General features: G+C 69.9%; 57 protein-coding genes, 1 tRNA gene and 1 pseudogene (1 of these 59 cut by a window edge). 33 read left to right on the top strand and 26 right to left on the bottom strand.

The window, feature by feature from the left end; all coding sequences use genetic code 11:
• A protein-coding gene (locus OO68_RS38850) for an FHA domain-containing protein (protein ID WP_033314188.1) crosses the window boundary here: on the top strand, positions 1-907 show its 3' portion. The gene continues 434 nt to the left of window position 1, outside the view; 907 of the gene's 1,341 nt are visible here — the last part of the coding sequence; the start codon falls outside the window, past its left edge; it ends in the stop codon at positions 905-907.
• 19 nt (positions 908-926) lie between these two features.
• On the opposite strand, the gene OO68_RS38845 is transcribed toward OO68_RS38850, so the two are convergent.
• A complete protein-coding gene (locus tag OO68_RS38845; protein ID WP_439332902.1) occupies positions 927-1,895 on the bottom strand; it encodes a methyltransferase domain-containing protein in 969 nt (322 codons plus the stop codon).
• 50 nt (positions 1,896-1,945) lie between these two features.
• On the opposite strand from OO68_RS38845, the gene OO68_RS38840 reads away from it, so the two are divergent.
• Positions 1,946-2,359 carry a globin gene (locus OO68_RS38840; RefSeq protein ID WP_033314187.1) on the top strand — a complete coding sequence of 138 codons (414 nt, stop codon included), beginning with the start codon at positions 1,946-1,948 and terminating at the stop codon, positions 2,357-2,359.
• 18 nt (positions 2,360-2,377) lie between these two features.
• On the opposite strand, the gene OO68_RS38835 is transcribed toward OO68_RS38840, so the two are convergent.
• The 4 genes from OO68_RS38835 to OO68_RS42785 all read right to left on the bottom strand — a co-directional run bounded on the left by OO68_RS38835 (position 2,378) and on the right by OO68_RS42785 (position 6,189).
• Entirely contained in the window at positions 2,378-3,046 is a 669-nt protein-coding gene (locus OO68_RS38835) for a DUF8010 domain-containing protein (protein ID WP_033314186.1), read from the bottom strand.
• Positions 3,043-3,456 carry an acyl-CoA thioesterase gene (locus tag OO68_RS38830; protein ID WP_033314185.1) on the bottom strand — a complete coding sequence of 138 codons (414 nt, stop codon included), beginning with the start codon at positions 3,454-3,456 and terminating at the stop codon, positions 3,043-3,045. Before OO68_RS38830 ends, OO68_RS38835 begins: the two co-directional genes overlap by 4 nt.
• A gap of 6 nt (positions 3,457-3,462) precedes the next feature.
• Entirely contained in the window at positions 3,463-5,127 is a 1,665-nt protein-coding gene (gene ettA, locus OO68_RS38825; protein ID WP_033314184.1) for an energy-dependent translational throttle protein EttA, read from the bottom strand.
• 333 nt (positions 5,128-5,460) lie between these two features.
• Complete coding sequence (locus tag OO68_RS42785; protein ID WP_245237395.1) at positions 5,461-6,189, bottom strand: GntR family transcriptional regulator; 729 nt, start codon at positions 6,187-6,189, stop codon at positions 5,461-5,463.
• Between the two features lie 106 nt (positions 6,190-6,295).
• Between OO68_RS42785 and OO68_RS48105 the strand changes: the two genes are divergently transcribed.
• Together OO68_RS48105 and OO68_RS38810 are read left to right on the top strand one after the other, a co-directional pair.
• Positions 6,296-6,574 (top strand): hypothetical protein, encoded by a 279-nt coding sequence (locus OO68_RS48105; RefSeq protein ID WP_033314183.1) that lies wholly within the window; start codon positions 6,296-6,298, stop codon positions 6,572-6,574.
• Positions 6,575-7,163: 589 nt separating this feature from the next.
• Positions 7,164-7,460 carry a hypothetical protein gene (locus tag OO68_RS38810; protein ID WP_033314182.1) on the top strand — a complete coding sequence of 99 codons (297 nt, stop codon included), beginning with the start codon at positions 7,164-7,166 and terminating at the stop codon, positions 7,458-7,460.
• 108 nt (positions 7,461-7,568) lie between these two features.
• Here OO68_RS38810 and OO68_RS38805 read toward each other — a convergent pair whose 3' ends face one another.
• The 5 genes from OO68_RS38805 to OO68_RS38790 all read right to left on the bottom strand — a co-directional run bounded on the left by OO68_RS38805 (position 7,569) and on the right by OO68_RS38790 (position 13,507).
• Positions 7,569-10,334, bottom strand: a complete 2,766-nt coding sequence (locus OO68_RS38805) for a tetratricopeptide repeat protein (protein ID WP_245237392.1) — start codon at positions 10,332-10,334, stop codon at positions 7,569-7,571.
• 77 nt (positions 10,335-10,411) lie between these two features.
• The gene (locus OO68_RS46605; protein ID WP_157852820.1) at positions 10,412-10,825 is read right to left on the bottom strand and encodes a hypothetical protein; all 414 of its coding nucleotides are present in this window, start codon (positions 10,823-10,825) and stop codon (positions 10,412-10,414) included.
• A 202-nt stretch (positions 10,826-11,027) separates the two neighbouring features.
• A complete protein-coding gene (locus tag OO68_RS46600; RefSeq protein WP_157852819.1) occupies positions 11,028-11,987 on the bottom strand; it encodes a hypothetical protein in 960 nt (319 codons plus the stop codon).
• An 813-nt stretch (positions 11,988-12,800) separates the two neighbouring features.
• Entirely contained in the window at positions 12,801-13,124 is a 324-nt protein-coding gene (locus OO68_RS38795) for a helix-turn-helix domain-containing protein (RefSeq protein ID WP_033314180.1), read from the bottom strand.
• A gap of 32 nt (positions 13,125-13,156) precedes the next feature.
• Positions 13,157-13,507 carry a type II toxin-antitoxin system RelE/ParE family toxin gene (locus tag OO68_RS38790; protein ID WP_078625757.1) on the bottom strand — a complete coding sequence of 117 codons (351 nt, stop codon included), beginning with the start codon at positions 13,505-13,507 and terminating at the stop codon, positions 13,157-13,159.
• Between the two features lie 1,030 nt (positions 13,508-14,537).
• Here OO68_RS38790 and OO68_RS38780 point away from each other — a divergent pair.
• Positions 14,538-15,332: a GntR family transcriptional regulator gene (locus OO68_RS38780; protein WP_078625756.1), complete on the top strand. Its 795-nt coding sequence runs from the start codon at positions 14,538-14,540 to the stop codon at positions 15,330-15,332.
• On the opposite strand, the gene OO68_RS38775 is transcribed toward OO68_RS38780, so the two are convergent.
• Complete coding sequence (locus tag OO68_RS38775; RefSeq protein WP_209442669.1) at positions 15,316-16,356, bottom strand: NsdA family TPR-like regulatory protein; 1,041 nt, start codon at positions 16,354-16,356, stop codon at positions 15,316-15,318. The genes OO68_RS38780 and OO68_RS38775 overlap by 17 nt on opposite strands.
• A gap of 429 nt (positions 16,357-16,785) precedes the next feature.
• Between OO68_RS38775 and OO68_RS38770 the strand changes: the two genes are divergently transcribed.
• From OO68_RS38770 to gap, 12 genes are all read left to right on the top strand, one after another.
• On the top strand, positions 16,786-17,139 hold the full coding sequence (locus tag OO68_RS38770; protein ID WP_033314179.1) for an SCO3933 family regulatory protein: 354 nt from the start codon (positions 16,786-16,788) through the stop codon (positions 17,137-17,139).
• Between the two features lie 2 nt (positions 17,140-17,141).
• Positions 17,142-18,347 carry an FtsK/SpoIIIE domain-containing protein gene (locus OO68_RS38765; protein ID WP_033314178.1) on the top strand — a complete coding sequence of 402 codons (1,206 nt, stop codon included), beginning with the start codon at positions 17,142-17,144 and terminating at the stop codon, positions 18,345-18,347.
• An 81-nt stretch (positions 18,348-18,428) separates the two neighbouring features.
• Positions 18,429-19,097, top strand: coding sequence for a DUF2637 domain-containing protein (locus tag OO68_RS38760; RefSeq protein ID WP_033314177.1), 669 nt, complete (start codon positions 18,429-18,431; stop codon positions 19,095-19,097).
• Positions 19,098-19,116: 19 nt separating this feature from the next.
• Entirely contained in the window at positions 19,117-19,311 is a 195-nt protein-coding gene (locus tag OO68_RS38755) for a hypothetical protein (protein WP_033314176.1), read from the top strand.
• A 1-nt stretch (position 19,312) separates the two neighbouring features.
• A complete protein-coding gene (locus OO68_RS38750; RefSeq protein WP_033314175.1) occupies positions 19,313-19,504 on the top strand; it encodes a mobile element transfer protein in 192 nt (63 codons plus the stop codon).
• Between the two features lie 13 nt (positions 19,505-19,517).
• Entirely contained in the window at positions 19,518-19,673 is a 156-nt protein-coding gene (locus OO68_RS45935) for a hypothetical protein (RefSeq protein WP_106974530.1), read from the top strand.
• Between the two features lie 23 nt (positions 19,674-19,696).
• The gene (locus OO68_RS38745; protein WP_033314174.1) at positions 19,697-20,017 is read left to right on the top strand and encodes a hypothetical protein; all 321 of its coding nucleotides are present in this window, start codon (positions 19,697-19,699) and stop codon (positions 20,015-20,017) included.
• A 61-nt stretch (positions 20,018-20,078) separates the two neighbouring features.
• Positions 20,079-21,434, top strand: a complete 1,356-nt coding sequence (gene repSA, locus OO68_RS38740) for a replication initiator protein RepSA (RefSeq protein WP_033314173.1) — start codon at positions 20,079-20,081, stop codon at positions 21,432-21,434.
• A 2-nt stretch (positions 21,435-21,436) separates the two neighbouring features.
• Positions 21,437-21,634, top strand: coding sequence for a helix-turn-helix transcriptional regulator (locus tag OO68_RS38735; protein ID WP_031108990.1), 198 nt, complete (start codon positions 21,437-21,439; stop codon positions 21,632-21,634).
• On the top strand, positions 21,634-22,914 hold the full coding sequence (locus tag OO68_RS38730; protein ID WP_033314172.1) for a tyrosine-type recombinase/integrase: 1,281 nt from the start codon (positions 21,634-21,636) through the stop codon (positions 22,912-22,914). The genes OO68_RS38735 and OO68_RS38730 overlap by 1 nt, the downstream gene beginning before the upstream one ends.
• 193 nt (positions 22,915-23,107) lie before the next feature.
• Positions 23,108-24,064 carry a GlxA family transcriptional regulator gene (locus OO68_RS38725; protein ID WP_033314171.1) on the top strand — a complete coding sequence of 319 codons (957 nt, stop codon included), beginning with the start codon at positions 23,108-23,110 and terminating at the stop codon, positions 24,062-24,064.
• Positions 24,065-24,190: 126 nt separating this feature from the next.
• A complete protein-coding gene (gene gap / locus OO68_RS38720; RefSeq protein ID WP_033314170.1) occupies positions 24,191-25,189 on the top strand; it encodes a type I glyceraldehyde-3-phosphate dehydrogenase in 999 nt (332 codons plus the stop codon).
• Positions 25,190-25,254: 65 nt separating this feature from the next.
• Here the strand turns inward: gap and OO68_RS38715 are convergent, their stop codons facing one another.
• From OO68_RS38715 to OO68_RS38700, 4 genes are all read right to left on the bottom strand, one after another.
• Positions 25,255-26,664: a Cys-Gln thioester bond-forming surface protein gene (locus OO68_RS38715; RefSeq protein ID WP_033314169.1), complete on the bottom strand. Its 1,410-nt coding sequence runs from the start codon at positions 26,662-26,664 to the stop codon at positions 25,255-25,257.
• Positions 26,665-26,950: 286 nt separating this feature from the next.
• The gene (locus OO68_RS38710) at positions 26,951-27,427 is read right to left on the bottom strand and encodes a single-stranded DNA-binding protein (protein ID WP_033314168.1); all 477 of its coding nucleotides are present in this window, start codon (positions 27,425-27,427) and stop codon (positions 26,951-26,953) included.
• A 234-nt stretch (positions 27,428-27,661) separates the two neighbouring features.
• Positions 27,662-29,482, bottom strand: coding sequence for a YfjP family GTPase (locus OO68_RS38705; protein WP_033314167.1), 1,821 nt, complete (start codon positions 29,480-29,482; stop codon positions 27,662-27,664).
• Between the two features lie 3 nt (positions 29,483-29,485).
• Entirely contained in the window at positions 29,486-31,093 is a 1,608-nt protein-coding gene (locus OO68_RS38700; RefSeq protein ID WP_033314166.1) for a dynamin family protein, read from the bottom strand.
• A 321-nt stretch (positions 31,094-31,414) separates the two neighbouring features.
• On the opposite strand from OO68_RS38700, the gene OO68_RS38695 reads away from it, so the two are divergent.
• From OO68_RS38695 to OO68_RS38675, 5 genes are all read left to right on the top strand, one after another.
• Positions 31,415-31,487, top strand: a tRNA-Arg gene (locus OO68_RS38695).
• A gap of 572 nt (positions 31,488-32,059) precedes the next feature.
• Positions 32,060-32,557: a lactococcin 972 family bacteriocin gene (locus OO68_RS44930; RefSeq protein WP_078625753.1), complete on the top strand. Its 498-nt coding sequence runs from the start codon at positions 32,060-32,062 to the stop codon at positions 32,555-32,557.
• A 984-nt stretch (positions 32,558-33,541) separates the two neighbouring features.
• The gene (locus OO68_RS38685; protein ID WP_033314164.1) at positions 33,542-33,925 is read left to right on the top strand and encodes a hypothetical protein; all 384 of its coding nucleotides are present in this window, start codon (positions 33,542-33,544) and stop codon (positions 33,923-33,925) included.
• Positions 33,862-34,254 carry an FtsX-like permease family protein gene (locus OO68_RS38680; protein WP_106974529.1) on the top strand — a complete coding sequence of 131 codons (393 nt, stop codon included), beginning with the start codon at positions 33,862-33,864 and terminating at the stop codon, positions 34,252-34,254. The genes OO68_RS38685 and OO68_RS38680 overlap by 64 nt, the downstream gene beginning before the upstream one ends.
• 92 nt (positions 34,255-34,346) lie before the next feature.
• Positions 34,347-35,306, top strand: a complete 960-nt coding sequence (locus OO68_RS38675; RefSeq protein ID WP_033314162.1) for a D-2-hydroxyacid dehydrogenase family protein — start codon at positions 34,347-34,349, stop codon at positions 35,304-35,306.
• A 130-nt stretch (positions 35,307-35,436) separates the two neighbouring features.
• On the opposite strand, the gene OO68_RS38670 is transcribed toward OO68_RS38675, so the two are convergent.
• The 4 genes from OO68_RS38670 to OO68_RS38655 all read right to left on the bottom strand — a co-directional run bounded on the left by OO68_RS38670 (position 35,437) and on the right by OO68_RS38655 (position 36,997).
• Complete coding sequence (locus OO68_RS38670) at positions 35,437-35,712, bottom strand: hypothetical protein (protein ID WP_033314161.1); 276 nt, start codon at positions 35,710-35,712, stop codon at positions 35,437-35,439.
• Positions 35,713-35,857: 145 nt separating this feature from the next.
• Positions 35,858-36,127 (bottom strand): hypothetical protein, encoded by a 270-nt coding sequence (locus OO68_RS38665; RefSeq protein WP_033314160.1) that lies wholly within the window; start codon positions 36,125-36,127, stop codon positions 35,858-35,860.
• A 229-nt stretch (positions 36,128-36,356) separates the two neighbouring features.
• Positions 36,357-36,635: a hypothetical protein gene (locus OO68_RS38660; protein ID WP_033314159.1), complete on the bottom strand. Its 279-nt coding sequence runs from the start codon at positions 36,633-36,635 to the stop codon at positions 36,357-36,359.
• 83 nt (positions 36,636-36,718) lie between these two features.
• Positions 36,719-36,997 carry a hypothetical protein gene (locus tag OO68_RS38655; protein ID WP_033314158.1) on the bottom strand — a complete coding sequence of 93 codons (279 nt, stop codon included), beginning with the start codon at positions 36,995-36,997 and terminating at the stop codon, positions 36,719-36,721.
• Between the two features lie 386 nt (positions 36,998-37,383).
• Here OO68_RS38655 and OO68_RS38650 point away from each other — a divergent pair, with 386 nt between their 5' ends.
• Complete coding sequence (locus OO68_RS38650) at positions 37,384-37,677, top strand: chaplin (protein ID WP_033314157.1); 294 nt, start codon at positions 37,384-37,386, stop codon at positions 37,675-37,677.
• Between the two features lie 98 nt (positions 37,678-37,775).
• Here OO68_RS38650 and OO68_RS38645 read toward each other — a convergent pair whose 3' ends face one another.
• From OO68_RS38645 to OO68_RS38635, 4 genes are all read right to left on the bottom strand, one after another.
• Positions 37,776-38,642, bottom strand: a complete 867-nt coding sequence (locus OO68_RS38645) for a tyrosinase family protein (RefSeq protein ID WP_033314156.1) — start codon at positions 38,640-38,642, stop codon at positions 37,776-37,778.
• Complete coding sequence (locus OO68_RS38640; protein WP_033314154.1) at positions 38,626-39,111, bottom strand: tyrosinase family oxidase copper chaperone; 486 nt, start codon at positions 39,109-39,111, stop codon at positions 38,626-38,628. The genes OO68_RS38645 and OO68_RS38640 overlap by 17 nt, the downstream gene beginning before the upstream one ends.
• A 196-nt stretch (positions 39,112-39,307) precedes the next feature.
• Entirely contained in the window at positions 39,308-39,430 is a 123-nt protein-coding gene (locus OO68_RS48385; protein ID WP_267886808.1) for a hypothetical protein, read from the bottom strand.
• Positions 39,431-40,020: 590 nt separating this feature from the next.
• Positions 40,021-40,728 carry a hypothetical protein gene (locus OO68_RS38635; RefSeq protein ID WP_033314153.1) on the bottom strand — a complete coding sequence of 236 codons (708 nt, stop codon included), beginning with the start codon at positions 40,726-40,728 and terminating at the stop codon, positions 40,021-40,023.
• Positions 40,729-41,128: 400 nt separating this feature from the next.
• Between OO68_RS38635 and OO68_RS38630 the strand changes: the two genes are divergently transcribed.
• The 8 genes from OO68_RS38630 to OO68_RS38595 are packed head-to-tail and all read left to right on the top strand — an operon-like array spanning position 41,129 to position 50,536.
• The gene (locus tag OO68_RS38630; protein ID WP_033314152.1) at positions 41,129-42,214 is read left to right on the top strand and encodes a hypothetical protein; all 1,086 of its coding nucleotides are present in this window, start codon (positions 41,129-41,131) and stop codon (positions 42,212-42,214) included.
• Positions 42,215-42,264: 50 nt separating this feature from the next.
• Entirely contained in the window at positions 42,265-43,515 is a 1,251-nt protein-coding gene (locus OO68_RS38625) for a glycosyltransferase family 4 protein (RefSeq protein WP_033314151.1), read from the top strand.
• Positions 43,512-44,939 (top strand): exopolysaccharide biosynthesis polyprenyl glycosylphosphotransferase, encoded by a 1,428-nt coding sequence (locus tag OO68_RS38620; RefSeq protein WP_033314150.1) that lies wholly within the window; start codon positions 43,512-43,514, stop codon positions 44,937-44,939. The genes OO68_RS38625 and OO68_RS38620 overlap by 4 nt, the downstream gene beginning before the upstream one ends.
• A gap of 5 nt (positions 44,940-44,944) precedes the next feature.
• On the top strand, positions 44,945-46,285 hold the full coding sequence (locus OO68_RS38615; protein WP_033314149.1) for an O-antigen ligase family protein: 1,341 nt from the start codon (positions 44,945-44,947) through the stop codon (positions 46,283-46,285).
• Entirely contained in the window at positions 46,282-47,979 is a 1,698-nt protein-coding gene (locus OO68_RS38610; RefSeq protein WP_033314147.1) for a lipid II flippase MurJ, read from the top strand. The genes OO68_RS38615 and OO68_RS38610 overlap by 4 nt, the downstream gene beginning before the upstream one ends.
• Positions 47,963-48,727 carry a polysaccharide deacetylase family protein gene (locus OO68_RS38605; protein WP_033314146.1) on the top strand — a complete coding sequence of 255 codons (765 nt, stop codon included), beginning with the start codon at positions 47,963-47,965 and terminating at the stop codon, positions 48,725-48,727. Before OO68_RS38610 ends, OO68_RS38605 begins: the two co-directional genes overlap by 17 nt.
• A gap of 1 nt (position 48,728) precedes the next feature.
• Positions 48,729-49,883 (top strand): glycosyltransferase, encoded by a 1,155-nt coding sequence (locus tag OO68_RS38600; protein WP_033314145.1) that lies wholly within the window; start codon positions 48,729-48,731, stop codon positions 49,881-49,883.
• Positions 49,880-50,536, top strand: coding sequence for a YveK family protein (locus OO68_RS38595; RefSeq protein ID WP_033314144.1), 657 nt, complete (start codon positions 49,880-49,882; stop codon positions 50,534-50,536). The genes OO68_RS38600 and OO68_RS38595 overlap by 4 nt, the downstream gene beginning before the upstream one ends.
• A gap of 51 nt (positions 50,537-50,587) precedes the next feature.
• Here OO68_RS38595 and OO68_RS38590 read toward each other — a convergent pair whose 3' ends face one another.
• Entirely contained in the window at positions 50,588-51,850 is a 1,263-nt protein-coding gene (locus tag OO68_RS38590; RefSeq protein WP_033314143.1) for a glycoside hydrolase family 26 protein, read from the bottom strand.
• Between the two features lie 168 nt (positions 51,851-52,018).
• Between OO68_RS38590 and OO68_RS38585 the strand changes: the two genes are divergently transcribed.
• Both OO68_RS38585 and OO68_RS38580 read left to right on the top strand, forming a co-directional pair.
• Entirely contained in the window at positions 52,019-53,269 is a 1,251-nt protein-coding gene (locus OO68_RS38585; RefSeq protein WP_033314142.1) for a carboxylate--amine ligase, read from the top strand.
• Positions 53,269-54,537 (top strand): NAD(P)-binding domain-containing protein, encoded by a 1,269-nt coding sequence (locus OO68_RS38580; protein WP_209442667.1) that lies wholly within the window; start codon positions 53,269-53,271, stop codon positions 54,535-54,537. Before OO68_RS38585 ends, OO68_RS38580 begins: the two co-directional genes overlap by 1 nt.
• A 224-nt stretch (positions 54,538-54,761) precedes the next feature.
• Here the strand turns inward: OO68_RS38580 and OO68_RS38575 are convergent, their stop codons facing one another.
• Together OO68_RS38575 and OO68_RS38570 are read right to left on the bottom strand one after the other, a co-directional pair.
• Complete coding sequence (locus tag OO68_RS38575) at positions 54,762-55,484, bottom strand: chaplin (RefSeq protein ID WP_033314140.1); 723 nt, start codon at positions 55,482-55,484, stop codon at positions 54,762-54,764.
• A gap of 396 nt (positions 55,485-55,880) precedes the next feature.
• A pseudogene (locus OO68_RS38570) lies at positions 55,881-56,230 on the bottom strand (VWA domain-containing protein); the annotation flags it as partial.

Here is a 56,230-nt window from a genome sequence, read left to right as displayed (position 1 = left end):
GGTGAACCGCCCGGCCGAGCCGATCCCGCCGTTCGGCGGCGACCCGTCCGGCCGCCCCGGCCCGGGTGGCCCCGGCGGCCCCGGTGGCCCTCAGGGCGGTGGCTACGGCTACCCGCAGCCCGGCGGTGCCCCGACCCCGCCCGGACCCGGCGGCCCGGGTGGCCCCGGTGGCTTCGGCGGCCCTCCCGGCCCGGGTGGTCCCGGTGGCCCGGGTGGTCCCGGTCCCGGAGGCCCGGGTGGCCCCGGTGCTCCGCAGGCCTTCCACCAGTCCGGCCCGCCGGCCCCGCCCGGATTCCCGCAGGAGACCCAGCGGCCCCCGCAGCAGGGCGGTCCGTCCTTCGGCGGCGGTGACGACGACTGGGTGATCTCCCCGCCGACGTCCGGCCCGGGCGGCCAGGGCGGCCCCCGCCAGGGCGGCTACGGCTACCCGCAGCCCGGTGCGACGCAGGCCCCGCCCGGACCCGGCGGCTTCCCGCAGCAGCCCCAGGCGCCGCAGGGACCGGCGACGTGGACCGCGACCATCGGCCCGGACCGCGACTACTTCATGGCGATGATGCAGCGCTCCGGCCCCGAGGCCGCGGGCCTGAACCTGCCCGCGTACTCGCCCGAGCAGCAGCGCACGCTCACCGGCAACCAGCTCACGATCGGCCGCCGCCGGCACTCCACCGGCGACACTCCCGACATCGACCTGTCGACGCCGCCGGAGGACCCGGGCGTCTCGCACCAGCACGCGGTGCTGGTGCAGCAGCCGGACGGCAGCTGGGCGGTCGTCGACCAGAACTCGACGAACGGCACGACGGTCAACGGCTCGGACGAGCCGATCCAGCCCTTCGTCCCCGTCCCGCTGCAGGACGGCGACCGGGTGCACGTGGGCGCCTGGACGACCATCACGATCCGCCGCGGCTGATCCCGGCCGCAGCGCGACGTCACGACGGGAGGGGCCAGGCATACGGCCCTTCCGGGTCGTCCAGCCAGGCCCACTGCCTCTCGCCGCTGACGGTGATGCCGTAGCGCTCGCGCTGCGGCCTGCCCTCCTGCTCCCACAACGCGTGCGCCTCCTGCGGGTCGAGGCTGTCGCGGGTCAGGGCCAGCAGGAAACGGAACAGGTCGTCCTCGCGCGCCCGGCGCGGCACCCCGCCCAGCTGGACCGGCTCGCCCCCGGGCCGGCCCGCGCCGCGCAGCGGCACGAAGTAGGCGGGCGTGTGCAGGAAGCGCCCCTCGGCGTGCCCGGCGTCCGTCACCGTCAGCATGATCAGGCCGGTGGCGAGCGGCATGAGGATCCGGCCGCCGGGGCGGCTCTGGGCGACCCAGGCGGGCGGGACGCCGCCCAGGGCGCAGGTGGCGATGATCCGGTCGAACGGGGCGCGCTCCGGCACGCCCCGGGCGCCGTCGCCGGTGACGACGACCGGGTGGTACCCGGCGGCTGCCAGGTGCCGGCGGGCCGACTCGGTGATCTCCGGGTCGAGGTCCACGGTGGTGACCTTGTCGTCGCCCAGCCGATGCGCCAGCAGCGCCGCGTTGTAGCCGGTGCCGGCGCCGATCTCCAGGACCGTGTGGCCCTCCGCGACGCCCAGCGCGGCCAGCATGTCCGCCATCAGGGACGGCTGGCTGCTGGAGGACAGCAGCTCGCCGTCGCGCAGCCGGGTGGCCAGCGGGGTGTCCTCGTAGGCGCCCCGCATCCACCGCTCGCGCGCCTCGGGGTCGGTGCTCTCGCCCCAGCGGCGTTCGTAGCCGCCCGCGACACCGACGTAGTAGTACGGCACGAAGAGGTGCCGGCCGGTGAGCGGGGCCTGGTGCGTGCAGCTGCAAGGCGGAGGAGGGCGTCGACGCGGAGCGTCGGCAACCGACGACAACGCGGCAGATGTGCGTGCCAGGCCCCGCGTCTGCGGCCTGATCCAAACGACAGGCCCTAGGTCTTGAGTCCTATGCCGTGGCGTCTGAGACCATGGAGCGCGTGAATGAGATTCGGCGCGGCACGCTTCAGGAGCAGACCTTCTACGAGCAGGTCGGCGGGGAGGAGACCTTCCGCCGGCTCGTCCACCGTTTCTACCAGGGAGTAGCCGAGGACCCGCTGCTGCGGCCCATGTACCCCGAGGAGGACCTGGGCCCGGCCGAGGACCGCTTCGCGCTGTTCCTCATGCAGTACTGGGGCGGCCCCACGACGTACAGCGAGAACCGCGGCCACCCGCGGCTGCGGATGCGGCACGCGCCCTTCGCGGTCGACCGCGCGGCGCACGACGCGTGGCTGAAGCACATGCGGGTCGCCGTCGAGGAGCTCGGGCTGTCCGAGGAACACGAGCACACGCTGTGGAACTACCTGACCTACGCGGCCGCCTCCATGATCAACACCGCGGGCTGACGGCCGTCGAGGCGCCGGTCAGCGCACGCTGACGTCCAGCGCCCCGAGCCCGGCACGTCGTACGGCGATGGACCCGTACGGCGTGCGCAGCCTCAGCCACGCGCCCGACGAGAACAGCCCGAGCGGCGCCCCGGGCCGCAGGAAGCCCAGGGACTGCGCCGCGTGCACGGCCCGCACGGGCAGCCGGGTGTCCCCGACCGTGCGGGACCAGATGTCTCGTCCGATCCGGTCGAGCTCGGCCCGCGTCCGCTGCTCCGAGGGCAACTCCTGCGTACGGCTGCGGAATTCGGCGACGACGGCGGCGACGAGGGACCGCAGGGCGTCCGGCTCCGGCAGCCCCGGCTCGCTGCGCCAGCCGCCACGGGGCGGCAGCACACCCGCCCACGGCGGCCCGGTGACCGCGCCCGGCACGACGACCGTGCCGGCCTTCTCGTCCACCGTCTCCAGGAACTCACCGGCGGACACGGTCACGTCCAGCGTGGCCTCCAGGCCCTTCTCGTACGGCTTCGCCAGCCGCACCGCCCGCACGGCGAGCACCTCGAAAGACGGGGGCCGTCCGAAGACGGCCAGTGCGGTGCCCGCGGCCTGCAGCCGCACCGCGGCCCCACGGTCGTAGTGGAGCAGCCTGGAGAGGAAGGCCGCGAGATCCGCAGCCTCCCCCTCGTCGGCGAGGTGGAGCGCCGTCATGCCGCGACGGCCTCCTCCTCGGCGTCATCCGTGTACTCGCTGAGGAACTCCCGTTCCTCGGCCGTGATCCGGCGCGGGCGCTGGGCCTCGAAGTCGAACGGCACGATCACCGTCGAGGCCCGCACGTAGACCTGGTCGCCGTCCTTCACCTCGTAGGTGAGGGTGAAGGAGGCGGCCCTGATCTCGGTGACCCACAGCTCGATGTCCACCGGATGGTGCCGGTGGACGAGCTGCCGCTTGTAGTCGATCTCATGGCGCGCCACCACGGACCCCTGCTTGAAGTCCTTCTCCGGGCGGAACAGGAAGTCGATACGGGCTTCCTCCAGGTAGCGGAGGAACACCACGTTGTTGACGTGGCCGTACGCGTCCATGTCCGCCCAGCGCAGCGGGCAGCGGTAGATGTGCCGCAAGATCGATCAGCCCCGGGTCAGCTTCTTGTAGGTGGCGCGGTGCGGACGGGCCGCGTCCGGGCCGAGCCGCTCGACCTTGTTCTTCTCGTACGACTCGAAGTTGCCCTCGAACCAGAACCACTTGGACTCGCCCTCGTAGGCGAGGATGTGCGTGGCGACGCGGTCCAGGAACCACCGGTCGTGGGAGACGACCACGGCGCAGCCGGGGAACTCCAGCAGCGCGTTCTCCAGGCTGGAGAGGGTCTCGACGTCGAGGTCGTTGGTCGGCTCGTCGAGGAGCAGCAGGTTGCCGCCCTGCTTGAGGGTGAGCGCCAGGTTCAGGCGGTTGCGCTCACCGCCGGAGAGCACGCCCGCCGGCTTCTGCTGGTCCGGCCCCTTGAACCCGAAGGCGGAGACGTAGGCGCGGGACGGCATCTCGACCTGGCCGACGTTGATGTAGTCGAGCTCGTCGCTGACGACGGCCCACAGCGTCTTCTTCGGGTCGATGTTCTCGCGGCTCTGATCGACGTAGGAGATCTTGACGGTGTCGCCGACCTTGATGGCGCCGGAGTCCGGCTCCTCGATGCCCTGGATCATCTTGAACAGGGTGGTCTTGCCGGCGCCGTTCGGGCCGATGATCCCGACGATGCCGTTGCGCGGGAGGGTGAAGCTGAGGTCGTCGATGAGCAGCTTCTCGCCGAAGCCCTTGGTGAGGTTGTTGACCTCGACGACGACGTTGCCCAGGCGCGGGCCCGGCGGGATCTGGATCTCCTCGAAGTCCAGCTTCCGCATCTTGTCGGCCTCGGCGGCCATCTCCTCGTAGCGCGCCAGACGCGCCTTGGACTTGGCCTGCCGCCCCTTGGCGTTGGACCGCACCCACTCCAGCTCTTCCTTGAGCCGCTTCTGCCGCTTGGCGTCCTTCTGCCCCTCGACCTTGAGGCGGGCGGCCTTGGTCTCCAGGTACTTGGAGTAGTTGCCCTCGTAGGGGTAGAGGCGACCGCGGTCGACCTCGCAGATCCACTGGGCGACGTTGTCCAGGAAGTACCGGTCGTGGGTGACCGCGACGACGGTGCCCGGGTACTTGGCCAGGTGCTGCTCCAGCCAGTTCACCGACTCGGCGTCGAGGTGGTTGGTGGGCTCGTCGAGCAGCAGCAGGTCGGGCTGCTCCAGCAGCAGCTTGCACAGCGCGACGCGGCGGCGCTCACCGCCGGACAGGTTGGTGACGGGCCAGTCGCCGGGCGGGCAGCCCAGGGCGTCCATGGCCTGCTCCAGCTGGGCGTCCAGGTCCCACGCGTTGGCGTGGTCGAGGTCCTCCTGGAGCTTGCCCATCTCCTCCATGAGCTCGTCGGTGTAGTCGGTCGCCATCTGCTCGGCGATCTCGTTGAACCGGTCGAGCTTGCCCTTGATCCCGGCGACGCCCTCCTGGACGTTCTCCAGGACGGTCTTGTCCTCGGTCAGCGGGGGCTCCTGGAGCAGGATGCCGACCGTGTAACCGGGCGTGAGGAAGGCGTCACCGTTGGACGGCTGCTCGATGCCGGCCATGATCTTCAGGATCGTCGACTTGCCGGCGCCGTTCGGGCCGACGACGCCGATCTTCGCCCCCGGCAGGAAGCTGGTCGTCACGTCGTCGAGGATCACCTTGTCGCCGTGCGCTTTGCGCGCCTTGCGCATGGTGTAAATGAACTCAGCCAAGAGAAACCGTCCGGCAGCTTGAAACTGGCAGTGGGCAGATACACCCCATCTTGCCGTACCGCCAGGGCTGGGTGGAAACGCGTATAGCAGCGCCGTCCTGACCTGGGTCTTTGTGGTGGACGGCTGAGACTCGCCTGTCACTGTCGGTCGCCGTTGGGTGGCCTCGGGCGCCCTCGGACGGCCCAGAGACGGCCCAGGGATGATCACTTGTGGGCAGCATGCGTGGGGTTGGGCCGCCGCCACGAGTGAGCGGCAGGGCTGACCGCCCTCACCCCTTGACGGGCGTGGACACGACCGAAGCACCGCAGCCCCCGGCCCTCGACAGGCCTGCGGCTACCGGTTGATCGGAATCTCGTAGACGATCTCGCAGTGAGCTGCGGGCACGACGATGTCCGCTGTCTCGACGGGGCGCCCGTCGTCGCTGTAGTACGTCCGCCGGATGTGCGTGACGAGGGCGGCCTTCTGGATGCCCAGAAGAGAGGCCTCCTCGGCGGTCGCCTGACGCGGCTCCGGCTGCTCCACCGCGTGGCTGACGTTGACGCCGATCGCTGTCATGCGGTTCACGACACCGGCCCCAGCGTGCGGGCCTCCCTCGGGGAGAACGACGAGAGTCCCTGCCGTGAGGTCGTACGGCTCCCAGCTCGTCGACAGCTGCACTGGCCTGCCGTCGGCCAGGAACTCGTATGCCGTCCTGACGCACAGATCGCCCTCGGCGATGCCCAACCGCGTAGCGATGTCTGCCGGGGCCGGCACCTTGGCGTCGGTCCTGCTCTCCCAGTCGCCTTGCTTGCCCAGAGCCTTCATATCGGCACGGAAGGGCGACTTCTCGGGCTGCTCGCGCGCAGACGACCGGACGACCCGCACCCGCACCCGGGGCTCGGCGACGTAGGTCCCTGATCCGGCGCGTCCTTCCAACACTCCCTGGGAGATCAGCAGCTCCTGGGCCCGGCGGACCACGTTCTCGCCCACGCCGCACTCCTGGCCAATCTGTGCGCGGGAGGGCAGCCGGTCCCCCGGCTGCCACGCGTGCTCCGCGATCCGCCGCCGGAGTTCGTCGGCGATGCGGAGGTAGGGCGGCTACTCAGACATATGGAAAATCTAGTCCACTAGCTCTAACCTAGTTAACTAGCTTCACTCAAAGTGATCGCCGGTTAACGGAGGCTGCCCTGTGCCCGCTTCGGGAGTCCGCGCGGCAGCCATCGCTGCCCGGCTGTCCGCCCTCGGGCTTCCCGCACGCGTGGAAGAGCACGACCGGCACACGTCGATCGAGGCGGAGGTACCGGAATCACTCACCGCCGACTTATGGCGGGAGGTCCTGGAAGCAGTGGCTGAGGCCGATCGGTTCGGGCTTCTCGCCACGAGCCTGAACGACCGCACCCTCTGGGCGGTCGTAAACAAAGCGGTCCCCACGACGGGCGACGTCGGGGGACCGAGCTATCAGCGATAGGAGCCGACCAGCGTGCTCAACCGTATCCGCCGTGCCGCCTCGCTTGCCGGAGAGCGGTACTTCCCCAAGGGCAGGCACCGCCGCCCCTTACGGCCGTCCCGGCCGACGCTTGCTCCCGCTTCCGCTGCATTCGCCGACGAGTCGACGGTCGTCCTGGGCCAGGCTCTCGACAGGGCGGGTCACTGGCAGCCACTCCGGGGTGAGGACACCGCACTTGTCCGTCCGTATGTACTGGCGCATGAAGAGCGCGCACGCCGACCCAGGGTCGTCCTCGCTCCCTATCTCCCAGCCGACGCCAGGTCGACCCTCCTGGGGGTTCAGTGATGCCATCACGGCGGCAAGCCCTTGGCTCGGAAGCCTCGGCCACCCCGTACCGCTCGACTGCGTGCCAGATCGGCACGCATCACGCCTGCGCGGAGTCGTCGCCGGAGTTGGCGCCGGTCGACCTTCCCTTGATTTATGAGGCTTGCGATTGCCTGTGCCACGCGGCGCCCGGCCGGCCTCAGCCCAGAGGTGACGCGGTGAGCGGGTCGGCATCGAGTGGCACGCTAGCGCTCAGCGCCGAGATCACCGAGAGGGGCACACGGGGATGACGGCACACGACGAACTGAGACTTCTCCCGTGGGCAGGGCCGGACGGCAAGCCGTGCTACTTGAGCACCGATGACCAAGGCGGCTACGTCTCCCGCCTGGCGGACCACATCGAGGCCTTCCAACTCGGGATGGCGTCCCAACTGCTGGAGCACTCGCATCAGGTACTCGACGACGAGACCGAGGACCCGGAGGAGCTGAACCTTCTCGCTGCCCAACTGACCAGTGCATTGCGAGACGTGCTGCGTGTAGCGACCAGCCGCGGACGCACGCCGGTTGCGCCTGGACACCCTTGAGGCCTGAGCGGCAGCGGTGTGCAATGCGACAGGGAGCCTCGGCAACGGTCCGGGGCTCCCTGTTCTCGTCCGGCGTGACTTGGTACGCCCTATCGCGGGGAGCCAGGGTCAGCCTTCGCCGAGTAGATGGGCCAGCCCGTCGCGCGCATCGAGCGTATCTGGATGGTCACAGCCCAGCAGGCGCTCACGGTCGGCGACTACCTTTTTCAGCAAGTCGACGGCCTGGCTGAGCCGCCCCGCCTGATGGTATGAAATGGCCAGATTGTTGCGTGCGGTCACCGTTTGGATGTGATTGTCACCCAGAATGCGTTCGCAGTCAGTGGCTACCTTCTCCTCGATCACTATGGCTTCGCTGATTCGCCCTGCTTGCCAATAGGAGGTGGCAAGGCTTCCTTGGTAGGACAGGATTTGAGGGTGGCCGCTGTCGAAGACCCGTTTGCTGTCGGCGACTACCCGTTCCAGGAGACTGGTGGCCTTGCTGGCTCGTCCGTCACGCCGGTAGGAAATGGCAAGGTTGGCCCGGGCGTTCAGAGTTTCGGGGTGATATTTACCCAGGACACGTTCGCTATCGGCGACAACCCTCTCCAATAGCTCAATGGAAGAGCTCGTCTGTCCTGCATGTCGGTAGGAGATGGCAAGGACTAGGCGGGCGTTCAGGGTGTCAAGGCGGTCCTCGCTCTGCAGCTGCTCGTGGAGGGCAACAGACTGTTCCAGCAGCTCGATGGCTTCACTGGTCCGGTCAGCATGCTGGTAATAGGAAGCGAGATCAGTACAAGCGGCCAGGGTATCAGGATGGTTGTTGCCCAGGATGCGTCCGTAGTCGGCGACAACACGCTCAGACAACTCGATAGCCTCGCGAATTCGGCCAGCATGTTGGTAGGAGTTGGCGAGCTTGGCGCAGGCGATCAAAGTACGAGGGTGGTTGGCGCCCAGGATGCCTGCGCTGCCTGAAACGACTTGCTCCAACAGCTCGATGGCTTCGCTGGTCCGCCCGGTCTCCTGGTAGGAGGCGGCAAGATTGATGCGAAAGGTCAGAGTGTCGGGGTGGTTGTTGCCCAGGATACGTGCGGTGTCTGAGACGACTTGCTCCAACAGCTCGATGGCTTCGCTGACCCGTCCGGCCTGTTGATAGCAGGCGGCGAGGTTTGCGCGGGAGAGAAGCGTCTTCGGATGGTCGTCGCCTGATATCTCCTCTCGGTCGGTGACGAGTTGCTTCAGTAGCTCGATGGCTTCGCTGGTCCGTCCGGCCTGCTGGTATGAGGCGGCGAAGTTATTCCGGGAGGTCAGGGTGTCGGGGTGGCCATTGCCCAGGATGCGTTCACTGTCGATGACCATGTTTCCCCAGTAGGCCAAGGCTGCACTGTCCAGGCGGGCCTTGAGTAGACTTCGGCCAGCGTAAAAAAGCACAGTATGGCAGCCACTCGTCCATAGCGTGTTGCGGGCGTGCGCGCTGAGTACATCGGTATTGGCGCGTAGCACGCCAGCTAGCTCATAATGCGTCTGGTCAGGGTCGGGCCACACGTCGACGAGAGCCTCAGCTGCCGCGACCGCAATCAGGCGACGCTGGTCGGCCGTAGCGGTTTCGCGTACCGCGCGGGCAGTGAGGGCATGGATCCGCACGGCCCGAAGTTCGTCGAGAGAGCCGTCGTATGCGATCAGTCCATACCGGTCCAGCAGCCTCAGTGCCGCACGCGCTTCGTCACCGGAGACGGGCTGCAACTCTGTCCGCCGCCAACGCCACATGACACGTCTCCTCGGCGAGTAAGTGAGACGACGCCCGGTGAGATAGGAAGCCAAGACGGAGGTGTCCCACATGGCAGCTGGATGTCCCTCGGGATCGAGGACGGCCGTGAGGTGAAGGGCGGCACGGGCCAGGGAGCCTAAAGGGCTTTGATCGGTGGCGTCGAGGGCAAGCAGCAGGGTGGTGGTGATTTGCCGGCCGTAGCGTTCGGTGTCCGCCCAGTGGGGAAAAAGATCGTCAAGGCGCGCGGAGCGTTCGGTGAACTGCTGGAGATAAGCACGGCAGGGGGCGCCCTCGCGGATCATATAGGCAGCGGCGTGCCCAAGGGCGAGAGGCAGGTACCCGAGGGCCTGTGCGAGAACGAGGACCTCGTCATCGACAAGGTGGGACCTACCCTCCTCGGTTAGGCGGGTGGTTAGGTAAGCGATGGCCTCTTCTGCCGTGTAGACGTCAACGTCGATCCGAGTCCGGCCGCCGCCCGTCAGTCGCGGGTCTTTCAGGCGGGTGGTAGCCAGTGCCCAGCCGGTGCCGCGGGGGCTGTCCGGCCACCAGGGCTCGATTGCATCCGGGTCGGTGATGTCATCCAGGACGACCAGCCATCGACGGTCGGTGGCGGCTAGCCAGCTGACGAAGGCGCGCGCATCCGCTTCGAGATCGCATCCAGTGCAGCCGGGCGCCTGAACTAGGAGTGCAGCTTGGGCGTAGACGGTGAGGAGCTGCTGAAGGTCGCTCGCTGGCGCCCAGAGCAGCAAATCGGTGCCAGCTTGGATGGCCTCGCGGGCGTAGGCTGCGGCCAGCTGCGACTTCCCGACTCCGCCTCCGCCGGACATCACCTGCACCGACGTTCGGATTCCCGCCGTCGACCGGGCCGTCTCAGCTGACTCTGTGTTGCCGCTGGCCAGGACAATGCTCTGGTTGCGCCCTCGGGCCGCGTCAATGGCATTGCGCAGGCCGTCGCGCGGCTGGAACGCCGACGCCAGTACCGGCACCCTTCCCACCACGACCGGCCATTGCACTGGCGTGTCAGCTCTGGTCACGAACTGTTTGTCGATATAAGTGACCCGGCTGTTGTCTCCCAGTGCTGAGCCCTTGATGTCCCGGCCTGCAGCCACACCGCCCGCACGCGCTGACACCGCAGACGATCCTCCAGTCGGCTCCGTGCCATCTTGAGGCGCTCTCGGCTTTCTACGTTGTGGACGGGGAAACAGGTTCATCGTTCGCTTCCCTCGCCCAGAGCACTGTCAGTGACGTCGCCGCCAGCCGCGATCCCGTCTCGCCGTGCGCGCACGTCGTCGCCATTGAGTGGTACAGGCGTGCTGGTGACTGGTGAGGTGGGCGGGCCGGTCACCTTGGAGTTTGTGCCCAGCGCGGAGCCGGTGATGTTGCCGCCGACGGCGATGCCACGACGGCCGGCCTGTACCCGTCGACCACCAGCGGCACTGCCACTACCGCTGCCGCCAGTGCGGAAGAGGGCAAGAACTGAAACCAGCAGCGCGGCCAGGCTAACGACCGCGCCGACCACACTTGCTGCCTGCCCGGCTGTGTCCAGATTTCCCAGCACAGCCAGCAGGGTCAGCCCGATAGCGGCCAGACCAGTAACTACCGCCGTCGCCCACACCGCCATGTGCGCTGCCCCCCTCAAGGTCATCAGCCCACCACCTTCGCATCACAGTCCGATCAGGCTTGTATCAACGGAACAGCGACGCCCCGTCAGTTCTTCCGCGACCGTAGCGGCACGATCATTACCCGATCCTCCAGTGAGCCAGACAGTGCCGCCGAGTTGGGTTCGTGGTTCTCACCTGGGACGCCTTCGAGAACCACCCCAGCTACGCCATGTCATCAAGTCGACGCTCACATGCCATTTGAATCATACGGAGGTCCTCGAGGCTAGGCTTTTGCACATCCTCCGTCGGAGGATCGGCGTCGATCGCGGCCATCACTTTTCCTTCCAGCTTCCCAATCGCATCTTTGGGCAGCACGAAAATGCCGTAGCGATGGAATCCCGTATCGATCCTGTTGGACATGAGACGACTAAGGCCGTCCCACGTGCGACGCGCAGTGGCGCGGATTTTGACCATTTCCTTTGGCTCTTCGGCCGTGCGGAGTTCCTCGAAATCTCGCATCAGAGATTGCACTGCGCAATGAATCTGGGTGCAGAGTTTTCGAACTCGACTATAGGTTTTTAATGAGGCCACCGTTACGCCGACAACTAGCGTCAAGCTGGCGCTGAATACTGGACCCCGCAGCTTTTCGTCCGTCATCATGTGACTAATGAACCAGATTAAGCCAATAATCGCACACCAATTTGTTGCCACTCTAAAGAAGGCCGCGCGGGCGATGCGCATGCGTAAGTGTTCAAGTGGGAAATCGTCCGGCTCTTGAGGCCCGGCCATAAAAGCATATATGACCCAAACGGCCACTAGGGGCAACCCGGCAGCAGCCTCGTTTTCTTGTGCGGCGTCGGGAATCTGCCACATAGCAAAGAAGAGTAGAAAAAGTGGAAGCAAGAACGCGGCGACGCCGCTAAAGCGACGCTTTGCCGTATCGCTGCTAGCCCGCCAGTGGGGTGCGACCAATTTTCGCCCGACTTTGGCAATGATGAAACCTGAGAGGAAAACGACTGGCCCCCACTGCCCGACTCGACCCGTGAGCGAGGTGAAAAATAGCAGCCAGGTGAAGAGGAATATCGCGCCTAATAACAGGATGCGGGCCACCCTGGGGAGCCGCTCGACGAGGCTGCTCAACTTTTCATCGGTCTGGTTAATCCAGTTGCGAAACGCTGACATGCGAGACTCCATCCACTGACGCTTACCGCTCTCGCCCCCACTCGAGACGCCCAGGAACTCAGCCGCGGTTGCAGTGTGGCGTCGTGAGGACGCGGTCGAGCCACCTTTCAGGGGCTACCGATAGCGGTCTCGCTGGTCAACGGGCCGGCTGAAGTCCACGGCTCTGACCAGTCCAGAGACCGGGCGCTGCTGTCGTTGCTAGTCAGTGCTGGCTGACTTCTGACGACCCCACATGGCGCTGAAACGTCACCAGTTGGGGAGATCGGGCATCCGGAGCCGGGCGTTCCCGGCTCGCTCTCCGCTGTTCCCCGAAGTTCTCACCGCCACTTGCTGTCCCATCGGTCATGTCGGGGGTCGGCTCACTCGCACATCCGGGCGGTAACCAGGGCGCGAGCGAAGACGTCCAGTCGCCTTGGGGCGGGAGGCCCTGCCCATGGCTGTCGTAACACCCGGGCGCATCCGACACCCAGGCTTCCAAGCAGCCGTCGCAGTGAACTCGAACAGGCAATGAGCTGACGATGCGGGCGGCGGAGCCTCAATGGCCGGGTCAATCCACTGCGACTGCGGTCGGCGCAGCAAGAGGCCCCGCCCCCGATACTGGGAACGGGCCTCTGTACCGCGCGGACCTGAGGGTTGAACGCCTGAACCCCCTCGATGCGAACTATGGGCACGAAGGTTGCTGAGGTCTCCCGACCTGGTCACGGGGATGGTAGTGGCTTCGAGCGGTCGCCTGCGGCTGCCACAGTTGCTGTACTTCCGTGCTGTACTGCTACAGCCCCGACGGGTCCGTCGGTCCATTGCTTCGCGTCAAGATCACACGTGGCTCAAGTCCCGCTGTTGCCCTCGGCTCTCCATCTTCACCTCTAGCGTCAGTCCTAGAGCTTCGGCGAGCTTCTCAAGCGTCGACAACGTGGGTTGTGTCCCGCCAGCCTCAAAGCGGGCCACGCTGGACTGGGTCATGCCCGCGTGTCGTCCGAGCTCTGCCTGAGACCACCCAAGCTCCTCACGCCGCTTACGGACTGCCTCGGCAAGCTCGAAACGAAGACGTGTGTGCTCGTAGGCCTCGCGCACGGCGGGCCGGTTGAAGCGTTCGCTGGACTTCAGATCAGCCAGGGTACGCCGCTGGGATGCACTCACGATCTCTTCCTCGTTCCTTGGTCGCTAGTTCCTTATTCCTCATCGTCCTCGGCCGTGTGACCTGCGGCGATGCAGTTCAACATGGCCTTCTTGGCGCGCTTCACCTCAGCCTGCTCGCGTTGACGCGTTTTGCGGAACACGGTCAGCATGATGATGCGGCGCTCGCCAGTTATGAAGTACGTGACTCGCACTCGTCGGCCACCACAGTAGAACCGCAGTTCTCGCAGTTTCCCCTCAAGCTGACTCGTGTATGGGTAGTCAAGCCCAACGCCTCGCTCTTCGAGCAAGTCCAGGTGGAAGAGGGCTTGAGCCCACTCCTCATCGGGCCGACCTTCCAGCCACTGCTCAACTTCAGGTTCTAGCTCAACCGTACCCCAAGCCATAGCATCCATGCTATACCACGCCGTCGTGGCTGACGCGGCCGTGAACAAGCGAGGCGCCTTAGCGAGGTCGGTGGAGTCTCGGCGGTTCGGCCAACCGGGCCGGACGGAAGGTCTAAGCCCTAGTTTGGAAGATCGCGTATGCGGATGGGCGCTGACCTGGCAAGACGGTGACCTGTGAGTTTCCCTGGTGGCTCGCCGACGGTCCCCGTTGTTCCCCGCCGCGAGCCGTCTGACCGGGCACGTGGGGGGCATGGTCAACGGCCCCCTTGCGATCAGCCTGGTCCGGCATCGGCGAACCTGAGATCATGCCGCGAGCACTGGTGTGGACGACCTGTCCATTTCCGTGGTGCTTTCGACCACAGACGCACCTGAGGAGAGGCTCTCGTGAAGAAGAATAGTATGACCACTGGCTTACCCCTCGTCATCGGCACCGTGATTGCCGCTGGCGTCCTCGTTCAGGACAACTACGGCGGCGCCGTCTTCGCCGTCGTGGCTGGTGCCGGCGCTTCGCTTGTCTTGCACTTCAGGTCTAGCCGCAACCAGGGGCGCGCTGAGTAGTTGCACTCGGGCTGCATGAAGCCCAGGACAAAGTACGAGGTCGGTGGAGCGGCTTTGGGCTGGAGCTGCCATGGGGCGAGTGATCATGGCCCCGTAAGCTTCCGGCGCGTCGGGCAGTCTGTGGACCTGCCCGTTGAAGCACGACGTTGGGGCCATGATCTTCGAGGCTCGCCCCATGGTGGCTGCCTAAAGCCGTGGAGCCGACCGCCCCAGCCACAGAGGGTTTCACCCATCTCATGCCCGCAGGCTCGCCAGCGCGCCGCCGGGCGCGGCCAGCCGGGGCGCAGACAGGAGGCAGGCCGCGCCGCAGAGGCGGCGCGCGCCCGCGCCGTGCGCGGGCACTTGATGAAGTAGGGAAAGTTGTACCGCGCTCTTGTTGATCACCGTGTCAGTCGGTGACTACTCACGTGAGTAGTCACACGGCTAGGCTTGTGTTGGCTACCCGACACGACGACAGGAGCGTGCTCACCGGATGGGACCGAAGTCGGAGCGGGTTTACCGCACGATTCGTGAGTGGATCGCTGAGGGCAGGTACTCGCCAGGTTCCAAGCTCCCGTCCGAGCGGACCTTGTCCGAGGAACTGGAGATCGGCCGAACGGCCCTGCGTCAGGTGTTGGCCAAGCTCGTTACTGAGGGCGTCGTCGAGGTGCACGGTCGAAGCTCGTACCGAGTGCCGGACCGATCCGTCACGACTGAGGCGCCGGCGGACGTCGAGCCATGGCAAATCCACGGTGAGCGGACGTTGTACGACAACCGATGGGTGAAGCTGAGCCTCGTTGATGTGGAGCCGCCCGGCGTCGAACGCTTCGAGCACCATGTCGTCAGGCTCCACCATGTGGCCATCGCCGCCGTCATTGACGACCAAGACCGGGTGCTCATGATGTGGCGGTACCGATTCGTCCCTGATGCCTTCGGCTGGGAACTGCCGGGCGGCATCGTCGACGAGGGGGAAGATTCCCTTCAGACCGCCTTGCGTGAGGTCGAGGAAGAGACCGGGTGGCGGCCGAACGGGCTGGAGCACGTGGTCACTTACCAGCCCATGGTCGGCATGGTCGACTCGCCTCACGACATCTTCGTCGGTGAGGGAGCGAAGCTCGTTGGGGAGCCGACCGATCTGGAAGAGGCGGGGCATATCGCGTGGGTTCCGCTGTCTGACATTCCGGGCCTGATGGCTCGTGGTGAGCTGATGGGGTCCGGCACGTTGGTCGCCCTCCTCCATGTGCTCACGTCACGCGGGTCCGGCGCGTCGCCTACAAGCGCTGCGTGAGCTGCTCTATCCGGCGCCTGTGACGTACTGACTTGGTCCGGCTCGCCATGAGTCGGGCTTGCCGCAGGTGCTTTTGGGCTTGGTCGTGCTCTCCGCGGGCCAGGTGGGCTTGGGCCAAGTCGCAGTGGAGCCCGGCCGATGCTCTGACGAACGTGGGGTCGGTCGTCTCCAGTGCGGCGTACAGGTTGTCCACGGCTTCGCCATCGCCTATCAGGGCGAGTGCGTTCCCGCGCCACCTGGTGAGGTGGCCTTCGTTCAGGAAGATGCTCAGCATGTCCGGATCGCGGGCTGCATCTCCTGCGGGAAGGTGACGCATCGCAAGGTCGAGGGCCCGTCGGCAGTCCTCTTGGAGTCCAGCGCGGGCGCAGATCTCCGCTTCGGCTGCGTGCAGCCACGCCTTGAGGCGCGGAGATATGCCCGGGCCTCCGAGACGCTGCGCTTCTCGAACCAGGTGCACCGCCATTTCCGGGCGCCCGGCGTCGCAGAGCACGTAGGCCTGCTCGGCGGTGGCGTGGGCGAGGTACATCGGTTCCTCGGCCTCCTGGGCGGCTCGCTTGCCCAGCTCGTAGTGACGCCAGGCTCGTTCGACGGCTCCGACGTCAAGCGCCTGCCAGGCCGCGAGGGTTGCCGCACCGGTCAGGGCCAGAGCGACCGGGCGTCGGGTCTCCGGGAGCACGGCGAAGGTAAGGGCGTCCTCCAGCCGCGTCAGGTGGGCGGTCATCTGGTCGACCAGGCTTGCGGCGCCCATCTGGCGGTCGATGGTCCGGAGCAGTTCAGTCTGGTCCATGAACGTCTTCACCATGGTCAGGCTGACGTTCCTTGCCTCGTCGATCCGGTCTATCAGCTCGTCGTAGCCGTCTGCCGTTGCGGGTGCCGGCGGCTGCGCTCCGCCCCCGAGTTCGGCGTCAGTGATGCCGAGGAGGGCCCGGAGGATCTTGGCGTAGTAGCTGGAGATCGTTCGTCGGCCGTTCTCCCACTCCGAGACGTACACTCGCAAACTCGCGGTTGAGGCGACGGTGAGCATGTGCTGACGCGCGTGGCGCTCGATCTCCCGCACCAGCTGCTCTTGTGACCAGGTCCGTGCCGTTCGTGCTGCCCTGAGTCCACTCATGCGCTACTGCCGTTCCTCCTGGGGTTGTTGAGCCGTAACAGCAGGATGCCTCACATCGGCGCAGGTAGGGAGGGGTTAACCGGTCGGGTGTTAACCCCTGTTGTCTACCGGGGCGTTGTCTGGCGCGCTTTCCTGGAACCGTCACAGCCAGGCGAGTTGAGGCACCGGGCTCGGGACAGCGCTTGACATCTGGTGCGCACCAGATGCAACCTTCTGGTGCGCACCAGTTGGTGGCGCGAAGCACTCCGCAGCTTTGCTGCGGCATTCCATCCACGTTCACAGGAGCGGCGACCCACCGCCAAGCAAGTACGCCGCTCCCGCCCCTCTCAAGGGAGTTCCATCATGCGTCAGATTCCCGTAGACACGTCCACCGCGACTGTGATGGTCGCTAAGGCTCCGCAGCCCAAGGTGCGCGACCGTCGTACCGGCGAGATCGCCACCGACGCCGACGGCGTCAAGCTGATGACCGTCGACGTGATGTTCGCCGCCAACGACGAAGTCGAGATCCTCTCCGTCGCCGTCCCGGAGCCCGGTATCTCCAGCGACCTGGCCATGGGCACCCCGGTCGCCCTGACGGGTCTGATCGCCCGGCCGTGGGAGAACGAGTTCAACGGCCAGAAGCGGCACGGCATCGCCTTCCGCGCGGTCGCCGTCACCTCGCTGGCCGCCACCGGCTCGGCATCCGAGGCGGCCTGATCATGACCTGGTTCATGATCGCTGTGGTTGTGGTCGTCGCCGCTGCGGGTCTCCTGCGGTGGCGGCGCCCCGCCTGGTACTGGCTGACCTTCGGGGTCCTCGTCGCCACGGTGCGGGTCCTGGTCCGGTACGCCTCGGTCATGGACGCCTGCGGCCTGACGGTCCCGCCCTCGCGCTGGCGCCTGGCTCTGGCACGGATGGCCAACCGGCCAGTGCCGGAGTCCCGCGCGCCGCGCATCCTGCGGCTTCGGCCCACCCGGACCGGTCTCGTCCTGCGGCTCAAGCTCCGGCCCGGACAGGACGCCTTCGACGTGGCGGCCTCCACTGACCGGCTGCGGCACTCCTTCGGGATCTACCGCGACTACCGCGCCGTCCCCCACGGCCTGACCCTCGGGGCCACGGAGTCCGGCAAGTCCGTCTACCAGCGCAACCTGGTCGCCGGACTCGCCCCGATGGACGTCGCCCTGGTCGGCATCGACTGCAAGCAAGGCGTCGAACTGTTTCCGCTCGCACGCCGGTTCTCCGCCCTGGCTGACAACCCCGACACCGCCCTGGAACTGCTCGAAGCCCTGGTGTCCCACATGGAGGAGGTCTACCAACTCATCCGGGCCGAGCAGCGCATCAGTGTCGCGGTGCCGGATGCGGAGATCGCCGCCGACATCTGGGACCTGCCCGACGACATCCGCCCCGTCCCGGTCGTGATCCTGGTCGACGAGGTCGCCGAACTCGCCCTGTACGCCAGCAAGGACGAGGAGAAGCGCCGGGACCGCATCATCACCGCCCTGGTCCGCCTCGCCCAGCTCGGCCGCGCCGCCGGGATCTACCTGGAGATCTGTGGACAGCGCTTCGGCTCCGAACTCGGCAAGGGCATCACCATGCTCCGCGCCCAGCTCACCGGCCGCACCGCACACCGCGTCAACGACGAGACCAGCGCCAATATGGCCTTCGGCGACATCTCACCGGACGCCGTCCTGGCCGCGATCCAGATCCCCGCCGAGACACGCGGCATCGCGATCGCCGGTGACTCCACGGGCGGCTGGCACCGCATCCGCGCCCCGCACACCTCGCTGCGCCAGGCCGTGAACATCTGCATCAAGTACGCCGACCGCACCCCCGACGTGCCCGCCCTGGCCGCCTACCGGCCCGCGGTCGCCGCGCTGCCCTCGGCCCGGGTTCCGCTATCCAAGACAGCCCCCGCCACCGCCTGACCTTCCCCACTTCATCGGTCGGCGCGACCGTTTCGCGCCAGGTCCCTACCCCCGCCATGCCACTCACCGGAAGGAGCCGTGATGGCCCGCCCCGCTCTCCGTATCGACGCCGTCCTGGTCCAGGCCGTCATCGCCGGGGCGCTGTCCTTCGCCCACCTCCACGACCTCGCCGCCGCTGCCGGACAGGACGGCTGGAAAGCCTGGGCCTACCCGATCAGCGTCGACCTGCTCCTGGTCGCTGCCTGGCGCCGACTCCGCTCCGAGGGGCCGTCCCGGCTCGCCTGGTGCTGGTTCGTGATCGCCCTGGTCGCCTCCCTCGGTGCCAACGTCGCCACCGCCGGACTCCTCGACCTCGAACACGTCCCGGCCTGGCTGCGCATCCTCGTCGCCGCCTGGCCCGCACTGGCCTTCATGGGCGGCACCCTCCTCGCCCACTCCGCCACCGACCGGGAGCCGGAACCGCCGGCACCCACGGCCCCGGCCACCGAACCGGACCCTGAGCCGGTTACCGAGCCCGAGCCCGAGTCGCTTCCGGCGGCCGACGACACCCCGGCGCTTCCCATCGCCGAGCCTGCCCCGGTCGCCGCTGCTCCGGGTGTGCCGGTCCCGGCCGCGCTGGTCGACCACGCCCGCAAGGTCGCCGACGATCACCGCACCCGCACCGGTACGCCAATCGACACCAACACCCTGCGCGCCCGCCTCGGTGTCCCGCCCCAGCTCGCCGACGCCATCGCCGCCCAACTCGCCTGACCTCGACGGGAGACACGCCGTGACCAGTGACCCGGCCGACCTGACCGCGGCCGACCACCTCGACGCCGCCCGCGAGATGGCCGCCGCGAACCGGCCCCTCCTCGCCCACCTGCTCGCCGAGGAAGCCGCCCGCCGCACCACCGACCCGGCCACCGCCGCCAGCATCCGCGCCGCCTTCCCCGACCCGGCCCTGACCCGAGAGGAGACCGACTGACATGCCCGCTCGTGACCACTTCCACTCCGTGATGCGGATCGGCCCGGTGCAGATCGGCACCCACCGCGACCGCAACGGCCGCACCAAGTACGCCGCCGTGTGCACCGCCGACCGCTGCGGCTGGTCCTCCGACTACGGAAGCCAGTCCGCCGCCCAGCTCGCCGCCCGCACCCACCGCTGCCGCGTCCGCTAGGAGACCGTCCGCCATGGAAGTACCGCTCTGGCTCGCCCTGCTCGTCGTCGGCTACCTCGGCGTCAAGCTCATCCGCCCGCCCGCCTGGCTCATCGCCGTCCTGCTGCTCGGCGGCTTCCTCCTCGCCGACAGCGTCCTTGCCCCCGCCATCGGCACCTTCATCAAGTAACCACCCCGGGAAGGGAGTTCACGATTTTCCGTCCGAAGATCCCGACCATGCCCACGCCGACCGGCCACGTCAGCCCGCCCGCCGTGGTCGAGCCGACCACCATCGTCCCGGCCGCTCAGACCCCGCCCGCTCCGGTGGCCCCGGCCCCCGCGTCGTCCCGACCGGTGGTGCAGCTCACCCCCGGCACGGCCCTCGCCCTCGTCGGCGGCGGCACCGCCGTGGTCCTGGTCGTCAGCGCCGTCCTGGTCTCCATGCTCCTGGCCGTCGCCATCACCGGCGCCTCGGTCGCCGTCTGCGCCGTCGTCCTGCGCTCACTCCTCGCCTCGGAGACGAAGCGGCGCTGACCGGCCCCCGGAGCGGCCTCAACCGCCAAGTCTCGTCCGCTCCGGGCGCCGTCCCTGTCCGATCTCACAACCGGAAGGAACCCCGCTGAGGGTGGCTTCGGCCCCCGACTACCACCGCTGGCACGAGCAGATCCGCCGCACCGGCGGCTGCGCCGACCCCATCCACCTCACCGGCTGGACCCTCGCCAAGGACAAGACCACCGGCGAAACCCTGCACCACTACAGCACCGCCAACGAGCCGGGCGGACGCCTCCGCGTCGCCTGCGGAAACCGCCGCGCCTCCCGCTGCCCCTCCTGCGCCTGGACCTACGCCGGAGACACCTACCACCTCATCCGCGCGGGACTGGCCGGAGACGACCGCCGCGACATCCCCGCCACCGTCCGCGACCACCCCCGCGTCTTCGCCACCCTCACCGCCCCCTCCTTCGGCCCGGTCCACAATCAGCCCGACCGGGGTGTCTGCCGCTGCGGCACTCGCCACGCCGCCGACGATCCCGCCCTCGGCACAGCCCTCGATCCCGAGACGTACGACTACGCGGGCACGGTGCTGTTCAACAACCACGCCGGACAGCTCTGGCAGCGCTTCACCAACCGGCTCCGCCGTGAGGTAGCCGCCCGCGCCGGCCTCTCGCAGCGGGAGCTGAACGAAACGGCTCGGCTCTCCTACGGCAAGGTCGCTGAGTTCCAGAAGCGTGGGGCTCTGCACTTCCACGCCGTGATCCGCATCGACGGACCGGACGGGCCCGGCACCCCACCGCCGAACTGGGCCACGGTCGACCTCCTCACGGACGCCATCCGGGCCGCCGCCGCGCACTCCTACACCTCGGTCTCCGTCCCCGCCGCCGACGACCAACCCGCCCGGACCTTCCGCTGGGGCCGACAGCTCGACGTCCGACCGGTCAAGGCGTTCGGCGGCGGCTCCGACATCACCGAACAGGCCGTCGCCTCCTACGTCGCCAAGTACGCCACCAAGGCCGCCGAGAACACCGGCACCCTCGACCGTCGTATCGGCGAACTCTCCGAGCTCGACCGCCACCAGGTCCCGGACCACACCCGCCGCCTCATCGAGGCCTGCAAGCAGCTCGACCCGCTCTACCCGGACCGGCGCCTGTGGGCCTGGGCTCACATGCTCGGCTTTCGCGGTCACTTCTCCTCCAAGTCGCGCCGCTACTCCACCACCCTCGGCGCCCTCCGCCAGGCCCGCGCCGACTACCGCGCCGCGCAAGAACACGCCGCCCTCGGCCTGGAAGACCGCGAGCCCGACACCGTCCTCGTCCTCGCCGACTGGCAGTACGCCGGACACGGCCACACCCCCGGCGAATCCGCCCTCGCCGCCACCATCGCCCGCGACCTCCAACTCAACCGCGAAACCGCCCGCGAAGCCCTACGCGACCAACTCATCGCAGAGGAGTGGTGACCATGGCCTCAGAGCTGCCGAACCGGTTCCTGACGCCTGAGGACCTGGTTGAGATGTTCGAGCTGCCCAGCGTCGAGACCGTCTACCAGTGGCGCCGTAAGCGCACCGGCCCCCGCGGCTTCCGAGTCGGCCGACATCTCCGCTTCGACCCGGATGACGTGCGGGCCTGGGTGGACTCCCAGCTCGGGGAGGCTGCCTGATGGCCGGGCACATCCAGGACCGTTGGTACCGGACCGAGGTGGGCGCGGACGGCAAGACTCGCAAGGTCAAGACCGACCGCCACGGCACGGGCATGCGCTACCGCGCCCGCTACATCGGCCCGGACGGCACGGAGAAGTCGAAGAGCTTCCCAGATAAGCAGAAGCGCTTGGCGGACACCTGGCTGACCAACGTAGAAGCCGACATGGCCCGGGGGCAGTACATCGACCCGAGGGCCGCTCGCACCACCTTCCGCGAGTACACCGACCGTTGGCTGGCCGCCCTCACGACCGATCTGACCAGTAGGGCCGCCGTGGAAGGCAGGCTCCGCCTTCACGCCCTGCCCTACCTTGGAACCCGCCCCATCGGTTCCTTCCAGCCCGAGCACATCCGCGACTGGAACCGCCAGCTCGAAGACGCCGTAGCCTCCGCCCAGTACCGGCGCCTCATCTTCGACGCCGTCTCCTCCGTTCTGAATGCGGCCGTGGATGATCGACTCCTGGCCTCCAATCCCTGCCGCGCTCGATCGGTAAAGGCGCCTCGTCCCGTGCCGTCACGTGTTCATCCGTGGACTGCGCAACAGGTCTTCGGCGTACGCTCCGGCCTCCCTGAGCGCTACCGGGCCATGGTCGACCTCGGTGCCGGGTGCGGCCTGCGGCAGGGTGAGATCTTCGGCCTGGCTGTCGACAACATCGGAGACCTCGGCTGGCTCTACGTCCGCCAGCAGGTCAAGAAGGTTCGCGGCACGCTGGTCTTTGCCCCGCCCAAGCGGGGCAAGCTGCGTGACGTCCCCCTCGACCCGGAGGTGTCAGCCGCGCTCCGTGACCACACGGCTGCCTTTCCTCCCGTCGACGTCACCTTGCCCTGGCTGACCCCGACCGGCCCCAAGGTCACACACCGGCTCCTCTTCACGAGCGGCATCGGCGCAGCCATCTGGAGCCAGGCGTTCAACGACCAGGCATGGAAACCCGCCCTCGCATCCGCCGACATCATCCCGGCCCCCGAAAAGGGCCAGCGCTACGCCGCCGCCCGCGAACACGGCATGCACGCCCTACGCCACTTCTACGCCTCGGTTCTCCTGGACGCCGGGGAGAGCATCAAGGCCCTGAGTCTCTACCTCGGCCACAGTGACCCAGGGTTCACCCTCCGCGTCTACACCCACCTCATGCCGTCCAGCGAGACCCGTACCCGGAAAGCCATCTCCGCGATGTACCGGGCAACCGGTCACGCTCATGACGGCCCGGAGACGCCCGACGGCCCAGAGACGGCCCAAGCCGCCTGACACGGCCCCTCATCGGCAGGAAAACCGCTGGTGAGGGGCCTTTTTATGCCCTCTCACGGCAAGTAACACCCCATCTTGCCGTACCGCCAGCCCTGGGTGGAAACGCGTATGGGTGGGGGCGGCTGACCTGGGGGTTCATGAGGGCTGCTGGACGAACCGGGTGGGAGTACCTGCTCCCTCGTACGCTGTCCCCGTGCCGTCCTCCCGCCTGCATCGCGTCGCCGTCCTCGTGCTCGTGGGGGCCAAGCCGCTCGACGTCGGCATTCCCGCGCAGGTGTTCACGACCCGGGCGAGCATGCCGTACGAGGTGCGCGTGTGCGGGGCGGCGCCCGGGCTCGTGACCGGCGGCGACGGTCTGTCGTACGACGTGGCGCACGGGCTCGACGCGCTGGCATGGGCCGACATCGTCTTCATCCCCGGCTACCGGTTCCCGGACCGCGACGACCCGCCGCGGGCCGTCGTCGACGCGCTGATCGCGGCCCATGCCCGGGGCGCGCGGCTCGCCGCCATCTCGACGGGTGCCTTCGCGCTCGCCGCCACGGGCCTGCTCGACGGCAGACGCGCCACGACGCACTGGCACTACTCACGGGCGCTCGCGGCGAAGCATCCGCTCGTCCGGATCGACGAGGACGTCCTGTTCGTGGACGAGGGCAGCGTCCTGACGTCGGCGGGTGCCGCCTCGGGCATCGACCTGTGCCTGCACATCCTGCGCGGCGACCTCGGAGTGGCCGCGTCGAACCACGCGGCCCGGCGCCTGGTCGCGGCCCCCTATCGCAGCGGCGGCCAGGCGCAGTACGTGCCGCGCAGCGTTCCCGAGCCGCTGGGCGAGCGGTTCGCCGCCACCCGGGAGTGGGCGCTGCGCCGGCTCGGCAAGCCCCTCACCCTCGACGTGCTCGCGCGGCACGCGGCGGTCTCGCCCCGTACGTTGTCGCGACGCTTCGTCGAGGACACGGGGTACACACCCATGCAGTGGGTCATGCGCGCCCGTATCGACATGGCCCGTGAGCTACTGGAGCGTTCGGAACGGGGCGTGGAGCAGATCGCCGCCGACGTCGGTCTGGGCACCGGCGCGAATCTGCGGCTGCACTTCCAGCGCATCCTCGGCACCACGCCGAGCGAGTACCGGCGCACCTTCGCCCGGGGCGAGTAGCCGGCAGGCCGTGGCGCTGTCCGTGGCGCGATCCTTTTGAACCGTGGCGATCACGCCGCTGTCCCGGGCGTCCGCGTGCCGCGACGCTGGTGGCGAACCGGAGAGATCGAAGGGACACCACCACTCATGACGCGCATCGCGATCAACGGATTCGGCCGCATCGGACGCAATGTGCTGCGCGCACTGCTCGAACGCGACAGCGAGCTCGACATCGTCGCCGTCAACGACCTCACCGAGCCCGCCACCCTCGCCCGGCTGCTCGCCTACGACACGACGGCCGGCCGGCTGGGCCGCCCGGTTACCGCCGACGGGGACGCCCTCGTGGTCGACGGCCGTCGCATCAAGGTGCTCGCCGAGCGCGAGCCGGCGCAGCTCCCCTGGGCCGAACTCGGTGTCGACATCGTCCTCGAAGCCACCGGCCGCTTCACCTCGGCCAAGGCCGCCCGTGCGCACCTCGACGCCGGCGCGAAGAAGGTGCTCGTCAGTGCGCCGTCGGACGGCGCCGACGTCACGCTCGCGTTCGGGGTCAACACCGACGCGTACGACCCGGACGTGCACACGGTCGTCTCGAACGCCTCGTGCACGACCAACGCGCTCGCGCCGCTGGCCGCGGTGCTCGACGAGCTGGCGGGCATCGAGCACGGCTTCATGACGACGGTGCACGCCTACACGCAGGAGCAGAACCTGCAGGACGGCCCGCACCGTGACGCCCGTCGCGCCCGCGCCGCCGCCGTCAACATCGTGCCGACCACGACGGGGGCCGCCAAGGCGATCGGTCTCGTGCTGCCGAACCTCGACGGCAAGCTGTCGGGCGACTCGATCCGCGTGCCGGTTCCGGTGGGCTCGATCGTCGAGCTCAACACGACCGTCGCCCGTGACGTGACGCGCGACGACGTGCTGGCGGCCTACCGCGCCGCGGCGGAGGGCCCGCTCGCCGGCGTCCTCGAGTACTCCGAGGACCCGCTCGTGTCCGCCGACATCACGGGCAACCCGGCCTCGTCGATCTTCGACTCGGCCCTCACCCGCGTCGACGGCCGCCACATCAAGGTGGTCGCCTGGTACGACAACGAGTGGGGCTTCTCGAACCGTGTGATCGACACCCTCGAACTCCTCGCCCGGCGCTGACGGCCGGCGCTGGCGGAGGGCGCTGACGGAGGGCGCGAGCGGCCCGGGCGTCGCCGCCCGGCCGGTCACTCGCCCGCCGTGGCCTCCCTGCGCCGCAGCACGACCAGCGTCGTCCCGCCGATCAGGACCAGGCCGATGGCGACGCCCACGATCACGGGGGTGATCTCCGAGCTGCCCGTTTCGGCGAGGTTGGTGTCCGTGGCGGTGCCGCCGACCGTCGCCGGGCTCGGTTCGCTGAGGGTCTGGGTGGTGGTGCCGGTGTCGCTGCTGCGCGTGCGGCAGTCCAGCATGCCGGTGAAGCGCTTCTCGAAGCCGCCCGGGCCGTTGATCGTGAAGTCGTAGGCCTGGTCCTCCTGGAGCGGCACCGTCACCGTGCGGGTCTCGCCGGCGGCGATGGTGTGCTCCAGGCCGGCCAGTTCGAAGGTGAACGGCTCGTCGCCCTGGTTGGACGCGATGATGTCGACGCCGCCCTCGGCACAGTTCTCCGCCGCCGACAGCGCCGGGACCGGGCCCTGCTTCGCCCAGGTCGCCCCGGCCGTCGCGGACACCGTCGACTCGCTGGAGCCGGCCAGGATCTGGGTCTGGCTGCGGTTCTCCGAGGCGAAGGCCCGGCCGACCGGCACGGTCGTCGAGGCCTGCACGGTCAGGTCCGCCGTACCGGCTGCCGCGTCCTCGGGCACGTCGAAGAACACCTGCCCGCCGTCGGACGTGCTGGTGACGGCCTTGCCCTGCTTGTCGACGACCCGCACCCCGCTCGTGGCGGCGTCCGCGGGCGGGGTGACCGTCGCGCTGCCGGCGTTGGTGCGCACCGTCACCGGTCCGATCCGCTCCCCCGGCCGGCCGGAGACGGCGGGCGGCTCCAGGGTGAGCGAGGCCCGGGGCTCGGGCAGGTCGCGGGCGCTCTTCTCCAGGTGGTCCGCGAGCTGCTCGGCCTGCGGGTCGAGGGCGTCGACGGCCACGTCGTCCGAGTAGCGCCAGATCGCCACCTGGGTGCCGGCCGCCGCGTCCTGCTCGGTCAGCGGGCCGCGCACGCCCGCCTTTCGCGCCAGCGTCGCGAGGTCGTTCACCTGCGGGTACGAGTTCTGCAGGATCCAGCGGATCTTGCCGGCGTCCTTGTTGCTGCCCAGGGACGTGCCGCTCCAGGGCGTCTCGTGATACTTGGCGTCCCGCTGCGTGGGGTTGTGGAGGTCGACGCAGTACGTCTGCAGCATGCCGCCGCCGTCGACGGACATCTCGAACAGGCCCGCCGAGATCTCCTGGTCGCCGGTGCCAGCGTGTATCACTGCCGCTCCGTACGTCTTGAGGCCACCTATCGTCGCGGCCGCTCCGCCCTGTCTCTGCGTCGTCTCGTCGGCGACCGCCCGGCCGGCACCGGCCAGACCGCCCGCGGCGACGAGCCCGGACACCACTGTCGCGGTGGCGAGACGGGTCGCCGCTCGCCTGCGTACGAACACCTCAGAGAACGAAGCAAACACCGAATTCCCCTTCGAGCAGGACCGTTGACGTGGGGGGACGGTCCCACCAGCAGAATCAGAGGCCTCACAGGACACAAGAGACCCGAGAACCATGTCCGGCATCCTAGGTACGCGGCGGACCCCGCCCGCCGGTCAGACGGTCGGACGAGTGATCCGACTCGGAATCGTTATCGCCAAGATCCCTCGTGGGCAGGGCTTATCGACAAATCCACCCCTGATCGTTCGGGTGCACCGGGCGATAAGCCGTAGTTCGGGCGGGCGGGCGGATGCGGTGCGGTGGTTGACGCTATGTCAATACCGCTGGCTCCGAATGCTGTTGAGCCGCTTGGTCCGATGGTTCCGCCGAACCATCGGGCGATGTCTCCCAGTTGGGTTCCGGTTGGGTCGGCGCAGGTGCCGTCTCCGCCTTGCCGGCGCGCCTGAAGGCCGAGGTGCCCCAGGCCAGATCGTGTCCGATCGACACGGCGTCGATGTCCGCCGACGTCCAGCTCTGCCCCTCGCGTACATCGGTCCGCACCTTCAGCCTGCCCTGCACGATCACGGGCTCGCCGACCGTCAGCGACGCCGCCGTGTTCGTGGCCAGCTGGCGGTTGGCCCACACCGTGAAGAAGTTGGTGTGCCCGTCCGTCCACGTGTTCTTCTCACGGTCCCAGTAGCGTGCGGTCACCGCCAGCCGGAACCTCGCCGACGGGCCGGACGCCACCTCCCGGTACACCGGCTGCGTCGCCACCCTGCCCACCGCGCAGACCATCGTCTCGTTCATCGTGAACCCTCCCTCGCCCGGAGTGCGGCAGCGCACCGGGCCGACACGCGTACGGGCCCGTCCCGTACGGCTGTGTCGTCCAGACTGCCGTCGCCGGGCCGGGCCCGCTGAGCGCTGTGGATCGCCGGGTGCCTGTGGACAACGCCGTCACCCGGAAGGGTGATGACGGGGCGACGGGTGACGGGGTGAGAGGTGACGGGTGGGGCGGCGTGGGTGACGAAGCTGCCCCGGGTCTCACCGCCCCGCCCCGACCACCCTCCCGTACTGCTCCCGGACCTCCCGGTACCGCAACAGCTCCGCCGCCACCGGATCCAGGACCCGGGCCCGGCCGCATCCGGCCGCCGCCTCCCGCAACCGGCGTTCCGCCTCCAGGCCGTAGCGCCGGGCCGGGCCGCGGGCCGCCATCCGACAGCTCCACTCGATGAGCGGTCCGCCGACGATGCCGATCACCATCAGCAGCACCGGAACCCCCAGGTTCGGCGCCATGACCCCGATGATCTGGCCCAGCAGCCACAGACCGCCCAGGAACTGCAGGATCGTCATGCACGCCTGGGTGAGGACGGCCACCGGCCACCACCCAGGACGCGGCGGCCGCCCCGCGGGCACGCCCGCGCGCGCGGTCAGCTCGTCCAGCGCCTCGGGCAGCCCCTGCGAACCACGGACGGCCGCCTCGCGCACCGCCTGCGCCCAGGGCGCCGGCAGCCCGGCCGACGCCCGGTCGGCCACGGTCCGTACCGCCTGCTCGACCCGCTGACGGGCCGTCGCCTCCTCGTCGGCCTGTGGTCGCGAGGGGAGCCGGCCCGTCGTGGGCTCGCCGCGGTCCTGGAACCAGCGCCACAGCCGCAGCCAGGGCGTGCCGCAGGCCCGGTTGGCGTTGCGCAGCCAGGCGCGCTCGGCCGCCTCGCCCGCCGCCGTGGCGCCCACCGCGTCCGCGAGCCGGTCGGAGAACTCCTCGCGGGCCTGCTCGCTGAGCCCGGTCCGCCGCTGTGTGGCGTAGACGGGCCACAGCCGTGCCGCGGCGATGTTCACGTCGGCCGAGATGCGGCGGTTCGCCGCCCCGCGTTCCGACACGAACTGGCCCAGCGCCTCGCGCAGTTCTCCGACACCGTCCCCGGTGAGCGCGGACAGCGCGAGCACGGTCGTGCCCGGCTCGCCGTACTCCCCGAGGGCGATGCCGTCCTCGTCGAGGAGCCGCCGCAGATCGTCGAGAACCTGCTCGGCGGCTTCCCCGGGCAGCCGGTCGACCTGGTTGAGGACGACGAACATGACCTCGGCATGGGCCGCCATCGGCCGCAGATAGCGCTCGTGGAGGACGGCGTCGGCGTACTTCTCCGGGTCGACGACCCAGATGACCGCGTCGACGAGTCCGAGGATGCGGTCCACGTGCCGGCGGTGCTGTACGGCCGCGGAGTCGTGGTCGGGCAGGTCGACCAGGACGAGTCCGCGCAGCGGCGACTCGCCGTCCCCGGTCGGCAACGGCCGGCGGCGCAGCCGGGGCGGGATCCCGAGCCGTTCGATGAGGCCGGCGGCCCCGTCGCTCCAGCTGCACGCGATGGGCGCGGCGGTGGTGGGACGGCGTACGCCCGTCTCCGAGATGGTCACCCCGGCGAGCGCGTTGAACAGTTGCGACTTGCCGCTGCCGGTGGCGCCCGCGATGGCGACGACGGTGTGCTGCCCGGAGAGCCTGCGCCGCGCCGACGCCTCGTCGAGTACCCGGCCGGCACCCGAGAGCGTCCTGCTGTCGAGCCGGGTGCGGGAGAGCCCCACGAGTTCGCGCAGGGCCTCCAGCCGTGAGCGCAGCGCCCCGTCGTACACCAGCGGGGTCACCGTCGGAGGGACGGCGGAGCGGTTGTCCGTCATGGGAAACCTGTCTCCTTCGGCTGTCTCGGCGACCCGGCGCGCGATGAGTCCGTCGTCCCAGGTCTCGGTGGAGTCGGTACGTGTCGCGCGCTCGCCGTCCGGGGTGCTCCGGCCGGTGGCGCCGCCGCCGTTGCCGTGGGCGTCGTCGTCCGGCTGATCGGCGTGCTCGGTGGGGTCCTGGTCGGTGACGGTCACCGGTCACCTCTCCTTCTGCAGTACGGACAGCGCGGCGATGAGCTCCGCCTGGGGCTCGGGGAGGACGTCGAGCGCGTCGAGCGGAGCGAGCCGGCGCTCGCGTTCGGCGTGCATGACCCGGTCCACGTGCTGGGTGAGCAGTCGCCCGGCCCGGTCGCGCAGCCGCAGCGCTCCATGGGCGCCGATCCGCTCGGCGAGGCCCTCCCCCGCCATCCGGCCCCGGCGGCCGCCCAGCAGGGAGGTGGCGACCAGGGCCGCGACGAGTTCAGGGTCGGGCGCGAGGTTGCGGTCGAGTTCGCGCACCTCGTCCTCGGCGTGCTCTTCGAGCTCGCGCCGCCACCGCCGTACGGCGAGTCCGATGCGGTGCTCGGCGCTGTCGGCGCCGGAGTCGTGTGCGGCGAGCTCCGGGGCGCTGGAGGCCGGTTCACGCCGCCAGGCGTCGCCGATGCGCTCGTCGGCGGCGGTGACGGCGCACAGCAGCAGCGCGCTGAGGCTCTCCACGAGCGCGTCGAGGAGTTCGGCGGCGGTGCAGTCCAGGGGAAAGGCGCGCCACCGCTTGAGCGCGTCCCCGGCGAGGACCGCCCCGCTCTGCAACCGGCCCCGCACGCGCGCGTGCTCGCTGTCGTACGCCCCTTCGACGGCGGAGGTGAGCCGCAGGGCGGCGGCGTACTGAGCGGCGGCGGCCCCGGCCAGCTCGGGCATCCGGGACTTGAGGGAGTCGAGGACGCCGTAGGCCGTACGGGCGAGGACCTGCTGCCGGGCTGCGGGGTCCTGGGCCACGTGCACCAGCCAGGTGCGCAGCTGGGCGACGGCGGAGGCCGGCAGGAGCCCGCCGCCCCAGGCGGACTCGGGCAGTTCGGGCACCGTGAAGCGCGGCACCTCGCCGAGCCCGGCCTTGGTGAGCAGGGCCCCGTACTGCCGCGAGACCTCGTTCACCACCTGGTGAGGCACCCGGTCGAGCACGGTCACGAGGGTGACGTCGTACTCCTTGGCGGTGCGCAGCATGTGCCAGGGGACGGCGTCGGCGTAGCGGGCGGCCGTGGTGACCATGACCCAGATGTCGGCGGCGCAGATGAGTTCGGCGGCCAGGACCCGGTTGTCGGAGACCAGGGAGTCGATGTCGGGCGCGTCGAGGAGGGCGAGGCCGGGCGGGAGCGTCTCGGCGCTCTCGACGCGCAGTACGCGCGCTGGGTCCTCGCCGGGGAGCAGCAGGTCGTCGGTGGACTCCTGTTGGGGCACCCAGACGCGTGTGAGGTCGGGCAGCACCCTCATCCCGCTGAACCAGTGGTGGTCCTCCGGATGGCAGACCAGCACGGGGGTGCGTGTCGTGGGCCGCAGCACGCCCGCCTCGCTGACCCGCCGACCGACGAGGGAGTTCACGAGCGTCGATTTCCCGGCTCCGGTCGACCCGCCCACGACGGCCAGAAGCGGCGCTTCGGGGTCCCGCAACCGGGGCACCAAGTAGTCGTCGAGCTGCGCGAGGAGTTCGTCGCGGTTGGCACGCGCGCGTGGGGCCCCCGCCAGGGGCAGCGGGAAGCGTGCGGCGGCGACACGGTCGCGCAGGGCGGAGAGTGCGTCGAGCAGCTGAGGCCGTACGTCCAAGGTCACCACATGCGAAGAATGCCCAATTTTAGGGGAATTCTGAAGCATATGAGCATGTCTGCGCGCCGACGGAACACAAGGGACGGAAGGGACGACTGGGACACGGGACGACTCCAGGCATAACGAGTGCACAACACCCGATGCGTCTGACGCCAAAAGCGATGCACGATTCGTACCTGCCTGCGATTATCAGGACCGCTTCACCGAACCTCCACATCGAGCCACGGAGGCGAAGCAACAGGGACAAGGACGCGGGAGCCCTATCCTTGTCCCCGGCAACGTCACGGATCGGCCCACACCCGGGCACCAAGACAGAGGCCACCACACCCGGCCCCCGTAGCTCAGTGGATAGAGCAGGCGCCTTCTAAGCGCTTGGCCGCAGGTTCGAGTCCTGCCGGGGGCGCAAGTCTCCGCCCTCCCGTTCGGGAGGGCTTTTTGCTGGTCAGGTCCCATGCCGGCCGATGCGGTGAAACCCTGGAACGCCATCTTGGTGATCAAGGGTGGGGTCCAGGCTGTCCGGCTGTTACCAGGTCCCGCCGGACGTGTCGATGCGCCTGCGGGCCGCGAGGTCGTCCGGCGGACGGCCGCTCAGGAAGATCTCCGGCAGCTTCGAGCCGCCTCTTCAGGTCGGGCAGCCGGCCCTCGGCTCATCGCGCGCAGGTCGGCCAGGAGCACCGCAACGCTGTTCCCGGCCCACTCGGCGACGTGGGCGGGTTTGCTCCCACCGTTCAACCACTTCGTCAGGCACCCAGCGCCCATACGACGGCCCCCTACTTCCTGCCGACCGGTGATCTGCTGCTCCAAGGCGAGTCGGGCGGCATCCCTCGCCGGTTCCGTCATCCGTCGGGCGTGGCGGAGCGGGGGAATGATTTCAGGCCGCGCAAGGGCCGTAAATCGGCCATGCCTTGACCGTCACAGCGCCCTCGTAGAAGATCCTTCCGAAACCCCGCTAACGGGGAGCGGAGGAGGAGTAACGTGAATAGGCTTGGAAAGTCGATACTGTTCGCCATTTCGGGCGCCGCGCTTGCGGTTTCCAGCGTAGCCACCCCTGTGGCGGCCGACGCCTCTCGGAGCGGAACCGGTACCGGCAATTCCGTGGTCCAGGCCGGCGGCGGCCTCATAACCGGGAAGCCCGTCATCCACAAGAGAGGTGACGGCGTCGCCCCGCCGGCAGAACTGGGTAACCCCTCCGAGTGGGGCGTTGTGAAGCTGGAAGTCAGCAAATCGGCCGTTCAGGTAAAGGAGAATACCTGCCAGAATGTGACTCATGGCAAATGGTGCTATGGGTACGATCTGGTGTCGGCTGGAAAGAAGTGCTACTCGAACTACATCGCTGACGTGAAGCACAAGTCAACGGTCAGGGTGCGGAACGTCGATCATTCAAGTGGCTGGGTGGCGAAGGGGAAGACTTCCTACGCCAACTCAACACAGGGTGCGGCATGGACCTGCCACGCCTTCTACAGCAATGAGTGATTAAAATCCGCCGCGATGAGGGTTGATCTCCCTCGGATGGGCCATGACTCCGGGCGTACACGAGCCCGGAGTCATGCCATTGCAAGAACCGGAACGAGGAGAGAGTGAACTTTTCGGGTGCTCGGGTCGCGTCGTTTGCGGTGCCACTCGGGCTTGGCTTGTTGCTTGGTCTGACAGGGCCTGTCGCTGAGTATTGGGGTGGCCGTCCAGGTACGGCCGTTGGCGCCGTTTTCACAGGCGGGTGGCCATGGGCCTGTTACGCGTTCCTGGTGGGCTATTTCCGTCGGTCCAAAATCGAATCGGTAGCCCTCGCGTCTCTGGGGCTGGCTGTCGGTGTCGTGGCCTACTACCTGATGAAGGGAATCCTGGCCTCCCTGGGTGGAATGTATTCCTCAGGTGCGAGTTCATCCGGAATTGCCCTCTGGGGTGTGCTCGCACTCTTCTTCGGAGCACCCCTTGGATTCCTGGGGAACCTCGCACAGGCGCCGGGAATCGGGGGCCTGTTCTTCCGGCTGCTTGTTCCCCTGGTGGCCTTTTATGAGACTTCCATGCGCCTGGAGACAGAGGCGCGCGGGCCGAGTCAGGTCGTTCTGGGTACCTGGACCACAGTCCGGTTCACGGCTCTTGCCGTTGCGATCGCGATGGTGAGCCACGCGGTCTGGGGTTGGTGGAGGTCTCGCCGTATTGGCTCCGCCGGGGTAGGCGTCGGCTAGCGTCCAACCACCCTGACAGGCGCCCGTGTTACGACTCGCATGGCGGCCCCTCGGGCCGCAGAGCAAGCTGGGCGGCCAGTTTCGTGGTGCTCGTGCCCTCGCTCGTCATGACGACGGCGTGTGCCGTTCTGCTGGAGTCGGGCACCCGTGCCGGCTCCCCCGCCGAGCGCTACGCGGGAACGGACGGGGTCGTCGGCCGGGCAGCCGTTCGTGCCGCGGGCCGGGGAGCTGCGGACGGCGGGCCGCGCCTCCGGCGGGTGACGGCGAAGTCGTGCTGGACGTCGCCCTGGTCGCACGCCTGGACGCCCGGGCGGGCGGCACCGTACGGCTGACCGGCCCGGACGGGCTGCGCTCCTGGCGGGTCTCCGGCATCGCCGACCCGCACCGCGAACCGCCGCGCCAGTACGCCGTGTTCCACTCCCCGCGGGAGGCGCAGCGGCTCGCAGTCTCCGCGCAGCCGGTGCGGCGATCGGGGCCCTGGCGCAAGGCGGGGGCGGCGGACTTCCCGGGCACCCGCGTCGGTGACGGTGACGATGGCAGTGGCGGTGGCGGTGGCACCGGGGATGCCTCGGAGTTCGGCGCGGCCGACCTTTGCGTGCTGCTGCTCCTGACGGTGATCAACCTGTTCACGCTCTCTCCGTCGTCAACACCCTGAGCACGGCGACGGCCGGCCGCCGCCGGGAGTTCGTCCTGCTGCGGCCGGCCGGCGCGCAGTCCGCGCAGGTCGTGCGGACGCCGGCCTGGGAGGCCGTGCTGACCTGCGCGGTCGCGCTGCTGCGGGCCGCGGTGGTCTGCGGGCCGGTGCTGGTCCCGCTCAGCATCGCGCTCACCGGCTCGGCCGTCCCGGCCCTGGCCCGCGGGCCGTTGACCGCGCTGACGGCCGGGGCACTCGTGCTCACGGCCGGGACCGCCGCCCTCGCCGGTCTCCTGGCCCTGCGGAGCGCCGCGGCCGCGCCAGGGGGACCGGCGAGGGCCGTTTCCTGACCACACGGTTCCCGGCAGGCACTTCCCGCACCCCCGGCGAACGCGCGATCATGGCCGGTGAACCGGACCCTGGGCCGTGAAAGGGGCACGACGTGCGGCTGCGCTGCGCTGTACTGGACGACTTTCAGCAGGTGGCGGCCGAGGCCGCCGACTGGTCGGTGGTCGCGGACGACGTGGAGGTCGTGTCCTTCGACCGGCACATCGACGGCGAGGACGACCTCGCCGCCGCCCTGGCCGGCTTCGACATCGTGGTGACCCTGCGCGAACGCGTCCCGTTCCCCGGGTCGCTGATCGCCCGGCTGCCCCGGCTGAAACTGATCGTCGCCTCCGGCATGCGGAACTCCGTCATCGACTACGCGGCCGCCGAGACACACGGCGTCACGGTGTGCGGCACGGCCAGTTCCTCCACCCCGCCCGTCGAACTGACCTGGGCCCTGCTGCTCGGCCTCGCCCGCGGCATCGTCCAGGAGAGCAACGCCCTGAGCTCCGGCGGTCCCTGGCAGAGCACCGTCGGCGCCGATCTGCACGGCCGGCGGCTCGGGCTGCTCGGCCTGGGGAAGATCGGCGGCCGGGTCGCCCAGGTCGGGCTCGCCTTCGGCATGCACGTGAGCGCCTGGAGTCAGAACCTCACCCGCGAGCGCGCCGACGAGGTCGGCGTCGAACGTGCCGGCTCCAAGGAAGAGCTGCTCGCGAACAGTGACTTCGTCTCCGTTCACCTGGCGCTCGGCGACCGCACCCGGGGCCTGCTGGGTCCGGCCGAGCTCGCCCTCCTCAAGCCGACCGCCTACCTGATCAACACCTCCCGTGCGGCGATCGTCGACCAGGACGCCCTGCTCGACGCCCTGCACACGGGCCGTATCGCCGGAGCCGGCGTGGACGTCTTCGACGTCGAACCACTTCCCGCGGACCACCCGATGCGTACGGCACCCCGCCTGCTCGCCACCCCGCACCTCGGCTACGTCTCTCGCGGCAATTACGCGACGTACTACGGGCAGGCGGTCGAGGACATCCGCGCGTTCCTCGCCGGCGCGCCGGTACGACGGCTGCCTTGACGCGCGCACCTCGACCGCAGCTCCACGACACGCTCATGGCCGGGACCGGTATCGGGTCCCGGCCATGGCCCGCTGTGCGGGTGGACTCCAGGGGCGCCGCCATGAACGAGCGCCTCGGTCTGGGCGGGAGTCAGGCCTTCTTGCCAGGAACGACGGCGCTGCTGACGCAGGACACCTGGCTGTGCGAGGTCGGGCATTCCTGCGTCGAGTGATTGACGACAGTGACCTTGCCCTTGTCGGTGGTGTACGTGTACTGGCTCAGTTCCACGCAGCGAACGTGACCGTTGCCGTCGTCGACGCACTTGCCGGGGCCACCGTTGGCGGAGGCCTGGGCGGCACCGACACCGACCAGAGCGAAGCTCCCCAGAACTCCCGCCAGCGCTGCGATCTTCTTCGAAGTGAGCATTTACCTTTTCCTTTACGGTCGACTTGCCACCGCCGGGCGGCCAAGTCGTTCCGGACGCATTACCGGCAAAGAAGCCAAACGACAGGCCCCGGGCTCGGACACCTGGTTCGAGCCCCGGGGCCTGCCTGCATCACCTGGTGGGTGATTACTTGCCCAGGGTGAAGGACTGCGAGCAGGTCACCGACTCGCGCTCGCTGTTGTCCTGCTGGGCCAGGCCCAGGATGGCGAGGTTGACGTTCACGTCGTCGATGTTGATGAGACCCGTACGCGAGTCGTTCTGCTCGCACGACTGGGCCTGCTTGTTGTCGATCTTGACGGCCTCGTCGCCGTCCGAAGCGTGACCAACGCCAGCGCCAAGGAAGCTGACGCTGCCGAGCATGGCCGCGACGACCGCGGCCTTCTGGTACTTGCGCATTACTTCTCCGATTTCTCGAATCGACACAGACCGTAGTGGACTGGTCACCAACAGTTGCCAACTCTAGGCGGCCTGCACGGCTACCGCCTGCGCAAAACGCCCATTCGCGTAAGTTTCTGGAAAAGACGTTTTGTAGTGCTGCTCACCGATACGGCAGGGAGCGAATCCCCGAACCACCGGCGCCGCGCACACCCCTGGTCAGACCGAGCCCGCACCGGCCAGCGGGAGGTCAGGACCCGGCGACAGGAACCACGACGCTGTCGACGCAGCTGACCTGGCTGCGCGACGCCGGACAGGCCTGCGTCGAGTCGTTGACGACGGTGACGCGTCCGCGCTTGTCCTTGATGACCTGGTACTCACTCATCTGCACGCAGCGGACATGCCCGGCGCTGTCCTCGACGCACGTACCGGGGCCGCCCTGGGCCGACGCCTGGACGGCCCCGAGGCCCATCAGAGCGAAAGCCCCCAGAACCATCGCCACCGCCGCGGTCTTCTTCGAGTCGAACATCTGCCTTTTTCCTTCAGTAAGGCGGCAGGCCCCGGGGCTCGGACACATGGTTCGAGCGCCGGGGCCTGCCTGGATCAACCTGATCAGTGGCCGCCACGCAGCGAGAAGGCCTGCGAGCAGGTCAGGGACTCGCGCTCGCTGTTGTCCTGCTGGCCCAGGCCCAGGAGGGCGGCAACGTTGACGTTCACGTCGTCGACGTTGACCAGACCCGTGGTCTCGTCGTTCTGCGAGCAGGCCTGCGTCTGGTCGTTGTCGATCTTGATCTTGTCGTCCCCGCCCGCAGCGTGACCAACGCCGGCGCCGAGGAAGCTGACGCTGCCGAGCATGGCCATGACGACCGCGGCCTTCTGGTACTTGCGCATTACTTCTCCGATTCTCGAGTCGACACAGACCGTTATGGTCCGGTCACTGACAGTCGCCAACATAAGCGGCGTTTGGCGCTTTTGCCATGCGAAACGCCCCGCGTCGTGACTTTCTTGTGAAAGCGCACGTCACAGCGGAGCCGTGCATCCGCCGGATGGCCCCGTGCCGGACGGCCCCCGGACCGCTGCCGTCCCCCATCACTACAGCCGGACAAAGGCCGGGAGCGAGCGAGAGGCCGCGATCGCCACCCGTTTGGCGGAGCCGCTGTTCAAGACGGGTGATCCGGAGCAGATTTGTCGTGACCGGTTCGGGGTCGTCGCGTTGAACGGGCAGTGCGGCCGCTCGTACTGCTGCCGCACTTACCTAGTCAGTAAGGGAGAACGTGATGTCTCGCATCGCGAAGGTTGGCGCTGTTGCTCTCGGCACGGGCGCCGTGGTGCTCAGTGGAGCCGGTCTCGCCGCCGCGGGCGCCGGCGCCAACGGCGCTGCCATCGGCTCGCCCGGCGTCCTGTCCGGCAACGTGGTCCAGGTTCCGGTTCACGTGCCGATCAACGTGTGCGGCAACACCGTCAACGTGATCGGCGCGCTGAACCCGGCTGTCGGCAACGAGTGCAAGAACGAGGACGGCAAGAACCACGACAACAAGAAGAGCAGCAAGAAGAGCGGCCACCGCCACTGACTTCTGCGGTCGTGAACCCGAGAGCCCCGGCCCTCCAAGGGCCGGGGCTCTTCCCGTTTCCGGAGCTCTCCCCGTGCCGGGTGACGATCCGTGTCACCTCACGCGTAGCGGTAGATCCGGCCGACGTCCTCCAGTTCCGCCGGCGTCACGTCCCACGGCGGCAGGCTCTGGCGCCGTGCCACGATCCGGCCGTGCTGCCGATCGCCCCGGCCCGGCGGCGTCGCGGGGAGGTAGCCGGCACCGCGGTGCCGGCGTTGCCAGCGGTACCACTGCAGGTCGATGAAGGCGTGGTGCAACCAGAACACGGGGTCGTTGACGGAGGCGCCGCCGAGCATGTCCCCACCGACCCAGCCGTGTACCCGATTGTGGTTGCGCCAGGCCGTGTCGCTGCGGCCGGTGCCCCAGCCCTCCAGCTTGTTGCGGAAACCCCGGGTGACCGTCGAGTCCCAGGGCGCCACGTCGTAGACGGGGTCCTCCAGCGCCCACTCCAGTTCGCTCTTCGTGGGCAGGCCGATCGGGTCGCGGGGGCGTCCGAGGTCCCGGGTGAGGAACACCCTGTCGGTCACGTTCACCTTGATGGTCCAGTTGCCTTCCCGATAGGCGAACGGACCGGTCGTCACCTGGTGGTCGGCACGGCGCCCGTTACCCCCGAGGAGATGGGCCGTCCAGGGCGCGGAGGTGGTCTTGCGGTCACGCGTCCAGTCCCAGTACGGCACGGTCACCGAGGGGTCCACCCGGCGCAGGGCCCGCTCCAGGTCGAGCAGGAACCGGCGGTGCCAGGGCAGGAACGACGGCGCCATGTGCGCGGCGCGCAGTCCGTGCTCGCCGTCCGCGGAGAAGTACTCGATGTGCATCCGCACGAACTCGTCGTACTCGCCCCGCCGTTTGACCTCCAGCAGCGCCTTGACGAACCGCCGCTGCTCGGCCCTGGTGAGCGTACCGGCGTCCTTACGTACGTACGCCACGCCGGTTCTCCGTGTGGACGTGACCCGCACGTGCCGGGGCCGGCTCACGCAGGCGCCGGCCGGGGCCGAGTGCGTCGACGGCGGCGCGGGCGGCCTCGATCGGTGAGGGATGGGAGCAGTAGTGGTCGACCATGCTCAGCCAGGTGCCGTCGGCCCGGCGCATCAGATGCAGAGGGATGCCGTCCACCGTGACGTGCCACCGGCCCTGCCCGGCCGGGCCGCGGGGCTGGGTCCACACCACGCCGATGTGGTGTCCGCGACGGGTCTCGGTGAAGACCGTGCCGCTCGGGGCGTGCCCGGATCCGGTGTGCTGCGACCGGAGGGCTGCGGCCACCGGGGCCGCAACGACGGCGGCGAAGACGCAGAGACGCAGACCGCACACCACCTCCCGCCGTGTACTGCCCCGTCCTGGTCGCGCCTGGGCCGACGCCCTGTCTCCCGCCTGCCCAGCGCCGGTGCTGACGGCCATGGTCCACTCCTCGTCCGGTTCCGGTGTCGCAGCCGTAACCGCCGGACGTCCCGCGCGGTCACCGCCGTGCGGCCAGACAAGTGATCGTCCGTTCCCCCTCGGGGCGAGAAAGCCGGCCGCGTCACGGGTCGACACGTACGGAGGGCCGGTCTCGGACTTTCCCGAGACCGGCCCTCCGTACGGCATGGTCGCCGCTTTAGAACCACAGGTTGCCGTGCACCGGCTTGGCGTCGTTGACCGCGGACGCGGCGTTCTTCGCCGTGTGGACCAGCGACTCCTTGCCTTCGGCGGTCACGTCCAGGGGAACCTTGGTGCTCACGCCGCCGGTGAAATCGGTGGAGGCCAGGTCGCGAGTGCTCGGGGCGGCCGGAGCGGGCTGAGGGACGGGGGCCGGAGCGGGCTGGGCAACCGGGGCGGGCTGGGCAACCGGAGCGGGCTGAGGGGCCGGAGCGGGCTGGGCAACCGGAGCCGGCTGGGCAACCGGGGCGGGCTGGGCAACCGGGGCACTCTGAACAGCCGGAGCGCTCTGGGCGACGGGAGCACTCTGAACCGGAGCCGCCTGAGCGACCGGAGCCTGAGCAACCGGAGCAGCCTGCACATCCGGAGCACTCTGAGCGGCGGGCGCGCTCGGAGCGACCATGACGTCCTGGGCGAACGCAGGCGTGGCGGAACCGGCGGCGATCAGGGATCCGGCAAAGACGGCGGCAGCCTTCAGAGACTTCATCGTGTTCCTTTCTTCGGCAACGCGCGTCGCCGGAGGGGATTCTGTCGCCGTGCCTAACGAGCCCTGGCCTGGGCGGAAACCGGAGATGCCGAAGATTGCCAATACCTCATACCAAATCTATTAAACGACCGAAGAACAACAGTCGTGGCGCCGCCCCCTGGGGGCGGCGCCACGACCGGCCGGTCTCAGGATGCCGGTGACAGCACCGACGTCAGCAGTGGCACGGCGGGGAGCGTGACGGCCGTCTCCTCAGGCTCCGATGTCGACGAGGCGCTGGACGACTCGCCGGACAGATCGTCGGACGGTGTCGACACGGCGGGCTCGTCCTGGAGCGAGGGGTCGCCTCCGGTCAGCGCGGCCAGGAGGTCGTCCACCCCGGCCAGCAGGTCGTCGACCGAGGGAAGGACGCTGCCGACACCGGAGGTGATCGCCTCCAGGAGGCCGTCGACCGCTCCGAGTACGAGGTCCAGCAGGTCGGTCACGGGGTCGGCGGCGCGCGGCACCGACACCCCGGGCACCGCGGCGGGCAGGGCGGGAGCCGGCAGCCGCACGACCGTCGACACGAGCGAGGTCTGCGCACCCTTGGCGGCCGACTCGGCCAGGGCGGCCTTCGCGGCGGCCGCCAGCTGCCTGGCCTCGGCCGGGGGCAGCTTCCCGTTGCTGTCCCGGAGCACGGTGCTCAGCAGGTCGGCGACCGGGGTGAGCTCGCCCCAGTTCAGTTTCCCGACCTGCGCGAGCCGCGTATCCGCGCCGGGAAGCCGGGCCTCGGACGCCACACGGTGGCCGTGCCCGCGGGACGATTCGGCCGCCATGGCGACGGGGCCGGTGATCCCGACCAGAACGGCGGCGCAGAGTGCGCCGGACACGATGCGCCGTGCGGGCAAAGCACACATGGGGATTCCTTTCGACGGCGTTGGATCTTGAACCAACCGTGAAAGCGCCCATGACTTCCCGCAACCGCTCATACGCTTTTCGGAATTCCGCAGTTCCCCCTTTTGCCGTGGCCGGCCTGATCAGACGGTTTGTCAGGGCGCACCCTCCGGCCCCCGGATGGAGCAAGGCAGTGGCCCGCACCGAGCGGAAGCCCTTCCCGGGCGCGAGTCGACGGCCGGAACCGGCAAAGACATGCGATTTCACGATTCCGACACACTTGTCAGATTTCACCGAATTTCATCGACTATGTCCGGTTGATGACTAGAGTTGCGAACCGCCCGACGCACTCTCCAGCGCGGACACATCGCACTCGTGGCGCTCTGCCACGGCCCCCCTGTTCCGAAAGGGCAACGACCGGTCATGCGTCATTCCTTGGGCCCGCTGTTCCGCCGCGCGACCGTGGGCGTCCTCGCAGTTGCCGCCATGTGGGCAGCCGGCACTTCTTCCACCGCCGCACCAGTTGCGGCGCCCGCCCCGGAAGCCGAGCGGCTCAGCTTCACCGAGCGGTACCGCGCGCTCCAGCACGGCGGCATCGTACGCGCTGCCAACGCCTCGATCACCTGCCGCACGGCCCAGAGCCCTTCGTGCCCGGAGGTCCAGGCAGGCGGCGCCGGTGTGAACGGCGACTTCGACATGTTCTACGTCGATGTCGACCGCGACGCCAACACCTACAACTCCTCCCGCGCGGAAGTCCGTCTTCCCACCGGCTCCCGGGTGACGTACGCGCGCCTCTACTGGGGCGGCAATCTGCGCGTGGGTGAGCAGAAGCCGCCACAGGACAACGGGCGCGTCCTGATCGCCGAACCCGGCGGCGAGTACAAGGAGTTGTTGGCGGACACGACAGTCGGACACCGCGTCATGGACGGCATGGACGCCTTCCAGGCCTCAGCCGACGTGACACGGCTGGTTCGGGAGGGCGGACCGGGCCTGTACACCGTGGCGCAGATCAACATCGCCATGGGCAGATCCACGGCCGGAGCGTGGGGTGGCTGGACGCTCGTGGTGGCCTACGAGAACCCGGCGGAGCCGCTGCGGCACCTCGCGGTCTGGGACGGCTTCACTCCGCTGAGGTCCGGTGGACAGGAGATCGGCCTGAGCGGTCTCGGGTTCCCCGCGGGCGCATGGGGCCGTGCGGGCCTGGTGACGTACAACGGCGACCGAGGCACCGGCGGAGACTCGCTCACCGTGGCGACCGGCCAGTCCGAGTCCGCCCTCACCAACGCCGCCAACCCCCGCGACGACGTCCTGAACTCCACCATCAGCGAGCCCGGGGCGGATGCGTCACGTGTGCCCGCCTACGCCAACAACCTCGGTTACGACTCCGACGTGTTCGATCTCGGAAGCGCCCTGCAGCACGGCGGGGACCAGGCAACCTTCCGGATCCAGTCTCAGCAGGACGCGGCGTGGGCCGGCGTGCTCTTCGTCGCCGCCGACGCACGGCGGTGAGTACGTCGCCGCCCGCCCCGAACGCCTTCGCGAGCGAGGAATCCGCGCACATGCACCTGTCATCCGCCGCACCTCACCCCAGAGTCCTGCATCTCACCCAGCCGGTGGACGGCGGTGTCGCACGCGTCGTCACGGACCTGGTCCAGGCGCAGCTGTCGGACGGCCTGGACGTCACCGTGGCCTGCCCCGACAGCGCGCTCACCACGAAACTGCGGACACTCGGCGCACGCGTACGGCACTGGCACGCGACGCGGTCGCCCGGTACGTCGCTCTTCCGGGAGGTGCGGCACCTGGCCCGGGTCATCGACGAGGTGCGTCCCGACCTGATCCACGCGCACAGCGCGAAGGCCGGACTCGCCGGACGCCTCGCGGTACGCGGGCGGATCCCGACGGTCTTCCAGCCGCACGCCTGGTCGTTCGAAGCGGTCGGCGGGGGCACCGCGACCCTGGCGCTCATGTGGGAACGCTGGGGAGCACGGTGGGCCTCACGCGTGGTGTGTGTGAGTGAGGCGGAACGCGCGACCGGCATGGGCGCCAGGATCACCGGCCGCTGGACCGTCGTCCCCAACGGCATCGACCCCGATCGCTTTCGGCCGGCCGCCGCGAGCGCCGTACGGGCCGGGCTGGCCCCGCTCACCGGCATCCACCCCACGGCGCCGCTCGCCGTGTGCGTGGGGCGGCTGTGCCGGCAGAAGGGCCAGGACGTCCTGCTGCGGGCGTGGGAAACCGTCGAACAGCAGGTGCCCGACGCCCGCCTCGTCCTGGTCGGCGACGGGCCGGACCGCGACCGGCTTCGCGAAAACGCCCCCGATTCCGTGGTGTTCGCGGGAGCCGTCGCCGACGCCTCCCCTTGGTACCAGGCCGCCGATCTCGTCGTCCTGCCGTCCCGTTGGGAGGGCATGGCCCTGGCACCGCTGGAGGCCATGGCCTGCGGGCGGCCGGTGGTGGTCACGGACGTCGACGGGGCCCGCGAGAGCCTGCCCGCCTCCTCATCGGCCCGGTGCCTGGTGCCGCCGGAGGACCCGGTGGCGCTGGCCGGGGCCGTCACCGCGCTGCTGGCGGACCCGGCGCTGCGCGCCTCGCTCGGCGACCAGGGTCGCCGTCACGTGCTGTCCACCCACGACGTGCGGCACACCGCCGAGGCCGTCTCGGACGTCTATCGCGACCTGCTCGGCCCATGGACCGCCGCCACCCCCAGCGCTGAGCACGGTCAGCCGCTCGACATCGGACGTGACGCCGAGGCGAGCCGGCCGGCACAGCGCGTCGAGCCCACCGAGTACAGGGAGTCCATCCACTCGTGACCGCCGAACGCACCGTGCCCTCCCCCGGCGTACAGCCACGGGACCACGGATCCTCACCAGTCTCGGTCATGCCCCCGCGCGGCACGACCACCGGTTTCCGGTCGTCCGCCCCGCGGCCCCCCACCCGGCCGGCCTCACCCGTCCCACTGCTCGTCGCCGACGGCTTCGCCGCTCTGGCGGGCACGCTCGCGCTCACCGAGGCCCAGCGTCACCCGCTCCTCGTCACCCTGCTCGTCGTCGCCTCGCTGCTGCCGCGCCGACGCGACGGGCGGCCGCCGGTGCCCGGGCTGCTGGAGGAACTGCCCGCCCTGTGTGGCCGCATCGCAGTGGCATGGCTGGCTCTCGCGGCACTTCTGGCGGCGTACCGGCCGGAGCACGCGTTGTCCCTCCGTACCGTGCTGACGGGCCTCGCCCTGCACGCGGCGGCCGGCTGCGCGCTGCGCGGAGCCGTGCACGCGCGGCGCCGCGCAGCTCTGCTGCGCCATCCGCACACGGCGCTCGTCCTCGGCCCGGTCACGACCGCGCAGCGCGTGGCCGCCGCCGTACTGCGGCACCCGCGCTGCGGCGTACGGCCGGTGGGGATCGTCGCCGGGCAGCCGGACGGCACCGAGACGCTGCCCGTGCTGACGACCGCCGAGGAGGTCGAGCGTGCGGTCATCCAGAACGGGGTACGGGCGGTGCTGGCCGTGCACCCCTCCGTACGCGCCGAACAGGAGCCGCTGCTGCGGGCACTGGCCGATTCGGGCTGCGTGGTCTGGGAGGTCGACGCCGACACCCCGTCGTACGCGTCACGTGAACGGCTCGCCGGGTTCTCCTGCCGACGGCTGGACATGTCCCCGGCCCGGCGGGACAGTGCGGCCAAACGGACGCTCGACATCCTTGTATCGGGGACACTGTTGTTGCTGGTCAGCCCGCTGCTGCTGACCTTCGCCGCGGTGCTGCGGATCTGCGACGGGCCGGGCGTGGTGTTCCGGCAGGAGCGCATCGGCAGGGGCGGCGAGCCGTTCACGCTGCTGAAGTTCCGTACCCACCGCCCGGTCGACGAGCACGAGTCGGCGACCCGGTGGAGCGTGGCGAACGAGAACGAAATGCGCTGGTTCTGCCGGATGCTGCGGCGCACCTCGCTCGACGAACTGCTCCAGCTGTGGAACGTGCTCCGGGGCGACATGAGCCTGGTCGGGCCTCGACCCGAACGCCCCTACTTCGTCGCTCAGTTCGGCCAGACCTATCCGGGTTACTCGGTCCGCCACCGTATGCGGACCGGCATCACCGGCCTCGCCCAGATCCACGGCCTGCGCGGCGACACCTCGATCGAGGACCGCTGCCGGTTCGACAACGCCTACATCGACGACTGGTCCCTGTGGCAGGACGTCTGCATTCTGCTGCGCACCGCCGCCACGGTGGTACGTCCCACGGGGAGCTGAGACAGGTGAGTCTCGCACTGACACCGCTCCCCCGGCGCGACGCCGTGCTGACACCGGCCCTGCTCGTCATGGCCGTACCGGCCTTGCTGGCGCTGCCTCTGACGTCGGACGGAGCGGGGCCCGCCGACGTGTTCTCCGGGCTGGTGGTGGTCTACTGCGTGATCCGTCTCGTGTTCGAACGGCGGCGCCCGCTCTCGCCCGCCGCCGCGGTGATTCTGGGCCTGCCGGTCGTGGGGCTCGCGCTCGCCACCATGGGGGCGTTCACGCCCCAGGCCGGGCTCACCGGCCTGGGACGCTATCTGCAGACCTTCGTACTCGTTCCGGCGGCCGTACTGCTGCTGCTCCGCGACCGGACCGGCTTCCGGCTGGTGGCCTGGGCCTGCGTGGGGCTCGGCCTGTGCCAGGGGGCCCTCGGTGTCCACCAGTTCGTCACCCGGACCGGTGCCTCCTACCAGGGCGCGAACATCCGGGCGGTGGGCACCTTCGGGTCGCACGACGTGATGGGCATGGCGACGGCGGTCTCCCTCGGCCTGGTGTGCGCGGTCGGCATCGCGCTGGGCCGGGTGTCCGTACGGCAGCGGGCGGCCGCCGCCGTGTGCGCATCGGTGCTGCTGCTGCCGCTCGCGCTCTCCTTCAGCCGGGGAGCCTGGATCGCGACGTTCCTGACGTGCACCGTGCAGCTGGTTCTGACCGGATGGCGGCGCGCTCTCAAGGTGGCCGCGGCCGCCGTCGCCGCGGGCGTGATCCTGGTGGGCGGGTTCGGTGTGGGCTCGGTTCTTCTGCAGCAGCGGATCGGCAGCATCGCCCAGGTCGCCGACGCCCCCGACCAGTCCGTCGTCGACCGGTACACCCTGTGGGCGTCCGCCACGGAGATCTGGCGGCAGCACCCGCTGACGGGGGTGGGGCTGAAGGGCTTCCCCGAGTACCGGGACGGGCACGCCACGCTTGCGCTGTCGTCGGGCAGCGAGACCGAAGGCGCGGGAGCGGCGTACCAGCGGCAGCCGCTGCTGTCTCCGCACAACATGTACCTGCTGGTGTTGAGCGAGCAGGGCCTCATCGGGCTGCTCGCGCTCGCCGGAAGCTGGCTGGCGCTGCTGGTGTGCGGGGTGCGGCGGCTGGTGCACGTCCGCGACCGCGGCCCGGGACTCGACTGCGGGCTCGTCGCATGCGGGCTGCTGGTCTGGCTGCTGACCGACTTCATGTACGGCGACATCGGCGGACCCTCGACCGTGCTGATCGCCGTGGCGATGGGGCTCGGGGCGTGGTGGGCGCTGACCGCCGACACGCGCGCTGATGCGCCGCGCAGCACGGTGCCCGAGCGCGCCGAGGAGGCCCTGGCGCGATGACGGTGGTGCCTTCGCATTCCCCCGGCTCCGAAACGGACGACGCGGTGACCGTGCCCCCGGCGCGTGCCGCCACCAGGACAGGCGACGGCGGCGACCATCCGGCGCCGTCGTCGGTCTCCGGAAACGCCCTGGCCAGGGCCGCGCTCGTCACGGCATCGCTGTCCATCGCCGGTTCACTGCTCGGCCTGGTGCGCGACCAGTCGCTGGCGCGGCTGTTCGGCGCCGGGAGCGACACGGACGCCTTCCTGGTGGCGTGGACGGTTCCCGAGTTCGCCGCCACGCTGCTCATCGAGGACGGGCTGGCGATCGCGCTGATCCCGGCGTTCAGCATGGCGCTGGCGCGCCGCGCCCGGGGCGCGCCGGGCGACCCGGTCCGCGCCCTGGTCGGCGCCACCCTGCCCCGGCTCTGCCTCGCCCTCGCCGCGGTGGCCGCGCTGATCGCCTGCACGGCTCCCTACCTGGTCACGGCGCTTGCCCCCGGTCTGCCCGACCCCGGGCTCGCCGCCGATTGCACCCGGATCACCGCTACCTGCGTGCTGGCCTTCGGGCTCGCCGGGTACTGCAGTGCCGCCCTGCGGGCACACCGCTGTTTCCTCGCGCCCGCGGCGATCTACGTCGTCTACAACACCGGCATCATCGCCGCGATGTTCCTGCTCGGCGAGGGCTGGGGCGTGCGCTCCGCCGCGGTCGGGGTGGCGGCGGGCGGCTGCCTGATGGTGGCGGTTCAACTGCCGTCGCTGTGGCGGCGGCTGGCGTCGCCCACGCCGCACCTCGTCAAGGCCTCGGCGGTGGCCGAGGAGCGGCCGATGCAACTCGCCCTGGTCGCCGCGGTGCTCCTCTTCGCCCTGTGCCGCCAGTCGCAGGTCCTCGTGGAGCGCTTCCTCGCCTCCGGCCTGCCCGCCGGGGCCATCTCGCACCTGAACTACGCGCAGAAGGTCGCCCAGATCCCGATGACGCTGTCGCTGATGGTGTGCACCGTCACCTTCCCGGTGGTGGCGCGGGCTCTCGCGGACGGCGACACGGCGCGGGCCCGCAGCCGCGTGGAGCGGGATCTGGCGCTCGCCTCGTGGCTGGTGCTGCTGGGCATGTGCGCGGTGGTCGCCTGCGCTCCCCAGATGATCGAACTGCTCTTCCAGCGGGGAGCGTTCACCCCTGGCGACACCGACGCGACTGCGGACGTGATGCGCGTGTACGCCCTCGGGCTGCTGGGCCAGACCCTGGTGGGCGCCCTCGTGCGGTCCTACTTCTCGGCGGGCCGGGCCACCTGGTACCCCCTCGGCGCGATGGCGGCGGGCATCGCCGTGACGTCCGGGATCGGCGCCGGCGCCGTGCACTCCTGGGGAGTGGCGGGGATCGCCGCCGCCAACGCCCTCGGCATCACCGTCACGGCGACCCTGCTGCTCGCCGGGCTGCGAACGGGCCGGCCGAACAGCACGCACGGCGTCTCGGTCCGTGTCCGGCCGGTCCTGGCCGAGCTGAGCAGGCTGGTGGCCGCCGCGGCCGCCGCCACGGCCGCGGGGGCGTTCGCCGCGAGCCGGCTGCCGTCGCCGGCGGCGGGCCTCACGGCCGGCCTCCTGACCGTGACCTTCGTCTTCGTCCCGCTCAGCTGGGCCATCGGGGCCCAGAGTTCCGCGTCCGCTCTGCGCTCCCTACGCGCCGTCACACGAAGGCTCACACATGGCCGTTTCCGTTGACTCCCTCGACACCGACAGACCCCGGGCCCCGCGCAAGGGCCCGGCCCCCTGGGTGGCGATGTACCACTCGGTGGGCGACTGCTCGGACGACCCGTACCGCATCACGGTCACGCCCGCACGGCTCGGGGCGCAGCTGGCCTGGCTGCGCCGGCGCGGGCTGCGGGGCGTGTCCGTGACCGAGCTGCTCGCCGCCCGCGCCCGGGGTGAGGGGCGAGACCTGGTGGGGCTGACCTTCGACGACGGGTACGCCGACTTCGTCACCGACGCCCTGCCGCTGTTGCACCGCTGGGACTGCGGCGCCACCCTCTTCGTGCTGCCCGGGCGGCTCGGCGGCGACAACGCCTGGGATCCGCTCGGCCCCCGCAAGCCGCTGCTGACCGCGGACGGCATCCGGCGGGCGGCCGAGGAAGGCGTGGAGATCGGCTCGCACGGGCTGACGCACGTCGACCTCACCAAGGCGGACGACCTCACGCTCAAGGCCGAGGTCGCCGAGAGCCGCGCACAGCTGGAGGAGCTGACCGGCACTCCGGTCGAGGGCTTCTGCTACCCGTACGGCACGATCGACGCCCGCGCCGTGGAGTCAGTACGGGAAGCGGGGTACACCTACGCCTGCGCCATCGATCCGGGCCCGCTGACCGGTCCGCACGCTCTGCCGCGCGTGTACGTCGGCCAGGACGACACGGCGTGGCGCCTGCACCTCAAGCACTGGCTGCACCGGCTGCGCCGGCGCCCGGTGGAGGTCCTGTGAGATGAGAGCTCTGCACATCATCACCGGCCTCGGCGTCGGCGGGGCCGAGCAGCAACTGCGCCTGCTGCTGCGTCATCTGCCCGTCCACTGCGACGTCGTGACGCTCACCAACCCCGGCGCGGTCGCCGAGGGCCTGGCGGCCGACGGAGTCCGTGTCACCCATCTCGGCATGGGCGGCAACCGTGACCTGGCCGCGCTGCCGCGCCTGGTCCGGCTGATCCGCAGCGGCGGCTACGACCTGGTGCACACCCACCTCTACCGGGCCTGCGTCTACGGCCGCTTCGCCGCACGCGCGGCCGGGGTCCGGGCGGTCGTGGCCACCGAACACTCCCTGGGCGACTCACAGATGGAGGGCCGCAGCCTGACGGCAGGGGTACGCGGGCTGTACCTCGCCAGCGAGCGGCTCGGTTCGGCGACGGTCGCCGTCTCCCCGACGGTGGCCGAGCGGCTGAAGCGCTGGGGCGTGCCCGCGCCCCGCATCGAGATCGTCCCGAACGGCATCGACCTCGACCACTTCCGCTTCGACCCTGAGCGGCGCGAGCGCACCCGCCGGCATTTCGGCCTGCCGAAGGACGCCTGGGTCGTGGGCGGTGTCGGCCGGCTCACCGCGGGGAAGCGGTTCGACGTCCTCGTCCGCGCGCTCGCCCTGCTTCCGGACGAGTGCCGGCTGCTGCTGGTGGGCAGCGGCCCCGAGGAGCACGCCCTGCGTCGCACGGCCCACGAGGCCGGTGTGGCCGAGCGCGTCGTCTTCGCCGGCGAACGTCCCTACGTACGCGACGACTCCTCGGGTCCGGACCTGCCCTCGCTCACCTCGGCCATGGACCTGCTCGCGTCCCCGTCCCCGGAGGAGGCCTTCGGTCTGGCGGCCGTGGAGGCTCTGGCGGCCGGACTGCCCGTGCTCTACGCCTCCTGCCCGGCCATCGAGGATGTGCGGCCGTCCGACGGCGCCGGCGTCCGGCGCGTGCGCGGCGGCCCCGAGGCATACGCCCGCGCTATGGCCGAGGTCCGCGCGGCCGGCGCCCTCCTTCCCCGCACGGCCTCGGAGGTCGCCGACCACTACAGCATCACCCGCTGCGCGGCCCGTCTCACGGACGTGTACGCGACAGCGGTCGCCCGTTCGCCGTCCCTCTCATCTCTGGGAGCCACCTCCTCATGACCGACACTCCGACCCGTCAGCACCGCCTGTCCCCGGTTCGTCTCAGGGGCCTTCCCCTGTGGTCCGTGCTCGCGGCCGGCACCCTCGTCGGGGGTCTGCTCGGCGGCTCGTACGGCTTGCTCACACCCTCCACGTACACGGCCACGAGCTACGTCATCGCCGTACCCACCGAGAAGTCCACGCCGGACGCCGCCCTCGGATTCGCTCAGGCGTACGGTCGGGTCGCCACTCAGCTCGCGGTGCTGGGGGACGCTCAGGTGTATGCGGGGGTCCCGGTACGCACCCTGCAGCACAGCGTGCGCACGGCGACGTCGCCGGACGCGCCGATGGTCGCGGTCTCGGCCACCTCCTCGCGCCCGGGCCTCGCCGTCGACATGGCCAACGCGGTCACCCGCTCGCTGACCCGCCACGCGGAGGACAGCAGTGACAGCACTCACGTGCGGCTCGTGCAGTTCTCCCGGGCGGTGGAGCCGCGCGAGCCGACGTCCGCCTCCCCGGCGGTGACCGGTCTGGTGGGGGCGAGCGCAGGCGGTCTGCTGGGCGGCCTGGTCCTGCTGGCGCGGCCCAGGAAGAGCGGCCGGGACGGAGAGGGCGCCCCGGCCCCCTCGGTGCCCGGCCCGGCCGCCGCCGCCGATGTGCGCGGACAACGGTGACGACGGCGGGCCCGGCCCAGCACGGCACCGGGGTTTCACCGGGTTGGTGGATCACCACCAGTCGAAGCGGAGGCAGAGCTTCCCGCCGAGCCACTCCTCCACCCAACTGCCCAGGTCCAGCGGCGTGCAGTTCGCAGGGGGCGGCGTCGAGCTGGGCTGGGTCGGCGTGGGCGTGGGCGTGGGTGTGAGGGGCGAGGCCGCCTGGTCGCCGCGGCCGAACAGGGCGGACCGGTAGAGGTGGGACGACTTCGGGTTGGCTCCGCACTGCCACACACCGTGCGGGCAGTAGTCGGTCAGTGTGTTGTAGAGCGGCTTGTGCTCCTCCATCCAGGCGAGCATTTTCCGCATGTACTCGGCATTGTCACCGTTGCGGAAGAGCCCCCATTCCGGATAGGAAATGGGTTTGCCGTGAGCCTTCGCGAAATCCACGTGGTGCTGCAGCCCGTAGGGCTCTTTCACCTGTTGCTCGAACGACATCCCGGTCGGCTGGTCATAAGAATCCATGCCGATGACGTCGACCGTGTCGTCCCCCGGATAGCATTTCGTCCAGGGAACGGCATCCTGGCCACGGCTCGGCGTGAAATCGAACCGAAACTGCTGGCCCGGCACGGAGCGCATGGTGGCGACAATCCTGTTCCAGTACTTCTTCCAGGCCTCCGGGTCCGGCCCGCAGCGATGGGTGTACGTGGTGCCATTCATTTCCCAGCCGAGCACGATGACCGTGTCCGGCACCTTCAACTTCACCAACCGCTCGGCGAGGACCCGGAAGTGGTGATCGAACTCACCAGCGGCGCCGCGCCGCAGCAGCTGCCTGACTTCGCCGTCGGAGACGCCCTCCTCGTTGCGCTCCTGCATGGGGACGTTGAGGACCAGCATCCGGTCGGCCTTCTTGTTGCGCCAGTGCGCCCAGACGTCCAGGAAGTCGGGAGCGCCCTCGATGTCCCGCCAGCGGTGTCCCGGCAGGTAGGTGTGGCCGACGCGGAGCTCCGTGCCGCCCAGCCAGTGGCTGAACAGCGGCATCCGCGCCACGCCACGGGCGTCGGACTTGAGGAAGACACCGAAGGCTGGGATCTCCGTATCTGCCGCCGCAGTGGTGACCGGGGCAGGCGTCGGGGCCTGGGGGACGGCCGGAGGTGTGAGGGCCGAGGGCGTGGGGGCGGGTGTCGCCGGGGTCGGCACCGGAGCCCGGGGCTCGGCGGCCCGGGCCACCCCCACCCCCGCCACGGCGCCGGACGCCAGGGCGGCCGACGCGGCGACCGCTGCCGCGCCCAGGGCCAGCCGGCGGACCTTGGGCCGCTTGTGCTGTGGGGCCATGCCTGCTCCTTTCTTCGCTCTCGTCCGGACTGCAGCCGCAATTGGTGTTATTGACGGGCAGTCATATGAAGTGAGTCATAGAAAGGGCTGGAGCGCCAGTGCCGTTGCGGCTTTCGAGTGCCAGGCTCGCCCGTGCGGGTGAGCCGATCGATGAGAAAGAGAGAATTCGTGTCGCTGCTCGACATCCGCGTCCCCGCTGTTGTGCTGCGGATCGACCGGAACCCTTTCCACCACGGAACGCTGGGGGCCGTGCGGTCGCTCGGCAGGGCGGGAGTGGAGGTACACGTCGTCGCTGATACCGCGGGAAGTCCCGTCGGCGCGTCACGTTATGCACGTCAAATGCATCCCCCGCCGCCCCCGGGAGCGTCCACGGAGGAGATCCTCGCCGTGCTGCGCCGTGTGGCCGACCGGATCGGGCGGCCCGCCGTCCTGGTCCCGATGGACGACGCGAGCGCGATCACCGTGGGGCGGACGCGGGAGGAACTCGCGCCCTCCTACCTTCTGCCGGAGATGCCGGGCACCCTGGCCGAGCGCGTCGCCGACAAGGCGGAACTGGCCGCCGTGTGCGCGTCCGCCGAGGTCCCGCACCCGGTGACGCTGGTCCCGGACAGTCCGGCCGAGGTCGAGGACGCCCTGCGGCAGCTCGGACTGCCGGTGGTGGCGAAGTGGAGCCGCCCCTGGCTCCTGCCCGCCGGCAGCGGTCTGCGCAGCACGGTTCTGGTGCGGTCCCCGCAGCAGGCCCGGGAGCTGTTCCTGCACACCGAGGAAGCGGGCAGCCGCCTGCTGCTCCAGGCCTACCTGTCACCGGGGCCGGACCGGGACTGGTTCTTCCACGGCTACGCCGACCACTCGGGCAGCGTGCGCGCGGGCGGTCCGGGCCGCAAGCAGCTGGCCTGGCCGCGGGGGGCGGGACTGACCGCGGTGGGCTGCTGGACTCCCAACGCCGACGTGCAGGCGCTGGCCGAGCGGCTCACCGGTGAGCTGGGCTACCGGGGCATCTTCGACCTCGACTTCCGCCGGTGCGGCCAGACGGGCCGCTACCACCTGCTCGACTTCAACCCGCGCGCCGGCGCCCAGTTCCGGCTCTTCGCGGACAGCACGGGCCTGGACGTCGTACGGGCGCTGCACCTGGACCTGACGGGCCGTTCACTGCCGGCCGGGACCCCGCTCGCCGGGCGGGCGTTCGTGGTGGAGAACTACGCGCCGATGGCGGCGCTGCGTGCGGCGCCCGGCGGGCGCGAACTGGCCTGGTACGCCGCGGACGACCGCTCCCCCGGACGGGTCATGTGGGCCCAGTGGTGCCGGCACGTGTCCCGCCGGCTGTACGAGCGGCTGGGCACGACGACGTCACCGACGCCCCGGCTGATCCCCCGGGCAGCCTCGCCCTCCCTGACCGACAACGAGAAAGCGAGCAGTTGATGGTGTACGACCTTCTGGTGGTGGGCGCAGGCCCGTACGGTCTGTCGATCGCGTCCCACGCCGCGGCCGCCGGGCTGAACCTGCGCGTGTTCGGCCGGCCCATGGCGTCCTGGCGGGACAACATGCCCCGCGGCATGTTCCTGAAGTCGGAGCCGTGGGCGTCCAACCTCTCCGACCCGGCCGGGCAGTGGCGTCTGGACGTCTACTGCGACAAGCACGGCTTGACGGCACGTCATGCGACGCCGATTCCGGTCGAGGCGTTCGCGGAGTACGGCCTGTGGTTCGCCCGGAACGCCGTACCTGAGGTGGACGAGCGCACGGTGACCCGTGTGGCTGCCGGGTCAGGCGGTTTCACCGCGGTCACTGAGGACGGGGAGGAGGTGCAGGCCCGCACGGTGGCCCTGGCGGTCGGTGTGATGCCGTTCGTCGAGGTGCCGCAGGCACTGCGCGGACTGCACCCCGCCCTGGTGACGCACAGCAGCCACCACAGCGACCTCGACCGCTTCCGCGACAAGGACGTCACCGTGATCGGTGGCGGGCAGGCGGCCCTGGAAACGGCGGCGCTGCTCGCCGAACAGGGCACGCGGGTCCGTGTGCTGGCGCGGGCGGAACAGCTGCGGTGGAACGATGTGCCGCCGCCCTGGGAGCGCCCCTGGTACCAGTCGGCCCGCTCTCCCCACAGCGGCCTCGGCCCCGGCTGGCGGAACTGGTTCTACGCGGAGCGCCCGAACCTCTTCCGGCGGCTGCCGGAGCCGACCCGGGCACGCATCGCGACCACGGCGCTGGGGCCGGCGGGCGCGTGGTGGGTGCGCGACCGGGTGGAGGGCGTGGTGGAGCTGCTGCCGGGCCATGAGGTCACCGCGGCCAGTGCAGTGCCGGGTGGGGTACGGCTGGACACGGCGAGCCGCGCGGGTGCCCTGCGCAGCCTGGAGACCGAACACGTCATCGCCGCCACGGGGTTCCGGCCGCGGTGCGACCGGCTCGGACTGCTCTCCCCCGAGCTGCGCGGAACGCTGGCGGCACTGCCGGACGGCTCCCCGCAGGTGGGGCGCAGCTTCGAGTCCTCCTACCCCGGCCTGTTCCTCGCGGGTCTGGTGACGGCCTCGGGCTTCGGCCCGGCCATGCGCTTCGTGCAGGGTGCGTCGTTCACGGCGTCGACACTCGTCCGGGGAGTACGCCGTCGACTCGGGGCGATGCCGGTGGGCGGCATCGTCCCCGCCCCGGTGGACAGCAGCCGAAGCGAGTCTCCGTCGCCCGTGCACCGCTGACGGAGGACCACACGGTGACCCGTGGGCCGCTGACGGCGACAGCGTCGTCGGCGGCCCGCCGCCTTGCCGGGATGGGCGGTCGAGCAAGGGGCATGACGCGACGGCCGACACCCCCCGGACCTTGGTCGACGGGGGGTGCGGGTGATGCTGCCCCGGTGCCGGACCATGGGCCGGGCACCGGGACGATGACGACGCGCCGGCTGCACCGGCCGCCTCGGGAACGGCTAGCGGGACGCGGTGGTGCGGGCGCGGCGGTACATCATCACTCCGCCCGCGATCAGGACGGCGCTGGCGGCCGATGCGGCCGCCAGCGCCTCGCTGCCGGTCTCGGCCAGCTGGGGCAGGGTGCCGGGCTCCTCCTGCTCCTCCGTCTCTTCGGTGACGGAGGAGTCCTCGGTGTCCGGAGTCGTGGAACGCGGCGTCTCGCTGTCCGGCGGGGTGGAACCGTCCTTGGCCGGGGGCTTCGGCTCCTCTTCCGTCGACGGCTTGTCGTCGTCGCCGTCACCGTAGCCGCCGCCGTAGGAGCCGTTCTCGCAGTCGTTCTCGAGCGCGTCGTTGAACAGCGCGCCCCCGTCGACGCTGTTGCCGCAGGCGTTCACCGGCACTTCGAGCGGCACCTGCACGTTGTTCCCGGACAGCACGCCGGGAGAACCCTTCACGACCGCTGACGCGTCCGCGCCCGCCTCGTGGTCCGACGACTTGTGCGAGATGTTGCTGCAGGAGTTGCCGAACGCCGTGTTGAGCGCCGCGAGCACGTTGACGGTGTTGCCGCACAGGTTGACCGGCACCTCGACCGGCACCTGCACGCTGTTCCCGGACAGCACACCAGGGGAATCCTTCGCCACTCCCGACGCGTCGGAGTCGGCGAGTGCGGGGCTGCCGTACAGGGACAGAATCCCCGTGGCGGCGGCCGCCGCGAACGCTCCCTTGCTCAGGGTCTGTCGCATTGCAGTTGTCCTCCTGCTTGAAGAATTGGGGCAGCCGGTCCCGGAGCGGAGATCCACATCGAGGGCCGACGGTGTGCGGCATGAACAAGTCGCAGTGCTGGACAGGAGTCTGGCGTGGGGAGAACTGGCTCGCGGCACAGTGGCTGCGGAGTCAGCGTCACTCGCCGTTGCCCCGCGCGACGGCCGGTCCGCCGGCCCGTGCCGGCACAGCGGCTGTCGCAGGCACATCAATGGCGGAAGCGGCGGCCGCCGCAGCGATCATTGCCTCCTTGAGCACTGCGCGTTCCTTTCTCGTGGCACCGCATGCTCTACTGCCTCATCAACCCGGTGCAGAAGAATTGGTTCCGCAGGTTCACCCGGTTGGCCCGCGTACCGTCCCGCAGGGCCGGGAGGTGTTCAGTCCCGCTGCCGGCCCGCCCGCTCGATGGCCCGGGCCAGTTCGCGCACGGCCCCGTCCTCCGTGGTGTCGGACAACACCCGGGCCTGGTCCGCGAGTTCGGCGAAACCGGCCGGAGCCCCCGGGAGGTCGTCGCGCGAGCGGAGGGCGTCGGCGAAGTAGGCCGCCACCGCGGTGACCTGGAAACGGCTGGGCGCGGCGCGCAAGGAGCCGTGGAGGGCGTCGGCCTCCAGGTCGCCGGTCTCCTCGTGCGGGTCGCGGGTCTCCGGGTCGAGCCAGCGGACGGTGGCGGTGGCGAGGTGGCCGCGGGCGCCGGGCTCGGTGCGCACGGCGTACAGGGCGGTGACGG

Origin of the sequence: Streptomyces iakyrus (genome assembly GCF_000717055.1) — a bacterium.
Lineage (GTDB): Bacteria > Actinomycetota > Actinomycetes > Streptomycetales > Streptomycetaceae > Streptomyces > Streptomyces iakyrus.
The sequence above is the reverse complement of the archived record's forward strand: the minus strand, read 5'-3'. Positions and strand labels throughout refer to the sequence as shown.

Bases quoted from the DNA above. Each gene is read 5' to 3' on its own strand.
- OO68_RS38710 (WP_033314168.1), bottom strand. From the start codon at position 27,427: ATGAACGAGACGATGGTCTGCGCGGTGGGCAGGGTGGCGACGCAGCCG.
- OO68_RS46600 (WP_157852819.1), bottom strand. From the start codon at position 11,987: ATGTCAGCGTTTCGCAACTGGATTAACCAGACCGATGAAAAGTTGAGC.
- OO68_RS38765 (WP_033314178.1), top strand. From the start codon at position 17,142: ATGACCTGGTTCATGATCGCTGTGGTTGTGGTCGTCGCCGCTGCGGGT.
- OO68_RS38600 (WP_033314145.1), top strand. From the start codon at position 48,729: ATGAGAGCTCTGCACATCATCACCGGCCTCGGCGTCGGCGGGGCCGAG.
- OO68_RS38660 (WP_033314159.1), bottom strand. From the start codon at position 36,635: ATGTTCGACTCGAAGAAGACCGCGGCGGTGGCGATGGTTCTGGGGGCT.
- OO68_RS38735 (WP_031108990.1), top strand. From the start codon at position 21,437: ATGGCCTCAGAGCTGCCGAACCGGTTCCTGACGCCTGAGGACCTGGTT.
- OO68_RS38760 (WP_033314177.1), top strand. From the start codon at position 18,429: ATGGCCCGCCCCGCTCTCCGTATCGACGCCGTCCTGGTCCAGGCCGTC.
- OO68_RS38835 (WP_033314186.1), bottom strand. From the start codon at position 3,046: ATGACGGCGCTCCACCTCGCCGACGAGGGGGAGGCTGCGGATCTCGCG.
- OO68_RS38750 (WP_033314175.1), top strand. From the start codon at position 19,313: ATGCCCGCTCGTGACCACTTCCACTCCGTGATGCGGATCGGCCCGGTG.
- OO68_RS38625 (WP_033314151.1), top strand. From the start codon at position 42,265: ATGCACCTGTCATCCGCCGCACCTCACCCCAGAGTCCTGCATCTCACC.
- OO68_RS45935 (WP_106974530.1), top strand. From the start codon at position 19,518: ATGGAAGTACCGCTCTGGCTCGCCCTGCTCGTCGTCGGCTACCTCGGC.
- OO68_RS46605 (WP_157852820.1), bottom strand. From the start codon at position 10,825: ATGGCGGTGTGGGCGACGGCGGTAGTTACTGGTCTGGCCGCTATCGGG.
- OO68_RS38575 (WP_033314140.1), bottom strand. From the start codon at position 55,484: ATGCGACAGACCCTGAGCAAGGGAGCGTTCGCGGCGGCCGCCGCCACG.
- OO68_RS38595 (WP_033314144.1), top strand. From the start codon at position 49,880: ATGACCGACACTCCGACCCGTCAGCACCGCCTGTCCCCGGTTCGTCTC.
- OO68_RS38840 (WP_033314187.1), top strand. From the start codon at position 1,946: ATGGAGCGCGTGAATGAGATTCGGCGCGGCACGCTTCAGGAGCAGACC.
- OO68_RS38635 (WP_033314153.1), bottom strand. From the start codon at position 40,728: ATGTGTGCTTTGCCCGCACGGCGCATCGTGTCCGGCGCACTCTGCGCC.
- OO68_RS38780 (WP_078625756.1), top strand. From the start codon at position 14,538: ATGGGACCGAAGTCGGAGCGGGTTTACCGCACGATTCGTGAGTGGATC.
- OO68_RS38590 (WP_033314143.1), bottom strand. From the start codon at position 51,850: ATGGCCCCACAGCACAAGCGGCCCAAGGTCCGCCGGCTGGCCCTGGGC.
- OO68_RS38650 (WP_033314157.1), top strand. From the start codon at position 37,384: ATGTCTCGCATCGCGAAGGTTGGCGCTGTTGCTCTCGGCACGGGCGCC.
- OO68_RS38610 (WP_033314147.1), top strand. From the start codon at position 46,282: ATGACGGTGGTGCCTTCGCATTCCCCCGGCTCCGAAACGGACGACGCG.
- OO68_RS38790 (WP_078625757.1), bottom strand. From the start codon at position 13,507: ATGGCTTGGGGTACGGTTGAGCTAGAACCTGAAGTTGAGCAGTGGCTG.
- OO68_RS38640 (WP_033314154.1), bottom strand. From the start codon at position 39,111: ATGGCCGTCAGCACCGGCGCTGGGCAGGCGGGAGACAGGGCGTCGGCC.
- OO68_RS38775 (WP_209442669.1), bottom strand. From the start codon at position 16,356: ATGCTCACCGTCGCCTCAACCGCGAGTTTGCGAGTGTACGTCTCGGAG.
- OO68_RS38605 (WP_033314146.1), top strand. From the start codon at position 47,963: ATGGCCGTTTCCGTTGACTCCCTCGACACCGACAGACCCCGGGCCCCG.
- OO68_RS38630 (WP_033314152.1), top strand. From the start codon at position 41,129: ATGCGTCATTCCTTGGGCCCGCTGTTCCGCCGCGCGACCGTGGGCGTC.
- OO68_RS38655 (WP_033314158.1), bottom strand. From the start codon at position 36,997: ATGCGCAAGTACCAGAAGGCCGCGGTCGTCATGGCCATGCTCGGCAGC.
- OO68_RS38770 (WP_033314179.1), top strand. From the start codon at position 16,786: ATGCGTCAGATTCCCGTAGACACGTCCACCGCGACTGTGATGGTCGCT.
- OO68_RS38810 (WP_033314182.1), top strand. From the start codon at position 7,164: ATGACGGCACACGACGAACTGAGACTTCTCCCGTGGGCAGGGCCGGAC.
- gap (WP_033314170.1), top strand. From the start codon at position 24,191: ATGACGCGCATCGCGATCAACGGATTCGGCCGCATCGGACGCAATGTG.
- OO68_RS38665 (WP_033314160.1), bottom strand. From the start codon at position 36,127: ATGCGCAAGTACCAGAAGGCCGCGGTCGTCGCGGCCATGCTCGGCAGC.
- OO68_RS38670 (WP_033314161.1), bottom strand. From the start codon at position 35,712: ATGCTCACTTCGAAGAAGATCGCAGCGCTGGCGGGAGTTCTGGGGAGC.
- OO68_RS38580 (WP_209442667.1), top strand. From the start codon at position 53,269: ATGGTGTACGACCTTCTGGTGGTGGGCGCAGGCCCGTACGGTCTGTCG.
- OO68_RS38730 (WP_033314172.1), top strand. From the start codon at position 21,634: ATGGCCGGGCACATCCAGGACCGTTGGTACCGGACCGAGGTGGGCGCG.